We start from the raw sequence: 57,671 nt of genomic DNA, 5'->3' as shown, positions 1-57,671 counted from the left end.
CTGCATGTCAAAACAAAGAAGCTAAAACAACTGAAACTAAAAAAACAGATAGCACCACTGCAACAGTAGCGCCTAGCGAGAAAATTGTATATGTTAATTCAGATTCGTTATTAACGAAATATGAGTATTTCAAAGATTTGAAAGTGAAATTTGAAGGCAAAACCAAAAATGCTCAGGCAGATATGCAGGCTAAAGGTCAGGCTTTCCAAAGAGAATTAGCTCAATATCAGCAATCTGCGCAAACTTTATCGGCCGATCAACGTAAATCGACCGAGGAACGTTTAGGACGTAAGCAACAAGAGTTACAGGCTTACCAACAAAATGCTGGTGCGGCTTTACAAAATGAGCAAGCTACTGAAAACGAAAAACTTTACGATAAAGTAGCCGACTATTTGAAAGGCTATGCTAAAGAGAAAGGTTACAAAATGGTGCTGACGTATTCTAAAGGTAATAGCGCAATCTTATTTGCTGATGAAACATTAGATGTAACATCAGAAGTGATCAAAGGATTAAATGCAGAATACACCAAGAAATAAGAAAATAACTTAAATAAGAATGCCTCGTTAATCGGGGCATTTTTTTTGTGCTAAATTTTAAGATGGAAAATAACAAACAACACGAAGAGTTTATGAAAATGGCCATTTCGCTATCTGTACAGAACGTTACTGAGAGCATCGGCGGACCTTTTGGAGCTGTTATTGTAAAAGACGGGAAATTTATTGCAGGCTCTGCAAATAAAGTAACCTCAACCAATGACCCTACCGCCCATGCAGAGGTTTCGGCAATTAGATTGGCCTGCCAGGAGTTAAATACTTTTGATTTAAGTGGCTGCGTAGTTTATACCAGCTGTGAGCCCTGCCCAATGTGTTTGGGCGCAATTTACTGGTCGAGAATTGAAACCATTTATTATGCCAACACCAAGGTTGATGCTGAAAATATCGGGTTTAGCGATAAATTTATTTATGATGAGCTGGATAAGCCTATGGAAAAACGTTCCTTACCTGTAGTACAAATGATGCGGGATGAAGCAATGGAAGCGTTTAAATTATGGGGTGATTCGGCTATGAGGATAGATTATTAGAAAATGGGTTCAGTATGGAATACACTGAACCCATTTTTTATTATTTACTGGTTTCTTTCGGTAATAACAAACCAACCATTGAATCAATTTCTTTTACTACACCGTCATCCGAACCAGAAAAACCAATGGCTTTAAATCTAATATTTCCATTTCCATCAATGATAAATTTGGTAGGAATGCCGTCTACTTTGTAAGCACTTACAATGTCAAATTTTGATGGATCTTTAGCGTTTTTAGTATCATACAAAACATTAAAATTCAGTTTTTTCTCTGCAACAAAATCAGTCACAACTTTTTCTCTATTTTCTTCGTTTTGCCATGTGTTAACAAACAGAAACACCACATTTGGGTTAGTTGAATATTTAGCAAGCGCCTTCTGCATACCTGGGAAAGAAGCTACACAAGGCCCGCACCAGGTTGCCCAGTAATCTAAAATAACCACTTTACCTTTAAAATCCGACAGGCTAACCTTCTCTCCTTTTAAGTTAACGAGAGAAAATGCAGGCGCAGGAATGTTAATCATCTTTTTTGTCCATTCAGCTTTAGCTTTTTCTAAAGCCTCTTTTTCTAAATTCGAAGCATACGTTTCGTAGGTGCCTGGTTTTTTTAATTTCGTGTAAAGCATTTTAAATTCGCGTTTTAATGAATCGCTTGCTTTGCCTTCTTTAAACAATTTTTCTGCTTCCGTATAAGCCTTCTCATCTTGTCCGTTTTTTATCAGGTAAGTCACTAAACGACCAGATCCATCAGGAGATGGGCCTGATAACTCAATAGCCTTTTCCTGTAGCGCCAAGGCTTCTTTAAAATTGCCTTGATGGTATTGCAACAAGGCGTAAGTATCAGCGTACATGCCCCAGGTTCTGTCCAAAGTTTTCAAATAATCTTCTTTTGTATTATAAAAAGCTGGTTTTTCATCGTTTTTTGCTTGTTCAACCAATGCCAGTGATTCTTTTGAAAGTTTCGTAGCAAGTTCGATGTTCTCTTTCTTCTCTGCTGATGGCCATGCAAATGAATTATAAAGCCCTGCTCTTGAAAGTTTGCTGTCAATTTTATTGGCATAAAGCTCAAACTTTTCATAGTTTTTAGCCTTACTTGCAGCAGAGGCAAGAATATTATATATTGAATTCATTTTATTTTGATCCGCTTTCTTGGTCAGGTCAAATTTATATTTCGCAATCAATTCATTTGCTTTTTGCTCTTGCAGACTAAAATCTTTCGTGGCGTAAAGGCTGTTCATATCCTGGCCGTAAGCATAGTTACCAGCTGGAAATTTTTTTAAGGTAATGGCTTTAACTGAATCTGCCTGCGGCTTTTGCTTTAACAGGGTATAAAGTGAAGTTGTAGCAACCAAATCTTCTTCCTTAGGATCCTTAATGTTTGCCAAATTTTTAATCGTCTCATTAATCAGTTTTGTACCCTCCTCTTTATCAACTTTGTATTCCATCGACAAATAAGAAGAAAGATTTTTCTTTTTCAATTCAGGTTTCAATGCAAATGCTTGTTTATAAAGAGATGCTGATTTTTCAGGATCGAGCGTTAATCCCAAATAGTAATTACCGGCCAATCCATAAAGAAATGCTTCGTTAATGAAGGTCTCAGGAGAAATTTTCCCTGCTTTTGTGTATCGAATGATATAGCCTTCTGGTGCTTCATCTTTCTGATCGCCGGAAGAGAAAGCAAGTCCAACCAATGTAGTACTGTCAGAGGTAGTGATCTCCCCTTTGTATATTTCTCCATCCTTTACCAATTCTATTTTTGCAGCCTTTGGATTGGCCGAAGAAAAAAAAGTATAACTTGAACACTTAATGTCGGTTAGGTTTTGCAAGTTGGTTCCTTTTGGCTGGTAAGTAAATGTGACTTTACTGCCGGCAGCCGGTTTTTCGGGAGAGAATTCTACCCCTTGAGCGTTCACAACTCCTGCAAAAATTATTAATAAAAATAAAAGCTTTAATGGTTTCATAATGAAAGATTTAAATGAGAATTTAAGATAACTAAATATATAGTTTAATTTTTAAAATATCAATATCTATTAAAATTTTAAGGAACAATTTTTGCAGGATTTGCAGTATGACTTATGAACAAAAAATTACCCACGATGTAGACTTTTGGAAATTTAAAATTTTACAGAAACAGTCGCTTTTTAACCAGGTTACTGATACTGTTCAGAAGAAAATAAATAGTTACATACCCGAAAAAGTGCATCACGCCATAACCACAGCTATAAAGCAAATGGTTAAAGCGGTACTTTTTGGCTCTACATTTACCACCTCCAAACCGATACTCGATTTAACTTTAATGCATCGCGAAGCATTAATTAAACAAAAGATTGAAAATTATAAAAAAACAGGTGCTGCCGAAGGTGGCATCACGGGTGCAGGCGGTTTTTTAATGAGCCTGGCCGATTTTCCTTTATTATTAGGTATTAAAATGAAAATGTTGTTTGATATTGCCGCTGTTTATGGCTATGATGTAAAGGATTACAGAGAACGCTTGTTTATACTCCATATATTTCAACTGGCTTTTTCGAGCAAAGAAGAAGGCAAAAACATTTTTGTCAAAATGCAGGATTGGGATAATCAAGCGCATCAATTGCCAACCAATATTGATGAATTTGACTGGCTAACCTTTCAACAACAATATCGTGATTATATCGATTTAGCTAAACTGGCTCAAATGCTACCCTTTGTTGGAGCAGCCGTTGGTGCAGTAGCCAACTATAAGCTAATTGAAAAATTAGGCATCACAGCCATGATGAGTTATCGTATGAGATATTTTAATTTGGAACATGCCGTTCTTAGTAATCAAAAACTTGTTGAAAATAAACCAGGAACGAATTAATCCTCATCAAACATCCCACTGATCAGATCATCAGTTTCTCTCCTGTCTTTTTTGGTTGGCCGTCCGCTACCGCGATCACGTTTCAAACTCGGTGCGTGGAAGGCAGATTTAAAAGCATGTGTTTCTTCAACTGGTGTTAAGTCTTTGTACTTCGTAAGCGCAGTTGGTGAATCAGTTCTGTTATAGGAAAACTCCACTACTTCAATCACCTTCTTCTCAATGCCTTTTGATACCTGATAAACATCACCAATTTTAACAATTGCAGATGGCTTAATATTCTGGCCTTTCAATTTTACCCTACCCGCCTTACAGGCATCGGTAGCCAAACTTCTGGTTTTAAACAACCTAATTGCCCATAAATATTTATCTATCCTCAGTTTCTCCGCTTCTGCCATAATGTGTTTTTACTGTTGATGGGTTTTTTGTTAGTTCGATAATGCTCAACTCGAAACGCCAAGTCTATAGCACAAAGTTAAGTAACCATAAGCTAATAAACCAAACATCTTGGTGGTCTTCAAATTAGACGATCATACAACACGCAAACCAATCATTAAAAAGCTAAAAAACAAAACAAACTCAACTCAAAACCAAAAAAATTGAGTTATTTTGCGTAAAATTTAAAAACATCATGTATTCAGATTTAAAGAAATTAATTGAAGCCGCTTGGGAAGACAGAACCCTTTTACAGTACAGTAACTATTGCGAAGCCATTGAAACCGTAATTTTAGGATTGGATAAAGGTGAAATTCGCGTTGCTGAGCCTGTTTTAAACTCTTGGGGCATTAATGAATGGGTAAAAAAAGCGGTTATCTTATATTTCCCGATTCGCGAGATGAAGGAGATTAAAAGCGGGCCATTTGTTTATCATGATAAAATGGATTTGAAAACAGATTACAAAGCAACAGGTGTTCGTGTGGTACCAATGGCAAGTGCCCGTTATGGCTCATATTTAGCTAAGGGGGTAATCATGATGCCATCATATGTAAACATAGGTGCTTATGTTGATGAAGGTACAATGGTTGATACCTGGGCGACAGTTGGCTCATGTGCTCAAATTGGAAAACGTGTGCATCTTAGTGGTGGCGTAGGTATTGGCGGCGTTTTAGAACCCGTTCAGGCAGCACCGGTAATTATTGAAGATGATTGTTTCTTAGGTTCGAGAGCAATTGTAGTTGAAGGTGTTAAATTAGAAAAAGAAGTGGTTTTAGGTGCTAATGTTGTTTTAACGGCATCAACCAAAATTATTGATGTAACTGGCACCACTCCAGTTGAATATAAAGGTGTAGTTCCAGCCCGTTCTGTTGTTATACCAGGAAGTTATACCAAATCTTTTCCGGCAGGAGATTACCAGGTTCCCTGTGCTTTAATTATCGGCAAACGTAAAGAGAGCACAGATAAAAAAACATCCCTTAACGATGCGCTAAGAGAAAATAATGTAGCTGTTTAGCTGAAGGCGAAAAGTTGAAAGCGGAAAGCGAAAATAAAATAGAAAAAGCCGAAAGTCCTGAACTTGAGCAATCAAGCTTTGGTCTCTCGGCTTTAAGCTTCAAGCTCAAAATTGGTTACGATGGTAAGCGGGCTGCAAATAACTTAACTGGTTTAGGAAATTACAGTCGCTCGCTAATTGAACACCTCGCCGGGCAATACCCGGAGAATCAATACTTGGTGTACTCCCCAAAAATCAAGTCGGCCAAACAAATCGATACCTTCTTTAAAAACGACAATATCCAACTAAAGTTACCAAGGGATACCCATTTTCTTTGGCGAACGTTAAATGTTGTAAAAGATTTGTTAAGAGATCACGTTCAGATCTTTCATGGATTAAGTCATGAAATTCCTTTCTATATTGAGCATACCCCGATAAAATCTGTTGTAACCATACATGATTTAATCTTTCTTCGTTTTCCTGAATATTATAAATTTATTGACAGAAAACTTTACGAGTGGAAAAGCAAATCAGCTTGTAAACGAGCAGATAAAATTATTGCAATTAGTGAAAAAACCAAACAGGATATTATTGAGTTTTATGGTATCAATCAAGATAAAATTGAAGTAATTTACCAAAGTTGTGATGACAGCTTTAAAACCGCCTTTCCTGAACATACACTAAACAAAATTCAGGCTGCTTACGCTCTTCCCGAAAATTACATTTTAAACGTTGGCACGATTGAGTCGCGTAAAAATCTTAAACTCATCGTGAAGGCGTTAAAACAGGTAAAGCCTGGCTATAAATTAGTTGTGATTGGTAAACGAACCAGTTATTTTAAAGAAGTGGAGCAAGAGATTGAACTTTTGGATTTAAAAGATCGGATCATTTTCTTAACGAATATTCCATTTGCTGATTTGCCGGGCATCTACCAAATGGCTAGTATTTTCGTGTATCCATCCTTTTATGAAGGTTTTGGCATTCCAATTATTGAGGCGTTATACAGTTCAGTACCCGTGGTAGCTGCAACAGGATCATGTTTGGAAGAAGCCGGCGGACCAAACAGTGTTTATGTTTCACCAAACGATGCCGATCAGCTGGCTGCATCAATCAACAGCATCCTGGCTAACCCTTCATTACAAATTGAAATGAAAGCAAAAGGGCTGGAATTCGTTCAGAAATTCAACAGCCCTTTAGTTACGCAGCAATTAATGAATTGCTATCAAAAAGTTTTAGCTTAATTATTTAGCGGCAATCGCATTTGGTGGATATTGCGCCAAAATCTCTCTCACGCCAGTATATAATCTTTCTTCTCTTTTATTTAGATTATCTAGATTAAAGCCTGATCCTCGTCCATGCCAAAATAATATTTTCTTTGCCGGATCTAAGAAATCGATAATAATTGTACCTTCAATATATTGGTTTACGTAGCTTGGTCCACCTCCCCAAAATGGAGAGCCCCAGCCACCACGCCAGCCCCAGCCACCGCCCCAACCCCATCCACCGTAATAGGCAGGGCCATAAACATCAGTTTTTTCTCTGGCAACCACAACTAAATTAACTAGCAAGTCCGGCTTCTCGGCTTTAACAAATCCTTTAGCGTTCATTTCAGCTTCCACAGCAGCCATTAATCTACGTTTATCTAAATTATTAAGTCTTACCCTCGCAATACCTATATCGTAAAAATTATAAGTTTTGTAGGTGCTGAAATCTACGTTCTTGTCGTAGTCAGATGCTGTCCGAAGACTAGAACATCCGGATAATGCCAATACAACTGTAAATAGCATTAATAATGTTTTAAATGTTTTCATTTGTGCGTTTTTTTATTTGAATAACCTGAAATAAATATACTGAATTTGTATGTTAAAATTTACTACATGCAAGAATTTTACAATTTTATTGTTATGTAAAAAACGAATTAAAATTGAATTAGTTTTACGATATAGCGCTTTGGTTTAGCTTATTACGAAATTTAACATTTGAAGGAAATTAGTCTAGCTCTTTCAAGGGTGCCACAAAATGTTTTATACTGCTTGACCCAGTTAAAGTATGATCTATTTTGCCGTTGTTTTTCTCTGTGTCTTGTTTAACCGTTTTCCAAAGGCTGATGAAATCCTGGTGCGTCATCATTTGATCATCCGCGTATGCGTCTGGCACTTTAAGCTCCGCTGCAAAGTTTTCAGTAAATTCAAAGCCCGTTAAGTTGTATTTAAACGAGCCGCTTGCATCCGCTATCTCATAAATTATTCCGGGTAAGCCACCAAATTTCCAGGGTCCGGTCTGTATATCCTGATCATACTTAAACCACGCATAATAGTTTCTTCCTCTGAAAAAAGTTTCGGCTTTTACACATAATATGTCATCAATACTTTTAGTTTCTTCCGAAATTTTCCATTTAAAGTTATTTAAAGAATCGATGACCAAAACCGGTGCTTTCATCCAAATACTTTCGGCATAAATTAAACTTTTGCTAGCCGGATTCTTTAACAGAAATGGAATTTTATTCTTGTTTCCTGGTAGATAAATATTCTTCGTTACGGAAGATCCATTGTAAATTGTAGTATCATTCATCTTTTGGCGGGCAACCGGGAACTCTATTGACCTGCCCTTGTCATAATATTGATCAAGGAAATTTGTAGCTGTTCTCCCAGCTAAATTCTGAGTGTAACTGTAATGAAGTATAACTTTTTTCTGCGCAAAGGTTAGTACAGAAAACATAAGCATCAACATGAGAGAAATGATGTTTTTCATATCATTTAAGCGTTCTGATAAAAATAAGTATTGTGTAGCGCAAAATTTGAAGATTAACAACATTTAACATTTTAATAAATAATAACTTTGTAACATGCTTAAAGATGAAATTAATAAGGCCTTAGAAGTGATCAAAAACGGTGGCGTGATCTTGTACCCAACGGATACGATTTGGGGGCTGGGCTGCGATGCTACAAATACTGCAGCGGTTGATAAGTTACTAAAGATAAAAAATAGACCAGCCGAAAAAAGCCTGATTGTGCTTTTAGATGTTGATAGCAAACTTCAAAGTTATGTTAAAGAAATTCCTGAGGTAGCTTATGATTTAATTGAATATGCTGAAAACCCACTGACAATTATTTTTTCAGATGCTAAAAATCTTGCCGCCAACGTAATTAATGCTGATGGAAGTGTTGGTATTAGAATTGTTGAACACGATTTCTGTACGCCTTTAATCCAACGTTTCAGAAAACCCATAGTTTCCACCTCAGCAAACCTCAGTGGTAAACCGTCACCAAAATTCTTTGATGATATTGATCCCGAAATTTTAGATGCAGTTGATTATGTGGTGGATTTTGAGCAGGAAAACCGCAATATCAAAAAACCATCAACCATTATGAAGCTTACGCCTAGCGGGCAGTTTGAATTTATTCGTAAGTAAATTTTATTACTTTTGTGTCACTTATTAACCTAGTCATCACTCTGATTTTTACAGAGTCTGTAAGGGAAAAGATGCTGATTCCAACTATTTGAACGGCATAACGACTCCAACATTATGCAACAACATCTTCAACATTCCATATTTAAAACACTCTCAACTATTGCTGATCAGAATAAAAATGAAGCTTATGTTATTGGGGGCTTTGTAAGAGATTTATTTCTCAATCGTCCATCAAAAGATATTGATGTTGTAGTGGTAGGCAGTGGAATTGATTATGCCGAAGCTGTAGGAAAAAAATTAAACACGAAAGTCGCCATTTTCAAAAATTTCGGTACTGCTAATGTTAAGTTTCAGGATTTGGAAATAGAATTTGTTGGCGCAAGGAAAGAGTCATACCGATCTGATTCCCGCAAACCTATTGTAGAAGATGGAACCTTGCAAGATGATCAGCTACGCAGAGATTTTACCATTAATGCTTTGGCACTTAATTTAAACGCTAAACATTTCGGAGAATTATTAGATCCTTTTGAGGGTGTTAAAGATTTAGAGAATAAATTAATCCGAACGCCTCTTGATCCAGAAATTACATTTTCTGATGATCCACTACGCATGATGCGGGCCATCCGTTTTGCATCGCAACTCAATTTCAGTATAGATCCTGCAGCTTTACAAGCAATAAAAGCTCAAAAAAAACGCATCAGTATTGTGTCTAAGGAGCGAATTACTGATGAGATGAATAAAATCATTCTATCTCCACTTCCGTCAATAGGTTTTAAACACCTTTTTGATACTGGTTTGCTTGAAATTATTTTTCCTCAAATGGCTCAACTTTATGGTGTGGATATCATAAAAGGAAAAGGACATAAAGATAATTTCTACCACACACTGGAGGTTTTGGATAATATTTGTGCGGTTACTGACGATTTGTGGTTGCGCTGGGCGGCCATTTTACATGATATCGCTAAGCCGGCCACCAAACGTTTTGAGGAAGGGCACGGATGGACTTTCCATGGACATGAAGATCGTGGGGCGAGAATGGTTCCCAAAATTTTCGCTCAGCTCAAACTACCTTTAAACGAAAAAATGAAATTTGTTCAGAAGCTGGTTCAACTGCATCTCCGTCCTATTGTGCTGGCACAGGAAACTGTAACAGACTCGGCAGTGCGCAGATTACTTTTTGATGCAGGTGAGGAAATTGAAAGTTTAATGATGCTTTGCAATGCCGATGTAACCACAAAAAATGAATACAAAAAAACCAAGTACCGACGCAACTTTGAACTGGTTAAGCAAAAGTTAAGAGATGTTGAAGAGCGGGATAAAATTCGCAACTGGCAACCCCCTATTTCCGGCAATGATATTATGGAAACTTTTGCTTTGGATGCGGGCAAAGAGGTTGGCCTGATTAAAAATGCAATACGCGAAGCAATACTGGAGGGCGAGATCAAAAATGATTATGATGAGGCGTTTCATTTTATGCTAAATCAGGCAAAACAAATGGGTTTAAATCCTGTTAATAAATAATTTAATTGCCCATCCATCAAATAAAGGCAACATTTTGTACAATTTGATGTTTGAGGTAATACAAATTAACTTTATTTTTACGGTTCCAAAATACACTAATGGCTATTTATAAATTTAGAATTACTTTCGAAGATTTTGATGATGTTGTGAGAGAGATCGACATTAAATCAAACCAAACATTTGAAGACCTGCACAAGGCTATTCACAAATCTACAGGTTATAATGCTGAAAAATCTTCGTCATTCTATGTAAGTACCGACAATTGGTTAAAGGGTGATGAAATTGCCTACCTTCCAAGTGAACGAAAAAAGGATAGAGTGGTATTAATGGAAAACTCTAAACTAAGTGGCTTTATTGAAGATCCGCATCAAAAATTTTACTACATCTATAATTTTGAAAGGCCATATGATTTTCATGTTGAATTGGTAAAGATTGTACTTGATCCTGATCCAAACATTGAATATCCGTTTTTGGCAAAAAGTACTGGTGAGGCGCCAAAAATTATGGAAAAGAATAGTCCTACTTCCGTTGATCCACGTGGCGACATCGCGTCTGCCAGCGAGTTTGATTTTCTAAATGAAATGAATTTCGTGCCAGAAGACACTGATGAGTTAGAGGCTATGGGCGAAATGGGTATTAATGAAAAAGAAAGTGACGATGAAGATGAAAGCGAAGATGACGAATTTGGAGATGAGTTTTCTGACAACGACAGTTATGATGATGATCAGAAAGATGATTATTAGTTTATAACTTGATGATAAACATTATAGAAGCTGTCAGAATTTAAATTTGACAGCTTTTATTTTATACGCGACACATGCCAAACACAAAAACATTAATTGCAATTGTTGGTCCTACTGCTATTGGGAAAACAGCATTGGCTATACAACTGGCGCAACATTTTAATACCGAGATTCTTTCTGCCGACTCACGCCAGTTTTTCAAAGAGATGGAAATTGGCACCGCAAAGCCAAGTACCAAAGAATTAACTGCTGCAACTCACCACTTTATTAATTCGCATAGTGTAACACAGCTTTTTAGCACGGGTGATTTTGAAGTAGAGGCACTGGAAAAGTTGGCACAAATTTTTGAAAATAATAATCTAGCAATCCTGGTCGGTGGGTCGGGTCTTTATGTTAATGCATTGCTTAATGGTCTTGATGAAATGCCAGAGATTGATCTTGCCATTCGAGAGAAACTAAATAAACAATTTGAAATAGACGGTTTATCAGCTATTCAACAAGATTTGGCAAGGCTCGATCCAGAATATTTTGCAAAAGTTGACCAACAAAATCCCCAGAGAATGATAAGAGGCCTGGAAGTAGTTTTATCAACAGGGAAAAAACTATCTTCAATGCTCTCGGCAACAAAAAAAGTAAGACCATTCAACGTGATAAAAATTGGTTTGAACACCGATAGAACAGTGCTATATGACAGAATTAATAAAAGAGTAGACCAGATGGTTAGCAATGGATTAATAGATGAAGTACAGTCACTTGAAAAATTCAAAGAATTAAATGCTTTAAAAACGGTTGGATACAGTGAGATTTTTGATTATTTAGATGACTTAATTTCTTTAGAACAAGCGATTTCCGCAATTAAACAAAATACACGTCGTTTTGCAAAAAGACAATTAACATGGTTCAGGCGTGATGAGGAAATCACATGGTTTGAGCCAAATGATGATAAAAGTGTGATAAATTTTATTCAACATCAACTATAAAAAAAAGGGATTCACATTGATGAATCCCTTTTTATAAGTTTATTTCTGACTATTTATCTGGAAATTTAACGCCTCTGTATTTTGTAATATCGATTGTTGGTATCGTAGATGCGTACTTACCATTGATTGCATCAATAAAAACATTAGCGATCACCGCATTTCCACGAGGTGTTAAATGCACACCATCCAAAGAAAAAGCACCGCCAGTAATAAATGCGGAATTGATATTGATGCCTTGAATGGCAACGCCGGCCTTTACTAAATTCAGATAAGTGTAAGTATCAGCAATTGCTAAACCTTTACTATTCGCCAACGATTTAATTGTACTATTGTAGCTGTTTACATAATCTTTCACTCTGATCACTTCATCTTTATCGAGCACCCAGTTATTTGCTATCGGATTTCTTGGATCCAAACCATAAGGAATAGTCCCTGTTCCAAATAACCCTGCTGATTGAAATGGTAAACGGATTAAATCTTCACTTGTGGCTGCCCTCACACCAGTTGCCGTTTGAATAAACACCGCAACCGCCGCCGGATTGATGGCTTTTGCTGCCGCTAACAATGCCGGAACAGTTACTGTATTGAAGTATGGAACAGCAGTAACATCAGGAATAGTACCCACTACACCTTTTTGACCTCCGGCTGTTAACGCATTAACAAGATTAGAAAATAACATCGAGAAAGTTGCTTTATCAGTAAGCACATTTGTTGCATCGGTAGTTACCCCACCGTTCGTTGCCCAGCCTAATGCATCGTTATTACCTAACCACAAAGAGAAAAAAGTATGATTTCTACCTTGGATAAACTGGAAATAAGTAGTTGTACCTACCTGGCTATCAGTAAGCAAACGTTCCATGTACATATTTGCAGCGCTATATGGCGCAGCGAAGGCTAAATCCACACGCATTCCCGGAACACCAAGGTTTTGTATCTCTCCTGAATATTTTGCTAAATGGGTAGCATCCCGATAGGCTAAATTTGTAGTCACATTTGACAAAGTCGGACTACCATTCACTAAAGCCGAAAGATTTAAATATCCCGATCCGTTTGCCTGTGCATCTGCAAAAAACGGAGAAGTAAATAATCCCCCTCCTACTGATGCCATTTGAGCTGCCAGTAAATTTGGGTAAGCTACCTTTTGCCCTTCTAGATATAATCCGCCATCTGCAAAACCAGCAGTTAACGAGTTCCCAACCGAAATGTATTTACCAAAATTTGCCTGACCAGCGCTTGTACCCGCAGGTGTATCAATTTCTGGTTTACAAGATGCTGCGAAAAGTAAAACGGCAGCAAAGAAGCTGTTTAATATATATTTTTTCATGTAAATTTCTCCTACCATTTATAAGTTAGTGAAAGCCCAGGAGCATAAACCAAAGTTTTAAATGTTCCATCTAAACCAGTTTCAATATTTTTTTGCTTACGCGATTTAACATCTTCAAAGAAAAACGATGCATTTACTTCAAAGCGACTGGTTGGTGCATATCCTACACCAGCACTTAAAATATAACGGTCTGCATCTGGTGCTTCCGGTGTTACATAGCCGTCTTGAACAGGAGAAAATGCATATCCAATCCCAGCTCTAAGTGCTAATTTTTCTGAAGCTTTGTGATTCACCCCTAATTTAAACGAAGAGCCATCGCGATAATTGCGGGCCGACCTGGTATCGGCTAGAACTGGTGTATTCACAGCATAATCAAATGCCAGTTCTTCATAAACTCGCCACTGTACCCAACTGGCATCAAATGCCAAAGTTGTACTTTGCGAAAGTGGAATACCTATTCCTAAAGTTGTTGTAGAAGGTAAAGGTAATTCAGCGTTGAACGTGTTGCCTGCAGGAAAAGAAGATCTAAGTGATTCAGGAACATCAAAAGTTGCAGTTCCATCATTTAATTTAGTTACCACTTTCGATTTGTGTACAACGGCAAAAGTAATATTACTTAATGTATTAATATATAAACCAGCGTTCCAGCCATAGCCGCTACCAGTTCCTTCCAAAGTAGCATGTCCTGATCGACCGTCAGCATAATTTACTGGAAGAGCTCTTTGTAAGTTAACATCGCCATGATTGTAAACAAAACCTGCACCAATACCAATGCGGTCAGTAATTTTAACGCTTAAAGTTGGCTGAAAGTAAATAGCCTTTAAATTTAAAGACGTAAGTGCATATCTTCCTGACCATTCATTTCCCCAATCAACCAAACCGCCAAATGGTGTGTAAACGCCTAAACCTAGTTTCCATTTATTTGATTTTGGTCCCCAAACCGCATAAGCCTCAAAAGGCGGAGCGATTTTATTTTTTACATGCTCTGTAATATTTGATCCGTTTTGCTGAAAGGCAGATTTAAAAAGAAGTGGATTTACCCCTGCCGAAATGGAGTTTTTCTCCAGAAAAGATACAGCACCAGGATTGAAAAACACTGATGCTTCATCCAATGCTAGTGCCGAACCGGCACCAGCCATTCCGATTTGCTTCTGTCCCTGTAAATTAACCTGAAAACCCTGCCCCAAAACCCACAGTGGTGCAGCAAGTAATGCGCTCAATAAAAGTTTTTTCATCATTATATATGGTTATAGCACAAACGCTTACTATGCTAACATAGTAGGCAAAAATTTGTTTTTAAGAATTATGGTGATACTTTAAAAAAATTACGCCTGAGCCGTTGGCCCGCCGAAACCCATTGGAAAAGGTGGCTCCTCTTGTGTTTTAATTCTGCCGTTTACTGCTTCGAATTTTTGAATGTTATCATCTAAAGCAGTTAACAGGCGTTTAGCGTGTTCTGGGGTTAAAATAATTCTCGATTTTACTTTGGCTTTAGGGATCCCCGGCATTACGCGGATAAAATCTAATACAAATTCAGTATTAGAGTGCGTAATGATAGCAAGGTTTGAAAAAATCCCTTCAGCGATTTCTTCTGATAGCTCTATGTTTAGCTGATTCTCGTTCTGTTGTTCTTCCATAATGTGGTAAATTTTTGCACTGTTCTTAAATAGAGCGATTAAAGTTAATATTTTATCGGCAAGAGTAAAAAATATTAAACAAAAAAAGGGCTGTTTCAAACTAATGAAACAGCCCTTTCAAAAAATATGATTGTTATTATGCTTCTACTTCTTCTTGTTTCGAAGCCAATAATTTATCGTACTCTTCCTGAGAACCAACAATGATTCTTTCGTAACCACGTACACCCGTTCCTGAAGGAATTAAGTGACCAACGATCACATTTTCTTTCAAGCCTAACATGTTATCGCGTTTACCTGCAATTGCCGCCTCATTTAACACTTTCGTAGTTTCCTGGAACGAAGCCGCAGAAATGAACGATTTAGTACCTAATGATGCACGCGTAATACCTTGTAAGATAGAACTTGCAGTTGCTGGCCTTGCATCTCTAACAGTGATCTGTTTTAAATCCTTACGTTTCAACTGAGAATTCTCATCTCTTAATCTACGTAACGAAACAATTTGACCTGGTTTTAAATCAGTTGAGTCACCTGCATCTTCTACAACTTTTTTGTCGTACATCGCATCGTTCTCTTCTGCAAAATCCCAACGGTCTACAGCGTTATTTTCTAAGAAAATAGTATCACCTGGATCCTCGATGTGAACTTTCTGCATCATCTGGTGAACAATTACCTCGAAGTGTTTATCGTTAATTTTCACACCTTGCAAACGGTAAACCTCTTGAATACCATTTACTAAGTATTCTTGAACCGCTGCCGGCCCCTTAATTGATAAAATATCTGCCGGAGAAATTGAACCATCTGATAAAGGCATACCCGCTTTCACGAAGTCATTATCCTGTACAAGGATGTGTTTAGACAATGGAACAAGATATTTTTTAACTTCACCATCTTTCGATTCGATGGTAATTTCACGGTTACCACGTTTCACACCACCCAAAGTTACCACACCATCAATCTCAGTTACTACTGCTGGGTTTGAAGGATTACGTGCTTCGAATAATTCAGTTACACGAGGTAAACCACCTGTAATATCTCGGGTTTTACCAGTTGCACGAGGAATTTTAGCGATAATCTGACCAGTTTGAATTGTTTCACCTTCATCAACTGAAACGTGAGCACCTACCGGAATGTTATAACCTTTGATAAATTCACCTTTCTTGTCAACGATTTGAACTGAAGGGTTTTTAGTTTTATCACGTGTATCGATAATTACCTTTTCACGGTGACCAGTTTGCTCATCTGATTCTTCACGGAAGGTAACACCTTCAATAATCGCATCAAATTGTGCTTTACCGGCAAATTCTGAAAGAATAACCGCGTTGTATGGATCCCATGAACAAATTTTATCGCCTTTTGATAACTTATCACCTTCTTTAACGAATAAGAAAGCACCATAAGGGATATTATTCGTTACAATCACTCTACCTGTACCTGGTTCAACAATTTTGAACTCACCTGAACGGCCTAACACAACTTGTACTGTACCTTCTTCAGTTTGAGTATCTACCGTACGGATGTTTTCAAATTCGATCACACCATCAAACTTAGCTACGATGTTTGATTCTGCAGCAATGTTTGATGCAGTACCACCCACGTGGAAAGTACGAAGTGTTAACTGTGTACCTGGCTCACCGATTGATTGTGCAGCAATTACGCCAACTGCCTCACCTTTTTGAACACGTTTACCAGACGCTAAGTTACGACCATAACATAATGCACAAACACCACGTTTAGATTCGCAAGTTAGTACTGAACGAATTTCAATCCCTTCCAAAGGTGATTCTTCGATCAATTTGGCAACTTCTTCATTGATATCTTCGCCAGCTCCTACTAATAATGTATTATCCAAAGGATTGTATACATCATGTAGTGAAGTACGGCCTAAAATTCTATCAAATAATGGCTCAACGATATCTTCCTGATCTTTTAAAGCGGTAGTATACATACCTCTTAAAGTACCACAGTCATTATCGTTAACAATCATATCCTGAGCAACATCATGTAAACGACGGGTTAAGTAACCCGCATCCGCCGTTTTTAACGCCGTATCCGCCAAACCTTTACGGGCACCGTGAGTTGAGATAAAGTACTCTAATACTGATAAACCTTCTTTAAAGTTTGATAAAATTGGGTTTTCAATGATATCACCACCTGAACCTGATTTTTGAGGTTTCGCCATCAAACCACGCATTCCGCAAAGCTGACGAATCTGCTCCTTAGAACCACGTGCACCTGAATCAAGCATCATGTAAACTGAGTTAAAACCTTGGTTATCCGAAGATAATTGAGTCATAACGAAAGTAGTTAACCTGTTGTTGATACGGGTCCAGATATCGATAATCTGGTTGTAACGTTCGTTGTTGGTAATGAAACCCATGTTATAGTTGTTTCTTACCTCTTCAACTTCAGCAGCAGCCTGCTCTAATAAAGTATGTTTCTCTACCGGAATGTTTACGTCTTGTAAGTTGAACGATAAACCTCCCTGGAAAGCCATTTTGAAACCTAATTCTTTGATATCATCTAAGAATTGAGAAGCACGGGCCATACCTGTCATCTTAACTACCTCACCGATAATATCTCTTAACGATTTTTTAGTTAACAATTCATTGATATAACCAACTTCTTCAGGTACCAACTGGTTAAATAATACTCTACCAACAGTTGTTTCTGTTAATTTATTAACGATAGAACCATCGCTTTGCTTAACATTTACTCTTACTTTAATGAAAGCGTGAAGATCTAATTCTTTCTCATTGTAAGCGATAATTACTTCTTCTGGAGAATAGAAATTAGAATCCTGACCTTTAACCACTCTAGTATCATCTGTTCTACGGCCTTTAGTAATATAATAAAGACCCAAAACCATATCCTGAGAAGGTACTGTAATTGGCGTACCGTTTGCAGGGTTTAAGATGTTATGTGCGGCCAACATCAATACCTGGGCTTCCAAAATTGCTGCGTTACCTAACGGTAAGTGGACAGCCATCTGGTCACCATCAAAATCGGCGTTGAATGCAGTACAAACCAATGGGTGTAACTGAATCGCTTTTCCTTCAATTAATTTTGGCTGGAAAGCCTGAATACCTAATCTGTGTAATGTAGGTGCACGGTTTAATAATACCGGGTGACCTTTCAATACATTTTCTAAGATATCCCAAACTAGTGGATCTTTTCTATCAACGATTTTCTTAGCAGATTTAACTGTTTTTACCACTCCACGCTCAATCATCTTACGAATAATGAACGGTTTGTAAAGCTCAGCAGCCATATCTTTAGGAATACCACACTCGTGTAATTTAAGGCTAGGCCCTACAACAATTACCGAACGAGCTGAATAATCCACACGTTTACCTAATAAGTTCTGACGGAAACGACCTTGTTTACCTTTCAAGATATCTGAAAGTGATTTCAAAGCACGGTTACCTTCAGTTTTAACCGCGTTAACTTTACGTGAGTTATCGAATAACGAATCTACAGCTTCCTGCAACATACGTTTTTCGTTACGTAAAATAACTTCTGGTGCTTTAATCTCGATCAAACGTTTTAAACGGTTGTTACGGATAATTACACGACGGTATAAATCATTTAGATCTGAAGTAGCAAAACGGCCACCTTCTAATGGAACTAAAGGACGTAATTCTGGTGGAATAACCGGAACGATTTTAACAATCATCCACTCAGGGCGATTCTCGATACGTGTATTTGCACCACGGAAAGCTTCAACAACCTGTAGACGTTTTAAAGCCTCATTTTTACGTTGTTGAGAAGTTTCATTAGCAGCCTGGTGACGTAGATCATAAGATAAAGTATCTAAATCAATACGTTTTAATAAATCTTCTAATGCTTCAGCCCCCATTTTGGCGATGAATTTATTAGGATCTTTATCGTCTAAGTATTGGTTCTCTTTAGGTAATTTATCTAAGATATCTAAATATTCTTCCTCTGTTAAGAAGTCCATATAATTGATACCTTCCTCGGCCATTAAGCCTGACTGGATAACTACATAACGCTCGTAATAGATAATTAAATCTAATTTTTTAGTAGGCAAACCTAATAAATAACCGATTTTGTTCGGTAAAGAACGGAAATACCAGATATGCGCAACTGGAACCACCAAAGCGATGTGTCCCATACGTTCTCTACGTACTTTTTTCTCAGTTACCTCAACACCACAACGATCACAAACGATTCCTTTATAACGGATACGCTTATATTTACCGCAATGACATTCGTAATCTTTTACCGGACCAAAGATACGCTCACAGAACAAACCATCACGTTCTGGTTTGTAAGTACGATAGTTAATGGTTTCCGGTTTCAACACCTCACCGCTTGAGCGCTCCAAAATAATTTCCGGAGACGATAAGCTAATCGTGATTGATGTGAAATTGCTTTTTAATTTATTATCCTTTTTGTAAGACATATGCTTTTTTGAGTTAAAAGTTAAAAGTGCAAAGTTGAAAGTAGCCGAAGCTTTAAACTTTCAACTTTTAACTTTATACCTTAGTCTAACGTAATATCTAAACCTAAACCGCGTAACTCATGTACCAATACGTTAAACGATTCTGGAACACCTGGAGTTGGTAGGTTTTCACCTTTAACAATGGCTTCGTAAGTTTTGGCTCTTCCAATAACATCATCCGATTTAACGGTTAAGATTTCTTGGAGAATATTAGCAGCACCGAATGCCTCTAATGCCCAAACCTCCATCTCACCAAAACGCTGACCACCAAACTGGGCTTTACCACCCAATGGTTGTTGTGTAATCAATGAGTATGGTCCGATTGAACGGGCGTGCATCTTATCATCAACCATGTGACCTAATTTCAACATGTAGATAATACCTACAGTTGTAGTCTGATCGAAACGCTCACCAGTTAAACCATTGTATAAGTAAGTTTTTCCTGAAGCTGGAACACCTGCTTTAGCAATCCACTCTTCAACCTCATCATGCGTAGCACCATCAAAAATCGGAGTTGCGAATTTCACACCCAATTCTTTACCGGCCCATGCCAATACGGTTTCGTAGATCTGGCCAAGGTTCATACGTGAAGGTACACCCAGTGGGTTCAACACGATATCAACAGGGCTACCATCAGCTAAGAAAGGCATATCTTCATCACGTACAATACGTGCAACAATACCCTTGTTACCGTGGCGACCCGCCATTTTATCACCTACTTTTAATTTACGTTTTTTAGCAACATAAACTTTTGCCATTTGTACAATTCCCGATGGAAGCTCATCACCTACACTAATTGCGAATTTATCGCGTTTGTAAGCTCCAAGTTCTTCGTTAACACGGATACCGTAGTTGTGAAGCAACATTTTAATCATCTCGTTTTTGTCATCATCAGTAGTCCATTTGTTAGGGCTGATGTGCGCAAATTCAAGATCTGCTAAAATTTTCTGAGTGAATTTAGCACCTTTAGCTACTAATAATTCTTTGTAAATGTTAAATACACCCTGAGATGTTTTTCCGTTTACAATCGTGAATAATTTATCTACTAATTCTGCTTTTAATTTCTCAGTGATATTGTTATATCCTTTGTCTAATTTCTCAATTGCCGATTTCTCTTCAGCTTTTGTTGTTTTCTTAGCACGGCTGAATAACTTCGTATCAATTACTACACCCTGGATAGAAGGAGGAGTTTTTAAAGACGCATCTTTAACATCACCTGCTTTATCACCAAAGATTGCACGTAGTAATTTTTCTTCCGGTGATGGATCAGACTCACCTTTTGGAGTAATCTTACCAATTAAAATATCACCTTCTTTTACATCAGCACCGATACGGATAATACCATTTTCATCAAGGTCTTTTGTAGCCTCTTCAGAAACATTCGGGATATCTGGTGTTAATTCCTCTTCTCCACGTTTAGTATCACGTACTTCTAATTCAAACTCTTCAATATGCAATGAAGTGAAAACGTCATCACGAACAATACGCTCGTTGATTACAATCGCATCCTCAAAGTTGAAACCTTGCCAAGGCATGAAAGCCACTTTCAAGTTTCTACCTAATGCCAACTCGCCATTTTCAGTTGCATAACCCTCGCAAAGCACTTGTCCTTTAGTAACTTTCTGACCTTTCTTAACAATTGGCTTTAAGTTGATACAAGTATTCTGGTTGGTTTTTTTGAACTTAATTAAACGGTAAGTTTTGCTATCACCTTCAAATGAAACTAAACGATCATCTTCGTTACGCTCATATTTAATCGTGATTTCATTCGCATCTACATATTCTACAACACCGTTACCTTCAGCATTGATCAAAGTTCTTGAGTCACGGGCAACGCGACCTTCTAAACCTGTACCAACGATTGGCGCTTCAGGACGTAACAATGGCACGGCCTGACGTTGCATGTTCGATCCCATCAAAGCCCTGTTCGCATCATCATGTTCTAAGAACGGAATTAACGAAGCAGCGATTGAAGTAATCTGGTTAGGCGCAACGTCCATTAAGTCTAATTTCTCAGGCTCAATGATCGGGAAGTCACCTTCATAACGTGCTTTAACACGTGGTGTGATGAAATTACCTTTATCATCATATTCTGCATTTGCCTGAGCGATGGTTTTACCATCTTCATCTTCTGCAGATAAATAAATAACGTCTGAATCAACAACTACCTTACCATCTTCAACACGTTTGTATGGTGTTTCGATGAAACCTAAATTATTGATTTTTGCATGCACACAAAGTGATGAAATCAAACCAATATTTGGTCCTTCAGGTGTTTCAATTGTACATAAACGACCGTAGTGAGTGTAGTGAACGTCACGTACCTCGAAGCCAGCACGCTCACGTGATAAACCACCTGGGCCTAATGCTGATAAACGGCGTTTGTGCGTGATCTCTGCTAACGGATTCGTTTGATCCATGAACTGAGATAACTGGTTTGTACCAAAGAAAGAGTTGATTACTGATGATAACGTACGGGCGTTAATCAAATCAGTCGGTGTAAACACCTCATTATCGCGAATGTTCATACGCTCACGGATTGTTCTAGCCATACGAGCTAAACCAACACCGAATTGTGCGTATAATTGCTCACCTACCGTACGTACACGACGGTTTGATAAGTGATCGATATCATCCACTTCTTCTTTTGAATTGATCAATTTGATCAGATATTTAACAATCGCAATAATATCTGCTTTTGTTAAAACTTTTACCTCATCAGGAGTATTCATTTTTAATTTACGATTGATGCGGTAACGACCAACATCACCTAAATCGTAACGTTTATCCGAGAAGAATAAACGATCAATGATACCACGAGCAGTTTCCTCATCAGGTGGTTCTGCGTTACGCAAAGCACGATAGATGTTTTCAACAGCTTCTTTCTCTGAGTTAGAGGTATCTTTTTGTAATGTATTATAAATAATGGTATAATCTGCCTGACTAGCGCCATCTTCTTTCGATAAGATAATGCTTTTCACGCCAGCTTCGATCACCATATCAATGTGTTCGTCTTCTAAAACGGTTTCTCTTTCAAGAATCACTTCATTACGGTCGATAGAAACTACTTCACCTGTATCTTCATCTACAAAATCTTCAACCCATTTCTTTAAAACTCTTGCCGCCAGTTTACGACCGATATATTTCTTTAAACCTGATTTACTAACTTTTACTTCGTCAGCAAGATCAAAAAGTTCTAAGATGTCTTTATCAGAATCGTAACCGATAGCACGTAATAAAGTGGTAACCGGGAATTTTTTCTTACGATCGATGTAAGCATACATCACGTTGTTCACGTCAGTAGCAAACTCGATCCATGAACCTTTGAAAGGAATAACACGTGCAGAATACAATTTGGTTCCGTTAGTGTGACGGCTTTGGCCGAAGAACACGCCTGGAGAACGGTGTAATTGCGAAACGATAACACGTTCTGCACCGTTGATAACAAATGTACCTTTTGGTGTCATATACGGGATTGTACCTAAATACACATCCTGAATAATGGTTTCAAAGTCTTCATGTTCAACATCGTTACAAGAAAGCTTAAGCTTTGCTTTTAATGGAACATTGTAGGTTAATCCACGCTCAATACACTCATGTATATCGTAACGTGGCGGATCAACAAAATAATCAAGAAACTCTAATACGAAGATATTTCTTGAATCTGTTATTGGAAAGTTTTCAGCAAACACTTTAAACAAACCTTCGCTAGAGCGATCGTCTGATGTGGTATCTATCTGGAAAAATTCTCTGAATGATTGCAATTGCACATCCAGAAAATCCGGATAGTCTATAATGTGCTTACTAGTTGCAAAATTTACTCTTTGTTCGACTGTCTTTGCCAATGGACTAAAAGATTTTAGTTTAAGAATAAACTATTTGTTTGGTTCGGATTTCAAACATGCTCATTAACCAAACAAAATGAGATGTTTATAAACAGGTAAAGACACCGACATTTTCAGTCGGTGTCTAATACATTTTTAGCTTAGCTAAATTAAGTGATTACTTAATTTCAACTACTGCTCCAGCTTCTTCTAATTGTTTTTTAAGAGCTTCTGCTTCGTCTTTAGCAACACCAGCTTTTAATTCTTTTGGTGCACCGTCAACTAAGTCTTTAGCTTCTTTCAAACCTAAACCAGTTAAGTCTTTAACAAGTTTTACAACTGCTAATTTCTGACCACCAGCTTCTTTTAAGATTACATCAAAAGATGTTTTTTCTGCAGCAGCAGCAGGTGCATCACCACCAGCAGCAGGACCAGCAACTACAGCAGCAGCTGCAGGCTCAATACCATACTCATCTTTTAAGATTTGAGCTAATTCATTAACTTCTTTTACTGTTAAGTTTACCAATTGCTCAGCAAACGCTTTTAAATCTGCCATTTTATTAAGATTTTAAAAATTTACGTGTGTAATAATTTTGTTTAATTTGCGAACTTAAGGTGTTCGTTAACCTTCTCTTTCCTGAAGAGTTTTAACAATTCCTGCAATTTTGCTACCGCCTGATTGAAGCGCAGATAGAACATTTTTAGCTGGTGATTGTAATAATCCAATGATATCGCCAATAAGCTCTTCTCTTGATTTCAAGCTTACTAAGTTATTCAATTGGTCATCGCCAACGTATACTGATGAATCTATGTATGCCGCTTTAAGCACAGGTTTATCAGAAGTTTTTCTCAAAGTTTTAATCAACTTAGCCGGAGCGTTTGCTGTTTTTGAGAATAATAATGATGATGAACCTTTAAGCGCTTCGTATATCTCAGAAGCATCGCCATCTAAACCTTCAATCGCTTTGCGGATTAAAGAGTTTTTAGCAACCTTCATTACGATATCACCTTCGAAACATTTGCGGCGGATGTTATTGATCTGCTCAACAGAAAGGCTAGAAGTATCAGCAATATAGAAATTGCCAAACTCTTGCATTTGTCCTTGTAGTTCTAAAACTACTTCGTTTTTTTCTTCTCTGTTCATGATTAAATCCCCGCTACTGATTTAGTTTCAATTGCAATCCCAGGACTCATTGTAGAAGACACGTGAATGCTTTTAAAATAAGTTCCTTTTGCAGCAGATGGTTTTAATTTAGAAATTACTTGAATGATTTCAAGTGCGTTCTCATAAATTTTGTCTGCTGGGAATGATACTTTTCCTATCGAGGCGTGTATGATACCCGTTTTGTCTACTTTAAAATCGATCTTACCTGCTTTAACCTCAGTTACAGCTTTACCAACTTCGTTAGTTACTGTACCTGATTTTGGGTTAGGCATTAAGTTCCTTGGACCTAAAACACGGCCCAATTTACCTACCTTAGCCATACAAGCTGGTGTAGTGATAATAATGTCTACATCGGTCCAACCACCTTCAATTTTAGCAACATACTCGTCTAAACCAACGAAGTCTGCGCCTGCTGCTTTTGCTTCTTCTTCCTTATCAGGAGTTACTAAAGCTAAAACACGTACAGTTTTACCTGTACCGTGAGGTAAAGTAGCAATACCACGTACCATTTGATTGGCTTTACGCGGATCTACGCCTAAAGATACATCAATATCAACTGATGCATCAAATTTAGTAGTAGTGATTTCTTTTACCAAAGCAGCAGCATCCTTCAAAGTATAAGCTTTACCAGCTTCTATTTTAGCATGTGCCTTTTTTTGATTTTTAGTTAATTTCGCCACTGTTGTAAACTGTTTTTTAATTAATTGTTCCAGGGTGCGTCACCAGAAACGGTGATTCCCATACTGCGTGCTGTTCCAGCAACCATACTCATTGCAGATTCGATTGTAAATGCATTTAAATCAGGCATTTTATCTTCAGCAATAACTTTAATTTGGTCCCAGGTCACCGACCCAACTTTTTTACGGTTAGGCTCAGCAGAACCACTCTGTAATTTAGTAGCATCTTTTAACTGGATAGCTACCGGAGGGGTTTTGATGATGAAATCGAATGACTTATCAGCATAAACAGTAATTACAACTGGCAATACTTTACCTGCTTTATCTTGGGTACGAGCGTTGTACTGTTTGCAAAACTCCATAATGTTCACCCCTTTAGCACCTAATGCAGGCCCTACTGGTGGCGATGGATTTGCCGCTCCGCCTTTGATCTGTAATTTGATCATTGCACTGACTTCTTTTGCCATTTTGTGTTTTTTGTTTATTTAAAACTCAATGTTAAATATTGGAAGCATGTAACATTTATTTTCCTTACCGCTCCTATAAAGCTTAAAGGACTGCAAAGATATGGATAATCTTACAGTACTACAATAGAATAGGAAAAATATTTTTAATATTAATTATATACATCATTACGAGAAACAAAAAAGCTTTCCGTTTTGAGGAAAGCTTTTTCTTATATTTTGAAAATCGTAATTCTTAAATCTAAAATCGTGATCAGCTTATTCTTTTTCTACCTGCATGTAGTTAAGTTCCAATGGTGTTTTACGACCGAAAATCTTAACCATTACTTTTAGTTTTTTCTTCTCTTCGTTTACCTCTTCGATAATACCTGAGAAACCGTTGAAAGGACCGTCCATTACCTTGATGTTTTCGCCTACATAATATGGAACATTCATTGTTTCGCCTTGCTCGCTCATTTCATCAACCACACCTAAAATGCGGTTTACTTCTGCCTGGCGCATTGGAATTGGATTACCAGCTTTATCGCCTAAGAAACCAATTACACTATTAATTCCTTTGATGATGTGCTCTAACTCTCCATCCAACGTAGCCTCGATTAAAACATAACCAGGATAAAAGTTACGCTCTTTGGCAATCTTTTTACCGTCTTTCATTTGGTAATATTTTTCCATTGGTATTAAAACCTGAGGAACCAAATGAGAGAAACCTAAACGGCTGATCTCAGCATCAATGTATTGTTTTACTTTCTTTTCTTTACCGCTAACCGCCCTTACAACGTACCACTTTAGATCGCTCATTAGTAAATATTAATTAGAAAGTGATTTATAAAAAGTATCTAACACAAATGTAGAACCTTTATCCATTGCAAAAATAACCAATGCAATAATTAAAGAAGCTACTAAAACAAGAATCGCAGAGCTTTGCAACTCTCCCCAAGTAGGCCATGTAACCTTACTTGTCATTTCATCGTATGATTCTTTTATAAACTCAACTACTTTAGCCATATCAAATATTGAATGAGTGAATGAGTAAATGAGTGAATGATATTACTTGAAAACTTAGTTTCAAATTCAATCATTCACTCATTCTGGAACTCAATCATTATGTTTAGCACGGGAACAAGGATTCGAACCCTGATCAAAGGTTTTGGAGACCTCTATTCTACCGTTGAACTATTCCCGTGTGTATAAAAAAGAGCTAGCCTAAACTAGCTCTTTTTATATTATTGCAGCTTAAAATTAAGCTAAGATTTCAGTTACCTGACCAGCACCTACTGTTCTACCACCTTCACGGATAGCGAAACGTAGACCTTTTTCCATTGCAATCGCGTTAATTAATTTAACAGTGATTGTAACGTTATCACCTGGCATTACCATTTCAGTTCCTTCAGCTAGTGAGATCTCACCAGTTACGTCTGTAGTACGGAAATAGAATTGAGGACGATATTTGTTGAAGAATGGAGTGTGACGACCACCTTCAGCTTTTGATAATACATAGATCTCAGCTTTGAAATCAGTGTGAGGAGTTACTGAACCTGGTTTACAGATTACCATACCACGACGGATATCAGTTTTCTCAATACCACGTAATAATAAACCTACGTTATCACCAGCTTCACCGTAATCTAAGATTTTACGGAACATCTCAACACCAGTTACTGTAGATTTTAAGTTCTCAGCACCCATACCTAAGATCTCAACTGGATCTCCAGAGTTGATTACACCACGCTCAATACGACCTGTAGCAACAGTACCACGACCAGTGATTGAGAATACGTCTTCAACAGGCATTAAGAAAGGAAGATCAGTTAAACGTGGAGGAATTGGAATGTAGCTATCAACAGCATCCATTAATTCCATGATTTTACCAACCCATTTAGCATCACCGTTTAATCCACCTAATGCAGAACCTTGGATTACTGGAATATCATCACCTGGGAATTCGTAGAAAGATAATAATTCACGAACTTCCATTTCAACTAGTTCTAATAATTCTGGATCATCAACCATATCCACTTTATTCATGAATACAACTAATGAAGGTACACCAACCTGACGAGCTAATAAGATGTGCTCTCTAGTTTGTGGCATTGGACCATCAGTAGCAGCAACAACGATAATTGCACCGTCCATTTGAGCAGCACCAGTAACCATGTTTTTCACGTAATCCGCGTGACCTGGACAGTCAACGTGTGCATAGTGACGGTTAGCTGTTGAATACTCAACGTGAGCTGTATTGATAGTAATACCTCTTTCTTTTTCCTCTGGAGCAGAGTCAATTGAATCGAATGAACGTGCCTCAGTTAAACCAGCATCAGCCAAAACTTTTGTAATAGCCGCTGTTAAAGTTGTTTTACCGTGATCGACGTGACCGATTGTACCGATGTTTAAGTGCGGTTTACTGCGGTCAAATTTTTCTTTTGCCATTTTATTTATAACTAATTAGTAGGTTAACTTTTTATTATTTTTATTTTTTGTTATTTCAACACAAAAAACCTTGTCTCTTCTGTATATCTAACAGATTTAACAAAGCTTTATTATACCTGAGCCAAAGATGGGACTTGAACCCACGACCTCTTCCTTACCAAGGAAGTGCTCTACCGCTGAGCTACTTCGGCTTTTCAGTTAACAGTTTTCAGTTGCCAGTTATAAGTAACTGTAATTGTTAATTGCGAACTGCTCAACTTTATTGGAGCGGAAGACGAGGTTCGAACTCGCGACCTATAGCTTGGAAGGCTATCGCTCTACCAACTGAGCTACTTCCGCTTATCGATTTACAACTTCAGATTCACGAATTACGATTGATTTCAACCGTTAATCTAAAATCTTTTAATCTAAAATCAATCGGTGGGGAGAGAAGGATTCGAACCTTCGAAATCTTGCGATAACAGAGTTACAGTCTGTCCCATTTGGCCGCTCTGGAATCTCCCCAACTTTATTTTAAAATGCTAACACTTTAAAATAAAAGAGCCTCCTATCGGAATCGAACCAATGACCTACTGATTACAAGTCAGTTGCTCTACCAGCTGAGCTAAGGAGGCTTTTAATTTTGTGCAATGATACGAAAAATCTTCATTTTTCATACTATTAACGTGTTTTTTAAAAACTTTTATCTTTTAAAAGAACTAACCTTTTCTTCTTGGCGTAACGCCCTTTCCGAAAGGGAATGCAAATATACACACTTATATTTCACTTCAAAATAAATTTGAAAAAAAATAGCGAACATTTTTTGTTCGCTATCCCTTTATTTATGTTTTAAATTAATATTCACTTAATAATCAGATGCTTCGCTTTCACTTAAAATTGCTTTGTGTTCGCTTAATTTTGCACGAGTTTTTTCTTTGTGCTTGGTGATTTGTTTTCTTAAAGACTCAATTGCTAAATCTGTCGCCTCTTCAAATGATTTACATTGTTCTTTAGCGAAGAGTGTTCCACCCGGCACAATAAGTTTAATTTCACTTATTTTATTAGCTTCATCCTCTACGTTCTCTAATTTTAAATACACTTCACCACTAATGATCTGGTCAAAAAACTGATCCAGCTTATTTGCCTTTTTCTGTATAAAATCTAACAACTTACTGTCTGCACTGAAGTGGATTGATTGAACTCCGATTTTCATTTTTCCTCCTTTTTTTACGCCTTTGGATGGGCTTGTTTATAAATTGTTTTTAATCTTTCGATTGAATTGTGGGTGTAAACCTGGGTTGCCGCTAAACTAGCATGACCCAAAAGTTCTTTAATAGCATTTAAATCTGCGCCAGCATTTAACAAAGTAGTCGCATAACTATGCCGCAATACGTGGGGACTTTTTTTGTCATTGGTTGATATATGGTTTAGGTATAAGGTTACAATACGGTATATTAACTTCGGATACGCCGGTTTACCTGTATTGGTAACGATTAAGTTAAGCAAATTGTTGCTAAAATTCTGCAACTTTTTTTGTTCAATATAGTTACCCACCTGATTAATAAGCTGTTTATTTATAGGTATAATGCGTTCTTTATTCCTTTTACCCAAAACTTTTATTGTGCCCGAATACATATCTACATCAGTATCTTTTAACTGGATAAGTTCAGCTAAACGCATACCCGTACCAAATAATAATTCGATAACCAGATGATCGCGTATTGAGGCAAAACTGTTATCAAAGTATTGCTCAGCATCCAATAAATTATTCATTTTTTGCGAATCGACAAACACCGGAAGGCGTTTAGGGATTTTGGGCGCTTTAATTAAAACAGTAGGATTATGCTCCACTTTTTCTTCCCGCAATAAAAACTTATATAAACTTCTTAAAGCTGATACTTTCCTGTTGATGGAAGATTCTGATGTTTGTTTCTCCATTAAATCAACCATGTAGCTTCTAATGTGCGTATGTTTAACTTCAGAAAAACTGATTTCGAACGTATTGGCAATGTATTCTTCGAACTGATCCAAATCAGTTTGATAGGAGGTTATGGTATGCGGAGAATAGCGCTTCTCGTGAGTTAAATAGGTAATAAAGCTTTTTAGCAACATTCAGTATCTCCTTACTCGGTACGAATATGAAGTTACAAATTGTTTTGATATAAAGAAATCATTAATTAATTGTTCAGTGTAAAGATTTCGATGGAGCATAAAACAAAAAAGTCCCGATCTAAAGATCGGGACTTCAATAATAACTATATCGTGAACAACTATGAAGTTGTATCTTGATTCATATTCTGAATGTAAACAGCATGTTTAATTTCAGTACGACGAGCAACGGATTTTTTCTCGTATGCTTGGCGACTACGTAGTTCTCTCAATACACCAGTTTTTTCAAACTTTTTCTTGAAACGTTTAAGGGCTTTATCTAATGATTCGCCGTCTTTAATGTTGATAATGATCATAACGCTGAAATACCTCCTCTCGTGGTTTTTAAATTTCCCATGTTATCGGGGCTGCAAATGTAAGCAAATAATTGAAAATGAGAAAGATTTTTAAAAAGATTTTTTGTGCTTTGCGATAATTGATTTATTACATTCTTTAACTACTTTTATTGATACATTATAATATATGACAACAAGTAAAAAAGTTATTTCAATAGTCGCTGTTTTAGTGATTCTTTTGCTAGCAGTAATTTGCTACTACCGTTACTTCTTCGTTTTTGGCGAAGGCGTAAAAGCAGGCGAGCTAAACTACGTAGTAAAGAAAGGATATATTTTTAAAACTTATGAGGGCAAAATTATCCAGAGTGGAATTCGATCGCGAACAACAGGCACTGTACAAAGTAACGAATTTGAGTTCTCTATCTCTGATAAAGATATTGCTGAAAAAATGATGGCCAATAGTGGCAAGTTTTACGAATTACACTATAAAGAATACAAGAATTCGTTGCCTTGGCGGGGATTCAGTGTTTATGTGGTAGATAGTATCCTAACGGCGAAGTAGCTTTAGCGGGAGTACATAGTACATAGTACATAGTACATAGTACATAGTACATAGTACATAGTACATAGTACATAGTACATAGTTGAAACCTTCTATCGTGAAAATGGGTTTTTAATTTTATTAAAAAAAAATCCGGAGGCAGCGAAGCCATCCGGATTACTCATAATATATATTTGGTTTGTTGTTTCTGATTAACTTTCCGCTTTAACCTTTCGGTTTTAGCTTAATTTAATATTTCTCTGGCAATCACAATCTTCTGGATTTCCGAAGTCCCCTCTCCTATTGTACACAACTTGCTGTCGCGATAAAATTTCTCTACCGGAAAATCTTTGGTATAACCATAACCGCCGAATATTTGCACAGCTTCTGTAGCAACTTTTACCGAAACTTCAGAAGCAAAATATTTAGCCATTGCAGACTCCTTCGTCATAGGTAAATGTTTGTTTTTTAAATCGGCAGCCTGACGGATCAATAACTCTGCCGCTTCAATTTCAGTAGCCATATCAGCCAGCTTAAAACTAATGGCCTGAAAACTGGAAATTGGCTGACCAAACTGCTGACGTTGTTTTGAATATGAAACCGCAGCATCAAAGGCACCTTTTGCAATTCCCAGAGCCAAAGCCGCAATCGAAATCCTACCGCCATCTAACACCTTCATGGCTTGTTTAAATCCTTCGCCAACATTACCCAGTAAATTAGCTTTGGGTACACGGCAGTTATCAAAAATCATTTCTGTGGTTTCCGATGCCCGCATCCCCAGTTTGTTTTCTTTCTTACCTGGTGAAAACCCTGGTGTTCCACGTTCTACCACGATCGCAGAAATTCCTTTTGAACTTCCTTGTTCACCGGTTCTCACCATTACCACCGCGATGTCTCCACTTTTACCGTGAGTAATCCAGTTTTTTGCTCCGTTAATAATGTAATCGTCGCCATCTTCAACTGCAGTTGTCATCATTCTCAATGCATCAGAACCGGTATTGGCTTCGGTTAACCCCCAGGCGCCAATCCATTCTGCCGCAGCTAATTTTGGCAGCCATCTTTGTTTCTGCTCTTCGTTTGCAAAAGCCAAAATATGGCCGGTACATAACGAGTTGTGCGCTGCCAAGGATAATCCTATTGAGCCGCAAACCCTCGCCACTTCAACAATTACATCAACATATTCCTGATAGCCTAGTCCTGAACCGCCATATTCTTCAGGTACTAGAACACCCATTAATCCTAATTCGCCCAACTGCTTGAACAAATTCACCGGAAAATGTTGCGCTTCGTCCCACTCCATTATATTCGGACGAATATTCTTCTCGGCAAAATCGCGAACCATCGCTTTTACACTTTGCTGGGTTTCTGTTTCAGAAAAATTAAAGCTAACGCTCATAGTTTATTTTTAGTAGATATGGGCAATAATAAACAAATATTTCATAGTTCATTCCCATCAAATATTTGCAGCGGCACAGAATGAAATGGTATTTGGTTCAATTAGTTAATCGGCTATTGAGAGACCTATCAAATTGATAAAGGAAAGATTTTTTTATTTTTTTCCCAAAACCCTCTATCAAAGCGGGAAAGTTAAAAATTAAAATATCCCATGAACATTAAAAGGATATATATGGCGTGATTTGGTCGATTATTTTCTGATTCAGAATAACAATCTTTTTCAAATCTGAAGGATTATTGTAGTTACCGTGTTGTTTTCTATATTGAATAATGGCATTTATCTGCCTGTAAGATAGATATGGATTGCTCTTCAAATCGTTAAACTGAGCGGTGTTAATGTTAACAATTCTTAAATCAATGTGACTCAAAGAAATCTGATCTTTTATTTCATCGTATTTGGCAGAATCTAAACCGTATACTTCCATCAGTTGCTCTTTCTTATAAAACCCACCCAGGCGTTCCCTGTATTTAAGAATTCGATTGGCAAAAGTTCCTCCTATCCCTTTTATTTCATCTAACTGAGCAGAATCTGCCGTATTAATATCTACAATTACCGGAGCTTTTTTCACATACTCTTTTTTCTCAAAAACAAAATCAGTTTTTTTGAAATTGTCAGGCTGATCTTCAATTCTCACAAATGGCCTTATTTTATCATACATAGCTGGCGAAATAGTATACATTTTTGCAAGATCTTCTACCCTACGAAACCTTCCGCCTTTATGGGTATAATTCACAATAACCTGCGCCTGCTTGGCAGATAAACCTAATTTTTGCCACCCTTCACTATCCAGTTGGTTAGGGTCGAAATTAAATAGCGTTACAACTTTGCCAGTGCTTGTACTTTCAATTCTATCTCTGGTATAATTAAAATTTTGCTGATCAGTTATTTCTATTTTCCTAATCTTCACAAGCAAACCTGGATCATCTTTCTCCACAATACGAAAGTGATCATATATAATAGGTATGACTTTTAACAGCATGATCAAAAATATCAGAACCAGCAAACCATTGAATTCACCTTTACTGAAGCCAAAATGTTTATTAAGCCAAACTCTCATGTGCGATATGACGTGTGTATTATAAATATAAATCTTATTTTTGGGATTGCAAAGCTCACGGGTTTTGGCTATCAACAATCTAAGAATTACTATATGAAGATCATAACTACCTCTGAGTTTGCGAAAGCGACCAAGATAGATAAACTTGGTGTGCCAGGTTTAGCAGGCTTGATGATGGAGATCATGAAACTGAATGACATCAACGACGTTTTTGCTCAAAACCAACATTTTAAAGGCTTAGAGTTTGTAGATAAAATACTGGAAACGATTGGTGTTTCTATCGAATTTGATGATGATGATTTGAAAAGCATCCCGAAAACGGGGCCTTTTATTGCCATTGCCAATCATCCTTATGGCGGTGTTGAAGGCCTTGCTTTGGTTAAACTATTGTGCACCGTTCGCCCTGATGCCAAGGTGATGGTCAATTTTATTCTGAAGAAAATCCCTAATCTGGATGAATTTTTCGTAGCCGTAAATCCTTTTGAAAATGTTCAACATTCATCGAGCATCAGTGGTTTAAAAACAACGTTTGATTTATTGAGAAATGGAACGCCAATTGGGATTTTCCCTGCTGGTGAAGTATCAACCTTTAAACTAGACGCACAACAGGTTACCGACAGAATGTGGCATCCGGTGGTAGGTAAACTAATAGCAAAAGCAAAGGTTCCTGTAGTTCCTATATATTTTCATGGAAATAATGGCGTTTTATTCAACATCTTAAGTTTTATTCATCCGACTTTACGCACAGCAAAACTTCCTTCAGAGTTTTTGAATAAGCAAGGTTTAACCATTAAGGTTAGAATTGGTAAGGCTATTGCGCCATCAGAGGTTTCGCATATGAACAGCAGTAATAAGCTGATGGATTTTTTACGAGCCCGCACCTATGCACTAGGCGTAGGTTTAGATGAGGAAAAAAGATTATTCAATCCACTGAAGCTATTCAAGATTAAGAAAAAACCTGCCGAAGTTATTGAAGAAACCTCGAGAGTTTTAATTAAGGGTGAAGTAGAAACACTGGAAGACTTTAGAGTTTGGACAGAAAAAAATTATGAAGTTTATATTGTTCCGACACTTAAAATCCCAAATATTTTAAGAGAAATTGGTCGTTTGAGAGAAATCACTTTTCGCGAAGTGGGCGAAGGAACCAACAAAAAAATCGATCTGGATAATTACGATATTTATTATAACCACCTTTTTATTTGGGATAAGGAACTCGAAAACATTGTAGGTGCATATCGCATTGGTAAAGGCGATGAGATTTTAGAAAGTATGGGGCGCCGCGGCTTTTACCTTTCAGAACTTTTTAAAATGAAGGATCAATTTTACCCGATGCTTAAGCAGGGAATAGAATTGGGTAGATCATGGATTAGAAAGGAATACCAAGGGAAACCACTTCCATTGTTTTTATTATGGAAAGGTATCTTAAAATATCTGATCGATAACCCGCAGTATCGTTATATGTTTGGTCCGGTAAGTATAAGCAACAGTTTCTCGAAATTTAGTAAAGCGCTGATTGTAGATTATATTACCAAGAACCATTTCGACTATGAAATGGCAAAATATGTAAAACCAAGAAATAAATTCAAGGCAGATTTACTACCCATTTCTACCGACACTTTGGTAGATAGCAGCGAATCGTTTAAAGATTTGGATAGCATTATTGGCGACATTGAAAATTCACACATTAAAATACCTGTATTATTGCGCCAATACATGAATTTAAATGCAAAAATTATATCATTTAATATTGATCCGAAATTTTCGGATTGTTTAGATGGTTTCCTTGTGGTAGATACACACAATATTCCACCAGAGATGCTGGAAAAACTAGGCAAGAATTTATAACTTTTAAATAAAAATACCCAGACATCCATCTGGGTATTTTTGTTATCAACTAACCTAAACTTTATAAATACTAACCAAATATTTATAGCGCAAATATGAGGTTACATTATTAAGAATAAATTAACTAATCGTTATAAAATTTATTAAATGATTTAGATTTTAGCCGGGTAAAAACGATTGATTGATTTTCTTAGGTTATTATTTTTCGCATCATGATATCCGTTTGCTCCTCATCACCCATTTTAAAGATATGTCTACTGAAGGGCACAAAACCATTTTTTTCGTAAAATCGAATCGCTTTAGGATTCTCCTCCCACACCCCTAGCCATATTGATTTTTTCATTTTTTTCATAGCTATTTCTACAGCTTGATCATAAAGCAGCTGTCCAACTTTTTTACCATGATAATGTGCCTTTACATATATACGCTCTATCTCTAAAGCGTCGCTTTCCTGCAGCTCAGTCTGCGCATCGTTCATATTTACTTTGAGATAGCCAATTGGAATTTGATGATCCCAGGCTATAAAAAATAATGAGTTAGGATGATTCAATTCAGTCTTAACTTTTTCAGCGCTAAAACTTGTTTGTAGATATTGCTGCATTACCTCCTCAGTATTGCCCGATGCAAAAGTTTCATAAAAAGTTTCTCTGCCAATTTCCTGTATTATTTTGAAATCAGTTGAAGTAGCGATGGAAATTTTGATTGCATTCATTCAATTTGATTTAGGTTCAGCGTAAGTTAAAATAAACAAAAAAAGGTTACAACAATCGCTGTTGTAACCTTTATCTAAATTAACGCTCTCAATCTTTATGATTGTGATGCAAGGCTCTCACCCCTTGCGTTGGCAAAAGTAAGACTTTGAATTTAATTTCCAAATTTAAATTAAGCTTATTTTAATTTTTCTGGAAGTTTGATAAAACTGATGTTAACTTAATGTAAACCCCATATCAACTTGTTCACATAAAGAAATTGTTGGTTTTAAGTTAATATGGTGTAAATTTAAAATTACCAAATTATTTGCCTTAGTGAGCCTGCTATGAAAATTTTAATCAAAAGCTTTTTATTTGCCGCTTTGCTACTTTTAAATATAAAAGTAACAGCGCAGCAACATGCTTTTGAATTTTACGAAGGCACATTCAATTTCGAGCTTGATCCTTCAGTAAATATTACCGTAAATAAAATCCCATCGAAGGCTGAAGCCATAAAATTTTATGAATCTATTGTTTTGGCGAATCCGCAAAAGCTCATTCAATCCCTTCAGGCTTACCAAATAAAACATCAGTTAAACGACTGGATTTATTATCAACTCATCCGTAAAACAGCCGAAGAGATAAGTCCGAAGGCGGAGAACTATTTCCGTTACACACTTTACAAATGGTTTTTATTAAGTAAATGCGGATATGATGCTAAAATCGCCATCGGTAACGAGCAAGTGATTTTTTACATCAGGAATGATGAAGACATTAGTGATATTCCGTTTTTTATGATCGACAAGCAAAAGTACATGTGTTTAAATTATCACGATTATGGAAAGCTTTTTCAACAAAGTGTTTACATCCCGCTTAAAATTAAAATACCTGAGGCTATAAATTCTTTTTCATACAAAGTCACCCGGATGCCTGATTTCAAGCCTGAAAATTACGAGGATAAAGATGTTCAATTCAGTTATAGGCAAAAAGTTTATCATTTCAAGCTAAAGGTTAACCAGGAAATTCAATCACTGTTTAAAAATTATCCGGTAGTGGATTACGCCAGCTACTTTAACATTCCATTGAGCAGGGAAACCTATGGCTCATTAATTCCAATTTTAAAGGAAAACGTTAAAAAAATGGATCAGAAGAAAGGTGTTGATTATTTAATGCGCTTTACCCGTTATGCATTTCTTTACGAAGACGATGGGCTAAATTTCGGAAAAGAAAAACGGTTATCACCTGAGCAAACGTTATTAAATAAATACAGCGACTGTGATGACAGGGCAGCTTTATTTTTCTTCTTGGTAAAGGAAATATACAATTTACCGATGATTGCCCTGCTCTATCCCACACATCTCACCATGGCCGTTCAGTTTGATAAGCCAGTTGGAGATGTTATCGTTTACAAAGACAGGAAATACTCTTTCTGTGAACCCACTCCTCAAACACAGGATTTAAAAATCGGGCAAATTTCTTCTGATTTGAAAAACACGCCATACGAAATCGTTTACGCTTATGACCCTATTAAGCGCTGATCATTCGCAAAATCTGATATTAAGCCAATATTAACAAAATGTAATGTTATTGCTAAGGAACTAAAACTGTTGGTCTTTTGAGGTATTTTCGATTTCGATGATCGGTAATAATCTAAAAACAATCCTATGTCAGCAGTAATTTATAATGTGATTAAAGAATTTTTTGTTGAGATCCATGGCCATCCGGTTAAGGCGAGGATTCTTTCACCAATAAATGACGAGAATAGCTTCAAGTTTCAGATTAGCTTATATTTCAAAAGTAAAAGCAATGCTGATGAAAGTGAGCCAGCCTCTACCTTTACTTCTTATGCCAATGCAGAAAGACATTTGCTGGCTTATCTGGAAGCTTTTCAAAACACTTTGGATTTGGGTGGTGAGGTAGCTGAAGGCAGTAGGTTTTAAAGATTTTCTTTATCATCTTTCTCTGGTGGGAGTTCAGAATCAATTACCTCCTGTTCAAATTTCTTTTTGTCTTTCTGATTTCTTTTGATCAAAAAAACGATTAGGAAAACAACGATTACTACAATTACAATTACAACTGGCAGATTTATACCCATGATTTTTATTTTTAGTGATCATCAACAACTATAAATATATGCTTAAATATTCTTGATGTTAACTGCGATTTTCTTGCTTAACATAATCATAATATTAATTTAACTTCTTGATCTTATATCTTTGGGGAAATCCCCAAGAGTTAAATGAAAAAGAATAAATCCATGTCGAAATCCGAATCGACAAGCAAAAAATTACGAAAAGAATTAGAATCAAAATTAGCCCTTGCATTTAATGAAGTTGTTAGCCAGTACGGCAAAGCAAAGAAAGCAGATAGCGTAATCGAGAAATTTGCAAAACAACTTTCGAAGAAAATCAAAATCGCTACATCAAATGATTCAATCGCTCCTTTTATTAAAGATGAAGAAATTGAATTGTTGCCGGAAACTCTTGAACAAGCAGTAAGCAAGAAGGTAACTGGAAAGAAAACAAAAGCAGATAAAAAAGAAACCGCATAAAAAATGGCCAGAAAATTAATTTTCTGGCCATTTTGATATTAGTTGAACTTATAATTAGTTTACAGCTCCTGGAGTTGTATAAGCTAAAGCCTGAGGATTGAAATTTGCCCAGCCAGCTGCCCAGTTTTCAGAACCGAACGCACCTTTATAAGGCACATTTGTAAAACCAGAAGCTAATTTTGCATTGGTAAATAAAGCACCAGAAGCCGCCGGAGAGTTAGCAACAACAGTGAAGTTTGGAATACCAACTCTGGTTACTGTAGAAGTATTTGCAACTAAATCAGCTGAATATTTGTATGGATCGGTAATTAATGCTGCAGCCAAACCATTTGGATCAAATACGTTTACCGCCGTTAATAATGGTGTAATTACACCCAAAGCAGTAGCATTTGACGCCTTGATTTGATTTGATTTACTATTACTGTTGTAAATTAAGTTATTTGCAAAAACAGATCTTCCTGAAGATAGGTTGGTTGAAGCATATGCAGCACCGGCAAGTAAGGCATCATCATAAAAAACGCCTTCAGTATAACCTACAATTACGGAGTTAAACAAACTCATTGCAGAGTTACGACGAATTTGAGCTGCATGTTGGTAATTTGCATTGATACTAGTTGTACCTGAACCTACTGGACCTAAAACCGTAACATTAGAGAAAACAGCTGAAGTTTGAGGACTTGCATCAGTTCCGGCAGAGTTATTATCAGATTCAAAAGCATTTGAGCCCGAAACATCAGCGGTATTTGCCAAACGTTGTGCTAAAGCGAACTGAACTTTGCCTGAATAACCATTGTCAGTATCAAAATCATCATCCCAAGAATCAATAGCCAATAAGTGGGAACAGTTTACTGTACCACCAAACCATTCGAAAGCATCATCACCAGAACGGTATACTTCAACATAATCAACCACAGTACCAGAACCTACTGAACCAAAAGTTAATCCGTTAATTTCATTATCCGGGCTCAATGCAATACCTGCATATTCAATACGAACATATTTAAGTACACCTGAATTATCAGCGTTATCAGTACCACCATGCTTACCTTTATCTGTATCACCAGAAATACCTTCAATAGCAACTGAAGTACCAGCGTTATTTACCGCTCTTCCCAATAAAATAAGTCCACCCCAGTCGCCCTCTTTACGTGCGCCAGCGGCAACACTCGAAGTGAAAACAATTGGTTTATTTACTGTACCGGTTGCGTTAATTTTTGATCCTCTTGAAATAATCAAAGCACCTTTAGTCGCTTTATCACCTTTAATAATAGTTCCTGGCTCAATGGTTAAGGTAGCGTTGCCAGTTACAAAAACATTGCCTTTTAAAACATAGATTTTACTTGCCGACCACGTTGTGCTTGCAGTGATATCACCAGAAATTTCTACGGTATTTGCATCTGCCGGAGGATTAATATCATCATCAACAGGACTTTTAGAACAGCTTGCAAACAATCCTAAAATGCTAAGTGCGCAGAGTAATAGTTGTTTTTTCATTTTTTTTATTTTAACTTTTTTACAAATTTATAATCTAGATATAACTACGGGGTTAACCCATTTTTAAGCTATTGTTAACAGTTTAATAATAGATGTATATTAATTTAACTTAGAAAGTATAAGAAAAAGATAAAGAGTAATTTCCTCCAGGTTTATAGCTGCTGATGGTTTCATCAGTACTTCCTGGGTTATATTGATCATTTAAATCTCTATCGTAATATTGAGTTAAGCGTTGGTTTAAAATATCACCTGCATTAAACTTAATTTCACCTTTGTTTTTAAGCACTTTTAATGCTAACTGTAAATCGATCACGTCTCTTGGAACATCCCAGATTTCTGGAAAGAATACTCCACCAGCAACGATTAACCTACGACCAACCCTGTTATACAAGGCATTGAAATTTAACTTATCATTTAAGAAACTGTGTTGTAAACCTGCATTAATTATGTATGGTGCCTGACCAACCATTGGTCTTTCTGTACGCAACAAGTTAATTCCACTGTTATTGATTTCAACCTTTGATTTAATAAAAGATAGGTTGGTATAGAAAGTTGTTTTCTTTAAAAAATCTGTTTTCGAAATAAAATCCAAGCTCTTGCGGAATTCAAATTCTACACCATACACATTCACGTTATCACTGTTGATATACGTTACGATTCTGCTTGATCCTGAATCCTGATTATAGGATTCAATTGCATTGTGAAACTTTTTATAGAAAGCTGAAACTGAGATAATTTGTCCCGCTTGCGGATAAAGCTCAAAACGAATATCAGCATTGTCAATTTTTGCTTCCTTTAGGTTTGGATTACCTTGTTGAAGTGACAAAAGCTCATAGTCATAAATTGCTGAAGATGCCAGTTCTCTAAATTCCGGACGGGCTAAAGTGCGGTAGTAAGATGCCCTTAAATTTATTTTTGGAGTAAGGCTATAAGTATAATTTGCAGAGGGCAATACATCTACATAGTTATCATCAACTGATGTTTGAGGAGAAGGAACTTTTGCATCAAGTTTCACATTAAATTGTTCCACTCTCACACCCCAAACTAATCTTGATTTTTCTCCGAATTTGTTATCTAACATTAAATAACCTGCATTCGTAATCGAATTTGCAGTATATGAATCTGCATCACCAGAAATATCATCCAAAAAGTAAGCACCACTGTTAATGGCATCAGCTGCATATAGGGTACTTAAAGGTCTTCTTGCAATTGCATCAGCATTTGCAGCAGCGGTATTTGCCCTCAAACCCACAAACCGGGCATCAAATGTTCTCTCGCGGTAAATAGAAGTTAAACCTGTTTTGAATGTAGCCAATTGGCCAAACATTTTTAAAGGCAGGGTGTAATTTGCGCCTCCACTGTAATTATTCTCATATAATTTTGAAAACAATGTTGAGTTTTCCTTGCTTAACGTACCTGTACTTGCAACATAAGCGTAGTTATCTGTACCAATATCTGCCGGATTTCTCTGGTAAGATACTTTCTTTTGATCTGGCTGATCATTTAAAATGTTTGCATAACTTACTGACCAGTTTAACTTAGCATTATTTTCACCTAAAGCATGATTACCCTCAATGGTTGATTTGAACAATGACTTTTGTAATAAATCAAAAGCAAAATACCTTGTATCACGGTTACGGTCAAAGTTAAAACCAGTTCTTGTTAGATAAGAATCATCATAGTTTCTGTTGTAGATATTTTTGAAAGTGATTTTACTTTTTCCATAGGTATAGGCAAAGTTAGCCAACGCACCTAAACTGGTCGAAAATCTGTAAATATTATCATGATAGTCGACGTTCACATAATCACGAATTACATCATTATTAATGGTTTGTGAGTTGCGATAAGTAAGCGAGAATAATGCACCAAACCTGTTTGTGTTTTTAAAATCTTTAACCCTACCTAAAGTAAATTGATAATTTTGAGTAGGAAGTGCTGTATTGTTATAAGTATTCCAGTTTCTTGGAAGCGCCCTCATACCAGCCGCTTGCTCTGTAGCGGTTAACCCATTATTAAATTTGTTACGTGATGGAAAGTTGCTTGGCAATGCTCTGTCTCCGTTGTCGAAGCCAAAATAGTCGCTCACATTACGTGTTCCTGAAATAAAATCTTTACCAGTAGATTCTGTATTGAAGCCCGTACCAATTCCAAAACTTATAAAATTATTATCTGGAATATCTTTAGTTGCAATTTGGATTGAACCACCGGTAAAATCTGCAGGAAGGTCTGGCGTAGCTGTTTTACTAATCACGAGGTTATCAACCAGGTTTGAAGGTACAATATCGAATGAAAATGCTTTACGGTTTGGCTCGGTACTTGGCAATGAAGCGCCATCAAGCGTAGCATTATTGTAACGATCACTTAAACCTCTAATCACCACAAACTTATTATCCTGAACGGTAGCTCCGCTCACTCTTTTCAAAACATCTGATGTATTTCTATCCGGAGATTTTCTTATCTGATCACTCGAAACACCATCCGATATGACTGAACTATTTTTTTGTTTAGCATAAAGTGAATTTACAGATTCTTGTCTGAAACTAGCTTTAACAACCACTTCACCCAGATTTTGACCACTTGCTTCGCTCAAAATTACGTTCAAAGAAGTTGTTGCCGGAGATTTAACTTCAATATCCGAAACCTCCTTGGTTTGATAACCAACGTAAGAAAATTCTAAAGTATATTTCCCATTGGCTAGAGACTGAAGAATGTACTTTCCATCTACATCAGTCGACAATCCTTTATTAGTACCTTTAATTTTAACAGACACCCCAATTAAGGTTTCGCCGGTTTTTTTATCCGTTACCGTTCCAGAAATTTTACCGGTTTGTGCATAGGCGGCTATGCTTAAGAATGAAATCAGCATGACTAATGCCGATTTTTTTAAAATTGTGATTAAGTCCAATTTGCCTGTGTTTTATTTTAGGCAAAGCTATTACCACAATGTTAGCTATATGTTAGATGTTAATTAAGCTTTGTTTAGCTAAAGGTTAATTTAATGTTAGCTACTTTCCGGTTAGTACCTGATACCTGTTTTCTTGCAGATGAAGTGCAACAACCAAATTGGGCCGATTAACAGAAACTTAACATCATCCAAAAATGAGGGCTTTTTACCTTCAATTTTATGCCCGATAAATTGCCCTACCCAGGCGGCTACAAATATGGCAGCATAAATGGCATAAGCAGTTCCGCTACCCAAACCCACAGCTTGTTCAATTTTAACAATGCCATAACTCATGAGGCCCACTACCCAAATCATGAGAAAAAATAATACAGGAGATAACGTAAAATAATAATATAAGCTAAAAGCCAAAAGAAATGATGCCCAGTTAAAAAAGCCGTTATAGCTACCTAAAAAACCGATATGAGGAAATGGAATTTGCCAAACTAAACCCAATAAACTGAATACAATCAAGGGAACACAAATCCAGTGGACTAGTTTATTGGTCGGATTTTGATGGCTCTCTGCATACTTGTCAAAAAGTACATCAACAGGGCGCTTAGGTTCAATTTGGATAGTTGGCTTGCTCATGATGTAAAATTATAAAAAATGTTGAAGATACTGTTATGGCATATCATCATTGTGAGGTATGGAGCAATCTAGCCTACAATCACGAAATAATAAATCATTGTGATAAGATTTAGTAAGAGAATTTATAATCCATGAAGGAAAGCTAGTAACAAAAAAAGCGATGGAAGACCATCGCTTTCAAATATTTATTGCTTCGCCATGTAAAATATTCAAGCCATGACGAATAATCAATTACTTTGCAAATGCTACTGAACGTGTTTCACGAATCACCGTAACTTTAATCTGACCAGGATAAGTCATTTCCGTTTGAATACGGGTTGAAATATCTGCAGCCAGTAATTCGGCTTGTGCATCTGTAATTCTTTCACTTTCTACAATTACACGTAATTCTCTACCTGCCTGAATCGCAAAAGTTTTTTCCACGCCTGGGTAAGATAATGCCAGTTCTTCCAAATCTTTTAAACGTTTGATATAGCTTTCCACTACCTCTCGTCTCGCTCCCGGACGGGCACCAGAAATGGCATCACAAGCCTGAACAATTGGTGAAATCATCGACGTCATTTCTATCTCGTCGTGGTGGGCACCAATAGCATTGCAAATTTCTGGATGTTCTTTATACTTTTCAGCCAATTGCATACCTAAAATTGCGTGAGGCAATTCAGGATTATCATCAGGCACTTTACCAATATCATGTAACAAACCGGCACGTTTGGCCATTTTCGCATTTAAGCCTAATTCTGCCGCCATGGTTGCACAGAAGTTTGCTACCTCACGTGAGTGATGCAAAAGATTCTGACCATACGACGAGCGGTAACGCATGCGTCCCACCATACGAATCAATTCAGGGTGTAAACCATGAATACCCAAATCGATCACAGTACGCTCACCGATTTCTACAATCTCATCCTCAATTTGCTTTTTGGTTTTGGCTACAATTTCTTCGATACGGGCCGGGTGAATACGTCCGTCGGTTACCAAACGGTGTAAAGCTAAACGGGCAATCTCTCTTCTTACCGGGTCAAATCCAGATAAAATGATCGCTTCAGGGGTATCATCTACAATAATCTCAATACCGGTAGCCGCTTCTAAAGCACGGATATTTCTACCTTCTCTACCAATTACGCGACCTTTAATTTCATCACTTTCAATATGAAAAATAGAAACCGAATTTTCAATAGCAGCCTCTGTAGCGGTACGTTGAATGGTCTGAATCACAACTTTTTTAGCTTCTTTGCTGGCCGTTAATTTCGCCTCATCCACAATGTCTTTCACCTGCATCATGGCTTGCGTACGAGCCTCTTGCTTTAAGTTTTCTACCAATTGTTCTTTAGCTTCCTCAGCCGAAAGACCAGCGATGGTTTCCAATTGTTTCAGGTGCTGATTTTTCAATACTTCAACTTCTTCCTGCTTCTTAACAGCCAATTCAGTTTGCTTTTCAAGGTTACCTTTTTGCTTATCAAGTTCCTGTTCTTTTTTATTGAAGTTTTCCATACGCTGATTTACCGATTGCTCTTTCTGCTTAATGGTATTTTCACGTTGGTTGATCGTATTGTTTTTAGCATTTACTTCCTGTTCATGCTCTGCTTTCAGTTGTAAAAACTTTTCTTTGGCTTCTAAAAGCTTGTTCTTTTTTAAGATTTCTGCGTTGTTCTCTGCATCTTTTAAAATCTTTTTAACCTTGTTTTGAGCAGCAACTTCCTGCCCTTTTAACAAGTTGCGTAGTAGGAACCTGCCCACCGCTATACCGATACCTAAGCCTGCTATTAGGGCAAATATGTATCCTAGAATTTCCGTTATCTCCATTTTGTTTTTTAAGTAAAAAAAAACCGCAGCTAATTTTTTTAAAGTCTCATCATTTTAAACCTCAACTAAGCATAATTGGGATTTAAGCCATTTTCAGGTGCCATAGCAGATGAAATACGCCCTCTTAACCCCATAGATATTGAAGTGTTAAGTTTTATAAATTTGAAACTCAAAAAACTAGCCGCGGCTATGTCTTTATGCTAATGTGCAACTATTGAACTGAATATAATCAGTTATATCATTATCATGATATTTGCAAAGAACGAACCTTATTTTTTAAAAAAACCGTTGAGTAAAACATCCAATTCTTCAACTTTATCAGCAACGGCAGTATCCTGGTTTTGTACTTTATTTTCCGTTCTCAATACGGCGGTTGCATAATGCAAAACTGCCATAGAAAGAAGATCCTGCTTATCTCTAACCGCATAATTATCTTGATAATCTTTTATGCGCTCATTGATCATTTTAGCCGCCCGTCTCACAATTTCTTCCTCTTCCGTATTCACCTTTAAAGGATATATACGGTCGGAAATGGTTATTTTAATCGAGATTTCTCCCATTTGTTAGCTTAGTTTCTGATTTCTTCGCATTATTTATTTTTTAAGTAATGCGATACTCTTATCAATCTCCCGCACAAAATCGTTAATTTTTTGCTTAATGTCAAGCGACTTTTCACTTGTTCCTTCAATACTTTTAGCCAGTTTTGTTACCCTTAGTTTTTCTTCAAGGTCTGCAGTTTTGGCTTTTGAGGTATCAACGGCAACTTTTAACGACTGATTTTCAAGCTTTAATAAATCATTTTCTTCCTGTAAAGCGTTACATAACTCAATTAATCGAGCTGTTTTTTCTAATACTTTATCTAATTGATCTGCAACAGAAGTCATGAATTTATTTCTAAAAATACGAATTTATATTTTATTTCCTAATTTCTGCGCCCGCTTGCTGGGTTAAATTCGCAATTAACTTCTGCATAGTATTTTCAATCTGCTTATCGGTCAGGGTTTGCTCCTCATCCTGTAAAATAAAATTCAGGGCATAAGATTTTTTCCCATCCGGCAATTTATCACCTACATAAACATCGAAAACACCAACCTCTTTGATGAGTTTTTTATCCGTCTTGAATGCAATACTTTTTAACGTATCAAATGTTACGACCTGATCAATCAACAGAGACAAATCTCTCCGCACCTGCGGATATTTAGAAATTTCTTTATTAACGATTTTATTTTTCTTTACAATATCAAGTATTCCCGCCCAGTCAAAATCTGCATAGAAAACTTCGGCATTCACATCTGCTACCTTTCGATCGGCCTTGCTTGCTGCACCAAAACTCACCAGGGTTTTATCTCCACGGAAATATTTTAAGCCATAGGCGAAGTTTTCATCATTCAAACTATCGGTTTGATAACCTGAAATACCCAAACGGGAAATGATGGCATCAACAGCTGATTTTAGATTATAAAAAGAAGCTGCTTTTGAATTTTGATTCCATTGCTCACTTTGTTTTGCCCCAGAGATTAACAATAACAGTCTCGGGCGTTCGACATACTTCTCATTAATTAAGTGATACGTTTTACCGAACTCATAAAACTTTACGTCAGCATTTTTACGGTTTTGGTTATAAGCCACGCTTTCCAGAGCCGGCATCAACAGATTTTGGCGCATTACATTTAAATCACTACTCAGCGGATTCAGCACAAATACGGCCTCATCCAGATTTTTTGAATAAGCTGATTTGGTTAATGAGTTACACATAATCTCCGCGTAGCCATTTGCGGTAAGCAGGTCTGCAATCGTATTATGCGTATTTTCTTTCTCCGGCTTCACGCTGTAAGAAAGTGATGCATTTACTTTCGATGGGATTTCTATATTATTATAACCATAAATTCGTAACACCTCTTCAGTGATATCACATTCGCGGGTTACATCAACTTTGAAAGAAGGAACCCTCAATGCCAGCGTATCATCAGAAGTACTGGTAGCCGCAATACCTAAAGCTGTGATGATATGTTTAATTTCATTAGATGGAATATTTGCTCCAATCAATTTATTAATATTGGTATAGCTAACTTCAAACTCAAATGGGCGGATATGATTCGGATAAATATCAGAAATCGAAGATGAAATTTCGCCTCCTGCTACTTCCTTGATTAACAATGCGGCATACTTCAAAGCGGTGACCGTAATCTCAGGATCTGTTCCACGCTCAAAACGGAACGATGCATCAGTTTTCAATCCGTGTCTTTTTGCTGTTTTTCGTACCGAAACAGAATTGAAATAAGCACTCTCCAGGAAGATATTTTTAGTTTCACTATCAACGCCAGATGTTTTCCCACCAAATACGCCCGCAATACACATAGGCGCAGCAGCATTACAAATCATTAAATCATCGGCATCTAACTTACGTTCTACATCATCGAGTGTTGTGAATGGCGTACCTTCATCAACTTTTTTAACGATTACTTTTCCGCCTGCAATTTTATCAGCATCAAAGGCATGAAGCGGCTGTCCTAAACCATGCAACACATAGTTGGTAATATCCACCACGTTGTTAATCGGACGAAGACCAATAACTTTTAACTTATCTTTTAACCAGTCTGGAGATTCGGTAACGCTTACCCCGGAAATGGTAACACTGCTATAACGCGGACAAACAGCTGCATCTTCTACTTCTACCGGGATAACTAAATTTTCATTATCAGTTTTAAAAGCTGATAAATCCGGCATTTCATATTCACTTCTAAAATAGGCTGCTAAATCTCTGGCCACCCCTAAATGAGAGGCTGCATCTGCCCGATTTGGCGTTAAGCCGATTTCAAAAACAAAATCGTCATTCAACTTAAAATGATCTTTAGCAAGAACTCCAATTTCGGTATCTCCTGACAAAATCATAATACCATCATGAGATTTTCCCAAACCAATTTCATCTTCAGCACAAATCATTCCTTGAGAAACTTCTCCCCTAATCTTGGATTCTTTGATTTTAAAAGGTTCGCCTTCTAAGGGATAAACAGTAGTTCCGACAGTTGCCACCACTACTTTTTGTCCGGCAGCAACATTTGGCGCTCCGCAAACAATTTGAAGATTATCTTTTCCGCCAACGTTAACAGTGGTTACACGCAAACGATCGGCATTAGGGTGTTGAACGCATGTTAAAACTTCGCCAATAACTAAGCCCTCTAAGCCGCCCACAACAGGTTGCACTTTTTCTACACTTTCTACCTCTAAACCAACATTTGTTAAGATTAAGGAAAGCTCTTGTGGCGTTTTATCAATTTGAACGAATTGTTTTAACCAGTTATATGATATTTTCATTTAATGAGATTTGAGATTCTAGATCTGAGATTTGAGACATTCAAAGTCTGAAACATCAGTAAAAGAATTTTAAAACGCAAAGATATTATTTAAAGCCTAAAGCCGAAAGCTAAACACGAAATCTTGATGCATTATAGCAAATTAAAGCGTATTCCGAATTAATGGCTTTCCAAAATCTTTTCTCCTAACGCTAAACTCGATGAACAAGAAAATTTGCAGTGACTTGTGAAGTCTATAGTAAAAACTAAAACCACAATCTGGCAAACACTGGTAAATGATCAGACGGGTATCTTTTATTTTTACTATCAGAAAGAACTGCAAATTTCTGAACTTTAAAACCTTTGTTTACAAAAATATAATCGATTCTGTTTTTCAAATCGCTGTTGAAATCAAAAGCGTTAAAAGTTCCTTCTGGTCCATAAGCCGGCTCCTGAGTGATTTCTTTCGCATCAGTTAAAAATGATTTTATTGTTGCAATAGCTTCGGTTTCCGGTGTAACATTTAAGTCGCCGGTAAAAACCACTGGTAATTTAGGCGCTATTTCCTGTATTTTTTGTTTGATTAGTTTTGCCGATTCGATCCTGGCTTTTACGCCAACATGGTCGTAATGCGTATTGAATACCAGAAACTCTTTTTTATTAGATTTATCGTAAAGGCGCACCCAGCTACAAACGCGGTTCAATGCAGCATCCCAACCTTTAGATGGCACATTTGGTGTTTCCGAAAGCCAGAAAGTACCGCCATCTTTTTTGGTAAAACGATCTTTATCGAAATAGACTGCAGAAAATTCGCCTTTACGTTTTCCATCCTCACGCCCCACACCTACCACATCAAAATTTGAATTTTCCAGCAAGGCATCAAATTGTTCGGGCAAGGCTTCTTGCACACATAAAATATCTGCATCATGAAACTTAACCAAGGCCTTCACATTATCCTTTCGGTTCGGCCAGGCATTTATACCATCAGAAGCAACATTCAATCGAATGTTATAGGTGATGATATTGATAGGCGAAGCTTTTTGTTGTGCAATAGCAATCGTAGAAACAAGTAATAAGGAAAAGATAATTTTAGAAGCTTTCATGTGATGTTTAATTTCAATTTGCCAATAATACTAATTTCATGTTAATTGAATTTTAAGTAGTCAAATTGTTATACATGATATGCCTTATTATACAGGATGCTAAACGCCACCGCTTCATGTTGTTCTGAATTTCCGAATCAGCAACCAACTGTTTATAAGCTCCATACAATTAAGGCCCTGAAATAACTCAGGGTGAAGATCAACGTAATACGATCTCTTAGATCACATCATCATCCTTGTAGCTATAGTAATTATTATTGCCAAATATTAAATGATCAACAACATAAAGACCGAGCATAATCCCTGATGCAACCAAATCTCTGGTAATTTTATTATCGCTTTCACTTGGTTTCAAGTTTCCTGATGGATGATTATGCGCCAAGATTATACTCGCCGCATTATTTTCTAAAGCAACTTTGAAAATGATTTTTGGATCAGCAACAGTTCCCGCCTGGCCACCTTTGCTAATTAAATGTTTCCCAATAATATGATTGGATCGATTGAGGAGTAAGATCCAAAATTCCTCATGATTAAGATCAGCAAAAGTATGGTGTAGATAGCGATGAACATCGCTTGATGCAGACACCTGCGTAAGTTGTTCTTCCTGGGTTTCCTTTCTTCGTAAGCCCAACTCCAATGCGGCAACTATAGAAATCGCTTTTGCTTCGCCTATTCCTTTGAATTTAGAGAGATCCTGGATAGATGCCCTCCCCAGTTTAGTAAGATTATTTTCGTAAAAGGCCAAGATCCGTTTACTTAAATCGACAGCTGTTTCGTTCCGGTTTCCTGACCCAATTAAAATGGCAATCAATTCGGCATCAGTTAAATGCCTGCGACCGTGTTGCAAAAGCTTTTCTCTAGGCCGATCTTCTTCAGCCCACAGTTTTATTCCTAGTTTTTGATCGTATTCTTCCATATTTTTTACGCAAAAAAAAGGCATCCCAACTTTTGGTTGGGATGCCATTTACTAATATCGTAAAAAAAGTTAGCTTATGCTAAACCGTTAACGAATTTCGTTAATTTCGATTTGTTGTTAGCTGCTTTGTTTTTGTGAATAATGTTTTTCTTAGCTAAACGATCTAACATAGAGATTACTTTAGGCAATAAATCTGATGCAGATTTTTTATCTTCTGCAGCACGTAATCTCTTGATGAAAGTACGAGTAGTTTTTGCCTGATATCTGTTACGTAAACGTTTTGTTGCGTTTGCTCTAATTCTTTTTAATGAAGATTTATGATTTGCCATTTCTATTTAGCCTTTTATTTTTCTTTAATCGTTTCCTATAATTCGGGTTGCAAATATAGAGTTTATGTTTTTAAATTACAAAAGAATTTAACTTTTTTATTCACTAAAATATCTACTCCTTTTACGGATGCAAAAATACATTTAATTTATTCATTAATAACACCTTTACGTAACACAATAAAAATTTAGTTCTATAGAGAAAACATGCGTAAAAATACTATTTTTGGGCAAAACGATTTTTGAGTGAAAAAACGAATAGCCATTTTTGCATCCGGTTCTGGTTCCAATGCCCAAAAGCTAATGGAACATTTTAAGCGAAGTAACGACACAGAAATTTCTTTGGTATTAACTAATAATGCCGATGCTTATGTCCTTCAAAGAGCCGATAATTTTGAAATTCCAAGTCATATTTTCGACAAACATGAGTTTTATAAAACAGATGAAGTTATCGATTTACTCAAAAATTTAGATATTGATTTTATTGTTCTGGCAGGCTTCCTTTGGCTGATTCCGCAAAACCTGATTGCGGCATACCCAGGTAGAATCATTAATATCCATCCCGCAATTTTACCAAAATTTGGAGGCAAAGGCATGTATGGTGATCATGTACACCATGCTGTTATGGCTGCCGGTGAAGCTGAAGGCGGGATAACCATTCATTATGTAGATGAAAACTACGACGAAGGAGAGTACATTTATCAGGCCCGATACAAAATTGATAAGGGGGATAATCTGGAGATGATCAAATTTAAAGGTCAGCAGCTGGAACATTTGCATTATCCAAGAATTGTAGAGACTTTGGTAAAAAAAATAAAGAAGTAGGATTGCGCAACGTAAATTACAGAAATTCACTGAGTAATTCCTTGATTTCCAAAAGTGAAGAATCTTTGAAAATAAAAGCACTTGCACCTGCAGATAATAAAGTTCCCGGAAGTTCCTGTTTCTTATCATAGCAGGAAAAAATAACTACTTTCGAATCCTTGATAATAAAACGAATAAGTGCTTCTAATCTATCGGCACCTGTTAAATTCGCATTGAAGATAATCAACCTCATATCCTGAGCGGCTATCATATTGACTGCACAGTCTAGGTTCTCTGCTTCCAATACCGTCGCGTTTGGGCACATCGACTCCAAAACTAATTTTAGGCCATAGCGAAAAATTTCATGATCATCAACAACAAGTATTTTCATTATCCTATAGCTTAAGCACTGAATGTTTCGGGCGATAAATCAGGGAACAGCCATTGATTCATAGGCTGTTCCCTTATTACTTATTGTTTTGTAATTGTAAATTCTGTTCTTCTGTTTAACTGATGATCAGCTACGCTACATTTAACACCGTTTGAGCAGCCGTTAACCAACCTGCTCTCTCCATATCCCTTCGCGGTGATCCGGCTCTTTTCAATGCCCTTATCAATAATATACTGAACTGCAGAATTTGCCCTGCGCTGTGATAACGATTGATTGTACTCATCGTTTCCACGACTGTCAGTATGCGATCCAAGCTCAATCCAGATTGTCGGGTTTTCCGTCATAATCTTTACGAGCTTATCAAGTTCAATTGCCGCATCCGGCCTGATGTTAGACTTATCGAAATCATAGTAAATATTCTCTAACCTGATGGCTTTACCGATTGAAATCTTCTCCAGGTATAAGTCTTTCCTTAATACTGTTGAGGTTGTTAAACCTTTGGTAGTCAAATTCTCTGGACTTGCTACGCGATATCCGGTTTTTTCTCCCTGAATGCTGTAATCCATGTTTGCATCTAAATCAAACTTAAAGCTACCATCGGAATTGGTGGCTACTTTAAGAGGATTGCCGTTTGAAGCTGTTAAACTAACAATTGCATTAGCAAGAGGTTCATTGCTTTGCTTATCAAATACTTTTCCTTCAAGTTTGAAAGCCAATATTAGTTTCTCTACAAAACTATAAATATCATCACTCCCCATCCCACCATCGCGGTTTGAAGAAAGATAACCTTCGTTTTTCGAATGCAGAGTAAAGGCAAAATCATCATCCGCAGAATTTAAGGGATAACCCATGTTTTGAACCCCATTATTTACCGCCTTGAAAATATCGAGACCACCCATACCTGGAAAGCCATCACTACTAAAGTAAAGGTTACCCTCTGCATCAAACATTGGGGTTCGCTCGTTGCCAGAACTATTATATTGACTTAGGTTTAGTGCATCAGACCAGGTACTGTCTGCATTTCTTGTGGATTTATAAATATCTGTTCCACCTTTTCCACCTGGCATGTTGGAAACAAAGTAAAGTGTATTCCCATTATCGGTCACCAGAGGATCACCTACAGAATAACTATCTACAGCATTGTATCTAAAAGCCACAGGCTTTTGCCATACTCCTGATACTTTTTTGCTCGAATAGAGTTCAATATTTACAGTAGTTGGTGCTCCTTTTTTCCTCTCAATGCGGTTAGGAATTCTTGTTAACGTAAAGAAAACTTCATTTACATCCGGAGTGAAACTAGCATTGCCAACGTGGTAATTGGTACCGGGATCAATTGGAAATAAACCAACAGTATCGTTACCGGTGCTTTTTTCATACAAGCGGAGATAATCATTACCTGTCCAGCCATAAGTATTTCGGTCTGGCAATTTACTGCCATCAAATTTTAAAAAAGGACGGTTTTTGCTGGCCTTTGCTTCAGCCGAAACATTTGTTCGATCGGAGGTAAAAACTAAACCATTGCCATATTTAATCGCACCCCAGTCTGACTGCGGCGAATTTAAACCCTGTTCGTTTTTTAAGGTTACAAACTTTGGGTTTTGCATCCATTTTATAGCGGAATCGCAAGAAGCTGACCAAAGCAGGCGTTGAGCTACTGTGGTTTCTTTCTCCATATCAGCGTATTTTTTAAACTGAACTTTGGCTTCTGCATATTTCGCATTATGACGCAAAGCTTCTGCATATTTCAAAGTGGCGTCACTTTTCGCCCCTTCCATAGCAGTCAGAATAGCAAACCAGCTTTCGGCCTGTTTATAATCTCTGGTTAACCGATAACTTTCTGCAAGTCGCTCCACCGAATGAAGTGTTTTTTTCTTTTGATAGGCGGCGGTATAAAGTTCAATTGCTTTCTGATAATTATATAAATCGTACTGTGCATCGGCTTCCTTGATAACGTATTGCGCTTTTGCAAAGTGTCCTTGTACGATCACGAGCACCAGGATCATGTTTAATTTAATTATATACTTCATAACCTAAAAATATCTTGGTGTTAACATCCTCACTTTTTTCGGCTTAAAATAATAACCAATCGAAATTTCATGCGTACCGCCACTATAGCCCTGAAGTTTACTTAGGCTATAATCAAATGCATATCCAATTCGTAATTGTGGATTCGCAAATAATTCTGTCATGGCCACTATCGAATTGTCTTTATCCAAATCCCTTTGCAAATAATTCTTATCGTAAAGCTTAACAGCTGTGCGGTAACTTCCGCCTAGCCAGATTCTTTCTGAAAGTAAAAAAAATGCATTTATGTCTAAACTGGTTGGACCGCCCTGATCATCTTTCAATAAAAACGAAGGCTTTAACTGAACATTTTGATTGATAGGCAACAACATCCCCGCTGTTAAATAGTAATGTGGCTTCGGTACAGGAAAATTAATGCTCATGTTGCCATTTTGCATCACATATTGTGCGATTAAATTATCTACAGAAAACCCTGCATAAAACCTGTTATTGGCATAAAAAACTCCTGCCCTTGCGTCGGGGGCAACATGTCGTTCTGTTCCTAATGGAATGCCTACATCTCCGGCGTCCAATGGATCGAGCAGATCTCCATTTAAACCATTTTGGATAACACCGATTCCTAAACCAAAAGCCAACCTCGAACTGCCATCGGCATTTGTCCTGATCCGGTATGCATAGTTTGCGTAGGCTGATAAAGTACTTTGTGCACCCAATTTATCAGATGCAACCTGCATCGCAAGACCAACATTTCCATCGTTTGCCGTAGCATCAACTGCTAAGCTCATCGAGGTTGGTGAACCGGTTATACCGGTCCACTGATTTCTATAAAAACTATGAATATTGGTCTGCTCTTTATATCCTGCATAAGCAGGGTTGATATAGATACCATTAAACATGTATTGACTAAACTGAGCATCCTGCTGACTTCGTGCAACTTGCGCAATCGTCAATGCCATGATTATCATTATTACCTTTTTCATCTTTGATCCTTTTCGAATTAATTCTTTTTAAGTAGCGTAATAAAACCTTTGTGTGCATGCCAGTTACCATTAGAATCCTTAATTTTCAAAAGGTAATAATAGGTACCTGCATTCAATCCTTCGCCCGTCCAGTTATTCTGGTACGCTCCATCACTATGAAATACTTCATTGCCCCATCTATTGAAAATAACCATACTGTTTTCAGGATAAGCACTTAAGCCCTGTATGCGGAACGTATCGTTCTTACCATCTCCATCTGGTGTAATTACATTTGGAATCTTGAATCCAAGAATTTCCTTTGTGGCAGTAGAGGTATTGTCAGCTGGATTGGTATCTTCTTCTTTACTGCTTACTGTTGCAGTATTTACGACTACACCTGCCTGATCAGTCTTCACATTTAAATTAAGAGATACACTCGCTCCGGCAGCCAGTTGTCCTACGTTCCAGCTTAAAGTTCTGGTCGCAGGATTGTAAACTACGGTACCATTATTACTTGTAGCAGATATGAAGACTAAGCCATTTGGAAGTACGTCTTCTACCATTACTTCTGTAGCAGGATTAGTGCTGTTGTTACGAACGGTTAGATCATAATTGAACTGTTCTCCAATTGATTTAATCACTAAAGGCGTTGATTTCACAATACTTAAATCAACCATTACCGCTTTTGGAATCGGTGTAACCGTATCGGTGTTGTTGCCCGGAGTTGGATCCGTTTCGTTTCCACTGATTGTTACCGTATTGGCATAAACACCTGTTGCTTTCACTTTAGCCACTACCGTTAAGGTTGCGCTTGCGCCGTTGGCCAGGTTGCCGATCAACCAGTTTGGTGCAGTCCAGCTGCCGGTGCTTGGTGTAATGCTTACCACTTCGTATCCCGATGGGATGTTTTCCGTTACGCTTACTTCTGTCGCATTGCTCGGACCATTGTTGGTCGCGGTGATCGTAAAGGTTACGTTGCTACCCACACTTGGCGTGGCATTGTTTACTGTTTTGGTGATTGCTAAATCCGAAACAGCAGCCGGGTTTGGTGTTTCTGTATCGGTATTGTTGCCCGGCGTAGGATCCGTTTCGTTTCCGCTGATTGTTACCGTGTTGGCATAAACACCTGTTGCTTTCACTTTAGCCACTACCGTTAAGGTAGCGCTTGCGCCGTTGGCCAGGTTGCCGATCGACCAGTTTGGTGCAGTCCAGCTGCCGGTGCCCGGTGTAACGCTTACCACTTCGTATCCCGTTGGGATGTTCTCTGTTACGCTTACCCCTGTCGCCGCACTTGGACCGTTGTTGGTCGCCGTGATCGTAAAGGTCACGTTGCTGCCTACACTTGGCGTCGCGTTGTTCACTGTTTTGGTGATTGCTAAATCCGAAACAGCAGCCGGGTTTGGTGTTTCTGTATCGGTATTGTTGCCCGGCGTTGGATCAGTTTCGTTTCCGCTGATTGTTACCGTATTGGCATAAACGCCTGTCGCTTTCACTTTAGCCACTACCGTTAAGGTAGCGCTTGCGCCGTTGGCCAGGTTGCCAATCGACCAGTTTGGTGCAGTCCAGCTGCCTGTGCCTGGTGTAACGCTTACCACTTCATATCCCGTTGGGATGTTCTCTGTTACGCTTACCCCTGTCGCATTGCTCGGACCATTGTTGGTTGCCGTGATCGTAAAGGTCACGTTGCTACCTACACTTGGCGTCGCGTTGTTCACTGTTTTGGTGATCGAAAGTTCGCTTACCGCTGATGGTATAGGCTCTTCCGTATCAGTGTTATTGCCAGGCGTTGGATCTGTTTCGTTTCCACTGATTGTAACCGTATTGGCGTATACACCTGTTGCTTTCACTTTAGCCACTACCGTTAAGGTAGCGCTTGCGCCGTTGGCCAGGTTGCCGATCGACCAGTTCGGTGCAGTCCAGCTGCCGGTGCTCGGTGTAACGCTTACCACTTCGTATCCCGTTGGGATGTTCTCTGTTACGCTTACACCCGTTGCCGCACTTGGACCGTTGTTGGTCGCCGTGATCGTAAAGGTTACGTTGCTGCCTACACTTGGTGTGGCATTGTTTACTGTTTTGGTGATCGAAAGGTCGCTTACCGCTGATGGTGTCGGCTCTTCCGTATCAGTGTTATTGCCCGGCGTTGGATCCGTTTCGTTTCCACTGATTGTTACCGTATTGGCATAAACGCCTGTTGCTTTCACTTTAGCCACTACCGTTAAAGTAGCGCTTGCGCCGTTGGCCAGGTTGCCGATCGACCAGTTTGGTGCAGTCCAGCTGCCGGTACTTGGCGTAACACTTACCACTTCGTATCCCGTTGGGATGTTCTCTGTTACGCTTACCCCTGTTGCATTGCTCGGTCCGTTGTTGGTCGCGGTGATCGTAAAGGTTACGTTGCTACCCACACTTGGCGTGGCATTGTTTACTGTTTTGGTGATTGCTAAATCCGAAACAGCAGCCGGGTTTGGTGTTTCTGTATCGGTGT

The 57,671-nt window shown here is 37.5% G+C and carries 52 protein-coding genes and 5 tRNA genes (1 of these 57 only partly in view); 15 read left to right on the top strand and 42 right to left on the bottom strand.

Going from position 1 to position 57,671, the window contains the following annotated elements:
• A protein-coding gene (locus EA772_RS12165) for an OmpH family outer membrane protein (protein ID WP_124913483.1) crosses the window boundary here: on the top strand, nt 1-536 show its 3' portion. The gene continues 64 nt to the left of window position 1, outside the view; only the last 536 of its 600 coding nucleotides appear in the window; the start codon falls outside the window, past its left edge; it ends in the stop codon at nt 534-536.
• Between the two features lie 62 nt (nt 537-598).
• The gene (locus tag EA772_RS12160; RefSeq protein ID WP_124913482.1) at nt 599-1,081 is read left to right on the top strand and encodes a nucleoside deaminase; all 483 of its coding nucleotides are present in this window, start codon (nt 599-601) and stop codon (nt 1,079-1,081) included.
• Between the two features lie 40 nt (nt 1,082-1,121).
• Here the strand turns inward: EA772_RS12160 and EA772_RS12155 are convergent, their stop codons facing one another.
• Complete coding sequence (locus tag EA772_RS12155; RefSeq protein WP_124913481.1) at nt 1,122-3,041, bottom strand: redoxin domain-containing protein; 1,920 nt, start codon at nt 3,039-3,041, stop codon at nt 1,122-1,124.
• A 107-nt stretch (nt 3,042-3,148) separates the two neighbouring features.
• On the opposite strand from EA772_RS12155, the gene EA772_RS12150 reads away from it, so the two are divergent.
• Nucleotides 3,149-3,919 (top strand): EcsC family protein, encoded by a 771-nt coding sequence (locus EA772_RS12150; RefSeq protein WP_124913480.1) that lies wholly within the window; start codon nt 3,149-3,151, stop codon nt 3,917-3,919.
• On the opposite strand, the gene EA772_RS12145 is transcribed toward EA772_RS12150, so the two are convergent.
• Nucleotides 3,916-4,314, bottom strand: a complete 399-nt coding sequence (locus EA772_RS12145; RefSeq protein WP_010602732.1) for an RNA-binding S4 domain-containing protein — start codon at nt 4,312-4,314, stop codon at nt 3,916-3,918. The genes EA772_RS12150 and EA772_RS12145 overlap by 4 nt on opposite strands.
• Nucleotides 4,315-4,547: 233 nt before the next feature.
• On the opposite strand from EA772_RS12145, the gene EA772_RS12140 reads away from it, so the two are divergent.
• Together EA772_RS12140 and EA772_RS12135 are read left to right on the top strand one after the other, a co-directional pair.
• Nucleotides 4,548-5,366, top strand: a complete 819-nt coding sequence (locus EA772_RS12140) for a 2,3,4,5-tetrahydropyridine-2,6-dicarboxylate N-succinyltransferase (protein WP_210405026.1) — start codon at nt 4,548-4,550, stop codon at nt 5,364-5,366.
• A gap of 14 nt (nt 5,367-5,380) precedes the next feature.
• Nucleotides 5,381-6,586, top strand: a complete 1,206-nt coding sequence (locus tag EA772_RS12135; protein WP_124913478.1) for a glycosyltransferase family 1 protein — start codon at nt 5,381-5,383, stop codon at nt 6,584-6,586.
• Here the strand turns inward: EA772_RS12135 and EA772_RS12130 are convergent, their stop codons facing one another.
• Together EA772_RS12130 and EA772_RS12125 are read right to left on the bottom strand one after the other, a co-directional pair.
• Entirely contained in the window at nt 6,587-7,156 is a 570-nt protein-coding gene (locus tag EA772_RS12130; RefSeq protein WP_124913477.1) for a DUF4136 domain-containing protein, read from the bottom strand. It abuts the gene before it with no gap.
• Between the two features lie 178 nt (nt 7,157-7,334).
• The gene (locus EA772_RS12125; protein WP_168187533.1) at nt 7,335-8,096 is read right to left on the bottom strand and encodes a GLPGLI family protein; all 762 of its coding nucleotides are present in this window, start codon (nt 8,094-8,096) and stop codon (nt 7,335-7,337) included.
• A 94-nt stretch (nt 8,097-8,190) separates the two neighbouring features.
• Here EA772_RS12125 and EA772_RS12120 point away from each other — a divergent pair, with 94 nt between their 5' ends.
• From EA772_RS12120 to miaA, 4 genes are all read left to right on the top strand, one after another.
• Complete coding sequence (locus EA772_RS12120; RefSeq protein WP_124913475.1) at nt 8,191-8,757, top strand: L-threonylcarbamoyladenylate synthase; 567 nt, start codon at nt 8,191-8,193, stop codon at nt 8,755-8,757.
• 114 nt (nt 8,758-8,871) lie between these two features.
• Nucleotides 8,872-10,278: a CCA tRNA nucleotidyltransferase gene (locus EA772_RS12115; protein ID WP_124913474.1), complete on the top strand. Its 1,407-nt coding sequence runs from the start codon at nt 8,872-8,874 to the stop codon at nt 10,276-10,278.
• Between the two features lie 98 nt (nt 10,279-10,376).
• The gene (locus tag EA772_RS12110; RefSeq protein ID WP_010602739.1) at nt 10,377-11,021 is read left to right on the top strand and encodes a hypothetical protein; all 645 of its coding nucleotides are present in this window, start codon (nt 10,377-10,379) and stop codon (nt 11,019-11,021) included.
• A 74-nt stretch (nt 11,022-11,095) separates the two neighbouring features.
• Nucleotides 11,096-12,001, top strand: a complete 906-nt coding sequence (gene miaA, locus EA772_RS12105) for a tRNA (adenosine(37)-N6)-dimethylallyltransferase MiaA (RefSeq protein ID WP_124913473.1) — start codon at nt 11,096-11,098, stop codon at nt 11,999-12,001.
• 49 nt (nt 12,002-12,050) lie between these two features.
• Here the strand turns inward: miaA and EA772_RS12100 are convergent, their stop codons facing one another.
• The 20 genes from EA772_RS12100 to rpsU all read right to left on the bottom strand — a co-directional run bounded on the left by EA772_RS12100 (nt 12,051) and on the right by rpsU (nt 30,425).
• On the bottom strand, nt 12,051-13,325 hold the full coding sequence (locus tag EA772_RS12100) for a G-D-S-L family lipolytic protein (protein ID WP_124913472.1): 1,275 nt from the start codon (nt 13,323-13,325) through the stop codon (nt 12,051-12,053).
• An 11-nt stretch (nt 13,326-13,336) separates the two neighbouring features.
• Nucleotides 13,337-14,563: an OmpP1/FadL family transporter gene (locus tag EA772_RS12095; RefSeq protein ID WP_010601100.1), complete on the bottom strand. Its 1,227-nt coding sequence runs from the start codon at nt 14,561-14,563 to the stop codon at nt 13,337-13,339.
• An 87-nt stretch (nt 14,564-14,650) separates the two neighbouring features.
• The gene (locus EA772_RS12090) at nt 14,651-14,962 is read right to left on the bottom strand and encodes a DUF3467 domain-containing protein (RefSeq protein WP_010601099.1); all 312 of its coding nucleotides are present in this window, start codon (nt 14,960-14,962) and stop codon (nt 14,651-14,653) included.
• A 136-nt stretch (nt 14,963-15,098) separates the two neighbouring features.
• On the bottom strand, nt 15,099-19,385 hold the full coding sequence (rpoC, locus tag EA772_RS12085) for a DNA-directed RNA polymerase subunit beta' (protein WP_010601098.1): 4,287 nt from the start codon (nt 19,383-19,385) through the stop codon (nt 15,099-15,101).
• A gap of 80 nt (nt 19,386-19,465) precedes the next feature.
• Entirely contained in the window at nt 19,466-23,269 is a 3,804-nt protein-coding gene (rpoB, locus tag EA772_RS12080; RefSeq protein ID WP_116169850.1) for a DNA-directed RNA polymerase subunit beta, read from the bottom strand.
• 157 nt (nt 23,270-23,426) lie between these two features.
• A complete protein-coding gene (gene rplL / locus EA772_RS12075) occupies nt 23,427-23,804 on the bottom strand; it encodes a 50S ribosomal protein L7/L12 (RefSeq protein ID WP_010601097.1) in 378 nt (125 codons plus the stop codon).
• Nucleotides 23,805-23,870: 66 nt separating this feature from the next.
• Nucleotides 23,871-24,392 (bottom strand): 50S ribosomal protein L10, encoded by a 522-nt coding sequence (gene rplJ, locus EA772_RS12070; RefSeq protein WP_010601096.1) that lies wholly within the window; start codon nt 24,390-24,392, stop codon nt 23,871-23,873.
• Between the two features lie 2 nt (nt 24,393-24,394).
• Nucleotides 24,395-25,093 (bottom strand): 50S ribosomal protein L1, encoded by a 699-nt coding sequence (gene rplA / locus EA772_RS12065; RefSeq protein ID WP_025143259.1) that lies wholly within the window; start codon nt 25,091-25,093, stop codon nt 24,395-24,397.
• A 20-nt stretch (nt 25,094-25,113) separates the two neighbouring features.
• Complete coding sequence (gene rplK / locus EA772_RS12060; protein ID WP_010601094.1) at nt 25,114-25,557, bottom strand: 50S ribosomal protein L11; 444 nt, start codon at nt 25,555-25,557, stop codon at nt 25,114-25,116.
• Nucleotides 25,558-25,812: 255 nt separating this feature from the next.
• The gene (nusG, locus tag EA772_RS12055) at nt 25,813-26,352 is read right to left on the bottom strand and encodes a transcription termination/antitermination protein NusG (RefSeq protein WP_010601093.1); all 540 of its coding nucleotides are present in this window, start codon (nt 26,350-26,352) and stop codon (nt 25,813-25,815) included.
• A 9-nt stretch (nt 26,353-26,361) separates the two neighbouring features.
• The gene (gene secE, locus EA772_RS12050) at nt 26,362-26,559 is read right to left on the bottom strand and encodes a preprotein translocase subunit SecE (RefSeq protein ID WP_010601092.1); all 198 of its coding nucleotides are present in this window, start codon (nt 26,557-26,559) and stop codon (nt 26,362-26,364) included.
• 107 nt (nt 26,560-26,666) lie between these two features.
• Nucleotides 26,667-26,737: transfer RNA gene (locus EA772_RS12045), tRNA-Trp, on the bottom strand.
• A gap of 56 nt (nt 26,738-26,793) precedes the next feature.
• A complete protein-coding gene (gene tuf, locus EA772_RS12040; protein WP_010601091.1) occupies nt 26,794-27,981 on the bottom strand; it encodes an elongation factor Tu in 1,188 nt (395 codons plus the stop codon).
• Between the two features lie 119 nt (nt 27,982-28,100).
• A tRNA-Thr gene (locus EA772_RS12035) sits at nt 28,101-28,172 on the bottom strand.
• A gap of 72 nt (nt 28,173-28,244) precedes the next feature.
• Nucleotides 28,245-28,320, bottom strand: a tRNA-Gly gene (locus EA772_RS12030).
• A gap of 82 nt (nt 28,321-28,402) precedes the next feature.
• Nucleotides 28,403-28,485 (bottom strand) — tRNA-Tyr (locus EA772_RS12025).
• A 37-nt stretch (nt 28,486-28,522) separates the two neighbouring features.
• Nucleotides 28,523-28,595, bottom strand: a tRNA-Thr gene (locus EA772_RS12020).
• Nucleotides 28,596-28,825: 230 nt separating this feature from the next.
• A complete protein-coding gene (gene hpf, locus EA772_RS12015) occupies nt 28,826-29,173 on the bottom strand; it encodes a ribosome hibernation-promoting factor, HPF/YfiA family (RefSeq protein ID WP_010601090.1) in 348 nt (115 codons plus the stop codon).
• Nucleotides 29,174-29,187: 14 nt separating this feature from the next.
• Complete coding sequence (locus EA772_RS12010) at nt 29,188-30,072, bottom strand: tyrosine-type recombinase/integrase (RefSeq protein ID WP_124913471.1); 885 nt, start codon at nt 30,070-30,072, stop codon at nt 29,188-29,190.
• Nucleotides 30,073-30,230: 158 nt separating this feature from the next.
• Nucleotides 30,231-30,425 (bottom strand): 30S ribosomal protein S21, encoded by a 195-nt coding sequence (rpsU, locus tag EA772_RS12005; RefSeq protein ID WP_010601088.1) that lies wholly within the window; start codon nt 30,423-30,425, stop codon nt 30,231-30,233.
• Nucleotides 30,426-30,591: 166 nt separating this feature from the next.
• Here rpsU and EA772_RS12000 point away from each other — a divergent pair, with 166 nt between their 5' ends.
• Nucleotides 30,592-30,966, top strand: coding sequence for a hypothetical protein (locus tag EA772_RS12000; protein WP_010601087.1), 375 nt, complete (start codon nt 30,592-30,594; stop codon nt 30,964-30,966).
• 223 nt (nt 30,967-31,189) lie between these two features.
• Here EA772_RS12000 and EA772_RS11995 read toward each other — a convergent pair whose 3' ends face one another.
• Both EA772_RS11995 and EA772_RS11990 read right to left on the bottom strand, forming a co-directional pair.
• Nucleotides 31,190-32,341: an acyl-CoA dehydrogenase family protein gene (locus EA772_RS11995; protein ID WP_124913470.1), complete on the bottom strand. Its 1,152-nt coding sequence runs from the start codon at nt 32,339-32,341 to the stop codon at nt 31,190-31,192.
• A gap of 217 nt (nt 32,342-32,558) precedes the next feature.
• Nucleotides 32,559-33,458, bottom strand: coding sequence for a helix-hairpin-helix domain-containing protein (locus tag EA772_RS11990; RefSeq protein WP_124913469.1), 900 nt, complete (start codon nt 33,456-33,458; stop codon nt 32,559-32,561).
• 93 nt (nt 33,459-33,551) lie between these two features.
• Between EA772_RS11990 and EA772_RS11985 the strand changes: the two genes are divergently transcribed.
• Nucleotides 33,552-35,303, top strand: coding sequence for a lysophospholipid acyltransferase family protein (locus EA772_RS11985; protein ID WP_010601084.1), 1,752 nt, complete (start codon nt 33,552-33,554; stop codon nt 35,301-35,303).
• Between the two features lie 190 nt (nt 35,304-35,493).
• On the opposite strand, the gene EA772_RS11980 is transcribed toward EA772_RS11985, so the two are convergent.
• Complete coding sequence (locus EA772_RS11980) at nt 35,494-36,015, bottom strand: GNAT family N-acetyltransferase (RefSeq protein WP_124913468.1); 522 nt, start codon at nt 36,013-36,015, stop codon at nt 35,494-35,496.
• 324 nt (nt 36,016-36,339) lie between these two features.
• On the opposite strand from EA772_RS11980, the gene EA772_RS11975 reads away from it, so the two are divergent.
• Entirely contained in the window at nt 36,340-37,530 is a 1,191-nt protein-coding gene (locus EA772_RS11975; protein WP_124913467.1) for a hypothetical protein, read from the top strand.
• Between the two features lie 126 nt (nt 37,531-37,656).
• Nucleotides 37,657-37,932: a hypothetical protein gene (locus EA772_RS11970; protein WP_010601081.1), complete on the top strand. Its 276-nt coding sequence runs from the start codon at nt 37,657-37,659 to the stop codon at nt 37,930-37,932.
• Here EA772_RS11970 and EA772_RS22075 read toward each other — a convergent pair.
• Complete coding sequence (locus EA772_RS22075; RefSeq protein ID WP_168187532.1) at nt 37,929-38,087, bottom strand: hypothetical protein; 159 nt, start codon at nt 38,085-38,087, stop codon at nt 37,929-37,931. The two genes, EA772_RS11970 and EA772_RS22075, sit on opposite strands and share 4 nt — an antisense overlap.
• A gap of 144 nt (nt 38,088-38,231) precedes the next feature.
• Here EA772_RS22075 and EA772_RS11965 point away from each other — a divergent pair, with 144 nt between their 5' ends.
• Entirely contained in the window at nt 38,232-38,543 is a 312-nt protein-coding gene (locus tag EA772_RS11965) for a hypothetical protein (RefSeq protein WP_124913466.1), read from the top strand.
• Between the two features lie 54 nt (nt 38,544-38,597).
• On the opposite strand, the gene EA772_RS11960 is transcribed toward EA772_RS11965, so the two are convergent.
• The 10 genes from EA772_RS11960 to rpsT all read right to left on the bottom strand — a co-directional run bounded on the left by EA772_RS11960 (nt 38,598) and on the right by rpsT (nt 51,013).
• Nucleotides 38,598-40,037, bottom strand: coding sequence for a hypothetical protein (locus tag EA772_RS11960; RefSeq protein ID WP_124913465.1), 1,440 nt, complete (start codon nt 40,035-40,037; stop codon nt 38,598-38,600).
• Between the two features lie 109 nt (nt 40,038-40,146).
• Nucleotides 40,147-42,942, bottom strand: a complete 2,796-nt coding sequence (locus tag EA772_RS11955; RefSeq protein WP_246833921.1) for a TonB-dependent receptor — start codon at nt 42,940-42,942, stop codon at nt 40,147-40,149.
• A 111-nt stretch (nt 42,943-43,053) separates the two neighbouring features.
• Nucleotides 43,054-43,569 (bottom strand): DUF962 domain-containing protein, encoded by a 516-nt coding sequence (locus EA772_RS11950; RefSeq protein WP_124913463.1) that lies wholly within the window; start codon nt 43,567-43,569, stop codon nt 43,054-43,056.
• A gap of 231 nt (nt 43,570-43,800) precedes the next feature.
• Nucleotides 43,801-45,372: a ribonuclease Y gene (gene rny, locus EA772_RS11945; protein ID WP_010602424.1), complete on the bottom strand. Its 1,572-nt coding sequence runs from the start codon at nt 45,370-45,372 to the stop codon at nt 43,801-43,803.
• 269 nt (nt 45,373-45,641) lie between these two features.
• Entirely contained in the window at nt 45,642-45,932 is a 291-nt protein-coding gene (locus tag EA772_RS11940; protein ID WP_010602423.1) for a cell division protein ZapA, read from the bottom strand.
• Between the two features lie 33 nt (nt 45,933-45,965).
• On the bottom strand, nt 45,966-46,256 hold the full coding sequence (locus tag EA772_RS11935) for a hypothetical protein (RefSeq protein ID WP_124913462.1): 291 nt from the start codon (nt 46,254-46,256) through the stop codon (nt 45,966-45,968).
• A 31-nt stretch (nt 46,257-46,287) separates the two neighbouring features.
• Nucleotides 46,288-48,687 carry a phenylalanine--tRNA ligase subunit beta gene (gene pheT / locus EA772_RS11930; RefSeq protein ID WP_124913461.1) on the bottom strand — a complete coding sequence of 800 codons (2,400 nt, stop codon included), beginning with the start codon at nt 48,685-48,687 and terminating at the stop codon, nt 46,288-46,290.
• 244 nt (nt 48,688-48,931) lie between these two features.
• On the bottom strand, nt 48,932-49,768 hold the full coding sequence (locus EA772_RS11925) for an endonuclease/exonuclease/phosphatase family protein (protein ID WP_124913460.1): 837 nt from the start codon (nt 49,766-49,768) through the stop codon (nt 48,932-48,934).
• Between the two features lie 217 nt (nt 49,769-49,985).
• Complete coding sequence (gene radC / locus EA772_RS11920; RefSeq protein WP_116170256.1) at nt 49,986-50,684, bottom strand: DNA repair protein RadC; 699 nt, start codon at nt 50,682-50,684, stop codon at nt 49,986-49,988.
• A 74-nt stretch (nt 50,685-50,758) separates the two neighbouring features.
• Complete coding sequence (rpsT, locus tag EA772_RS11915) at nt 50,759-51,013, bottom strand: 30S ribosomal protein S20 (RefSeq protein WP_010603296.1); 255 nt, start codon at nt 51,011-51,013, stop codon at nt 50,759-50,761.
• 243 nt (nt 51,014-51,256) lie between these two features.
• Here rpsT and EA772_RS11910 point away from each other — a divergent pair, with 243 nt between their 5' ends.
• Nucleotides 51,257-51,835: a phosphoribosylglycinamide formyltransferase gene (locus tag EA772_RS11910; RefSeq protein ID WP_124913459.1), complete on the top strand. Its 579-nt coding sequence runs from the start codon at nt 51,257-51,259 to the stop codon at nt 51,833-51,835.
• 16 nt (nt 51,836-51,851) lie between these two features.
• On the opposite strand, the gene EA772_RS11905 is transcribed toward EA772_RS11910, so the two are convergent.
• The 4 genes from EA772_RS11905 to EA772_RS22070 form a co-directional block, all read right to left on the bottom strand.
• Nucleotides 51,852-52,205, bottom strand: coding sequence for a response regulator (locus tag EA772_RS11905; RefSeq protein ID WP_124913458.1), 354 nt, complete (start codon nt 52,203-52,205; stop codon nt 51,852-51,854).
• 80 nt (nt 52,206-52,285) lie between these two features.
• Entirely contained in the window at nt 52,286-54,232 is a 1,947-nt protein-coding gene (locus tag EA772_RS11900; RefSeq protein ID WP_124913457.1) for an OmpA family protein, read from the bottom strand.
• A 3-nt stretch (nt 54,233-54,235) separates the two neighbouring features.
• Nucleotides 54,236-55,210: a type IX secretion system membrane protein PorP/SprF gene (locus tag EA772_RS11895; RefSeq protein WP_124913456.1), complete on the bottom strand. Its 975-nt coding sequence runs from the start codon at nt 55,208-55,210 to the stop codon at nt 54,236-54,238.
• A 17-nt stretch (nt 55,211-55,227) separates the two neighbouring features.
• Nucleotides 55,228-57,671 (bottom strand): gliding motility-associated C-terminal domain-containing protein (locus EA772_RS22070; RefSeq protein ID WP_168187531.1); only part of this gene is annotated, 2,444 nt, incomplete at its 5' end.

Origin of the sequence: Pedobacter sp. G11 (assembly GCF_003860265.1) — a bacterium.
Lineage (GTDB): Bacteria > Bacteroidota > Bacteroidia > Sphingobacteriales > Sphingobacteriaceae > Pedobacter > Pedobacter agri.
This window is presented reverse-complemented; position numbering and strand designations above follow the sequence as displayed.

What these genes read in the sequence shown, in the direction of transcription:
- EA772_RS12160 (WP_124913482.1), top strand. Translation starts at nt 599, where the DNA reads ATGGAAAATAACAAACAACACGAAGAGTTTATGAAAATGGCCATTTCG.
- EA772_RS12155 (WP_124913481.1), bottom strand. Translation starts at nt 3,041, where the DNA reads ATGAAACCATTAAAGCTTTTATTTTTATTAATAATTTTTGCAGGAGTT.
- EA772_RS12150 (WP_124913480.1), top strand. Translation starts at nt 3,149, where the DNA reads ATGACTTATGAACAAAAAATTACCCACGATGTAGACTTTTGGAAATTT.
- EA772_RS12145 (WP_010602732.1), bottom strand. Translation starts at nt 4,314, where the DNA reads ATGGCAGAAGCGGAGAAACTGAGGATAGATAAATATTTATGGGCAATT.
- EA772_RS12140 (WP_210405026.1), top strand. Translation starts at nt 4,548, where the DNA reads ATGTATTCAGATTTAAAGAAATTAATTGAAGCCGCTTGGGAAGACAGA.
- EA772_RS12130 (WP_124913477.1), bottom strand. Translation starts at nt 7,156, where the DNA reads ATGAAAACATTTAAAACATTATTAATGCTATTTACAGTTGTATTGGCA.
- EA772_RS12125 (WP_168187533.1), bottom strand. Translation starts at nt 8,096, where the DNA reads ATGAAAAACATCATTTCTCTCATGTTGATGCTTATGTTTTCTGTACTA.
- EA772_RS12120 (WP_124913475.1), top strand. Translation starts at nt 8,191, where the DNA reads ATGCTTAAAGATGAAATTAATAAGGCCTTAGAAGTGATCAAAAACGGT.
- EA772_RS12115 (WP_124913474.1), top strand. Translation starts at nt 8,872, where the DNA reads ATGCAACAACATCTTCAACATTCCATATTTAAAACACTCTCAACTATT.
- EA772_RS12110 (WP_010602739.1), top strand. Translation starts at nt 10,377, where the DNA reads ATGGCTATTTATAAATTTAGAATTACTTTCGAAGATTTTGATGATGTT.
- miaA (WP_124913473.1), top strand. Translation starts at nt 11,096, where the DNA reads ATGCCAAACACAAAAACATTAATTGCAATTGTTGGTCCTACTGCTATT.
- EA772_RS12100 (WP_124913472.1), bottom strand. Translation starts at nt 13,325, where the DNA reads ATGAAAAAATATATATTAAACAGCTTCTTTGCTGCCGTTTTACTTTTC.
- EA772_RS12095 (WP_010601100.1), bottom strand. Translation starts at nt 14,563, where the DNA reads ATGATGAAAAAACTTTTATTGAGCGCATTACTTGCTGCACCACTGTGG.
- EA772_RS12090 (WP_010601099.1), bottom strand. Translation starts at nt 14,962, where the DNA reads ATGGAAGAACAACAGAACGAGAATCAGCTAAACATAGAGCTATCAGAA.
- rpoC (WP_010601098.1), bottom strand. Translation starts at nt 19,385, where the DNA reads ATGTCTTACAAAAAGGATAATAAATTAAAAAGCAATTTCACATCAATC.
- rplL (WP_010601097.1), bottom strand. Translation starts at nt 23,804, where the DNA reads ATGGCAGATTTAAAAGCGTTTGCTGAGCAATTGGTAAACTTAACAGTA.
- rplJ (WP_010601096.1), bottom strand. Translation starts at nt 24,392, where the DNA reads ATGAACAGAGAAGAAAAAAACGAAGTAGTTTTAGAACTACAAGGACAA.
- rplK (WP_010601094.1), bottom strand. Translation starts at nt 25,557, where the DNA reads ATGGCAAAAGAAGTCAGTGCAATGATCAAATTACAGATCAAAGGCGGA.
- nusG (WP_010601093.1), bottom strand. Translation starts at nt 26,352, where the DNA reads ATGAGCGATCTAAAGTGGTACGTTGTAAGGGCGGTTAGCGGTAAAGAA.
- secE (WP_010601092.1), bottom strand. Translation starts at nt 26,559, where the DNA reads ATGGCTAAAGTAGTTGAGTTTATAAAAGAATCATACGATGAAATGACA.
- tuf (WP_010601091.1), bottom strand. Translation starts at nt 27,981, where the DNA reads ATGGCAAAAGAAAAATTTGACCGCAGTAAACCGCACTTAAACATCGGT.
- hpf (WP_010601090.1), bottom strand. Translation starts at nt 29,173, where the DNA reads ATGAAAATCGGAGTTCAATCAATCCACTTCAGTGCAGACAGTAAGTTG.
- EA772_RS12010 (WP_124913471.1), bottom strand. Translation starts at nt 30,072, where the DNA reads ATGTTGCTAAAAAGCTTTATTACCTATTTAACTCACGAGAAGCGCTAT.
- rpsU (WP_010601088.1), bottom strand. Translation starts at nt 30,425, where the DNA reads ATGATCATTATCAACATTAAAGACGGCGAATCATTAGATAAAGCCCTT.
- EA772_RS12000 (WP_010601087.1), top strand. Translation starts at nt 30,592, where the DNA reads ATGACAACAAGTAAAAAAGTTATTTCAATAGTCGCTGTTTTAGTGATT.
- EA772_RS11995 (WP_124913470.1), bottom strand. Translation starts at nt 32,341, where the DNA reads ATGAGCGTTAGCTTTAATTTTTCTGAAACAGAAACCCAGCAAAGTGTA.
- EA772_RS11990 (WP_124913469.1), bottom strand. Translation starts at nt 33,458, where the DNA reads ATGAGAGTTTGGCTTAATAAACATTTTGGCTTCAGTAAAGGTGAATTC.
- EA772_RS11985 (WP_010601084.1), top strand. Translation starts at nt 33,552, where the DNA reads ATGAAGATCATAACTACCTCTGAGTTTGCGAAAGCGACCAAGATAGAT.
- EA772_RS11980 (WP_124913468.1), bottom strand. Translation starts at nt 36,015, where the DNA reads ATGAATGCAATCAAAATTTCCATCGCTACTTCAACTGATTTCAAAATA.
- EA772_RS11975 (WP_124913467.1), top strand. Translation starts at nt 36,340, where the DNA reads ATGAAAATTTTAATCAAAAGCTTTTTATTTGCCGCTTTGCTACTTTTA.
- EA772_RS11970 (WP_010601081.1), top strand. Translation starts at nt 37,657, where the DNA reads ATGTCAGCAGTAATTTATAATGTGATTAAAGAATTTTTTGTTGAGATC.
- EA772_RS22075 (WP_168187532.1), bottom strand. Translation starts at nt 38,087, where the DNA reads ATGGGTATAAATCTGCCAGTTGTAATTGTAATTGTAGTAATCGTTGTT.
- EA772_RS11965 (WP_124913466.1), top strand. Translation starts at nt 38,232, where the DNA reads ATGAAAAAGAATAAATCCATGTCGAAATCCGAATCGACAAGCAAAAAA.
- EA772_RS11960 (WP_124913465.1), bottom strand. Translation starts at nt 40,037, where the DNA reads ATGAAAAAACAACTATTACTCTGCGCACTTAGCATTTTAGGATTGTTT.
- EA772_RS11950 (WP_124913463.1), bottom strand. Translation starts at nt 43,569, where the DNA reads ATGAGCAAGCCAACTATCCAAATTGAACCTAAGCGCCCTGTTGATGTA.
- rny (WP_010602424.1), bottom strand. Translation starts at nt 45,372, where the DNA reads ATGGAGATAACGGAAATTCTAGGATACATATTTGCCCTAATAGCAGGC.
- EA772_RS11940 (WP_010602423.1), bottom strand. Translation starts at nt 45,932, where the DNA reads ATGGGAGAAATCTCGATTAAAATAACCATTTCCGACCGTATATATCCT.
- EA772_RS11935 (WP_124913462.1), bottom strand. Translation starts at nt 46,256, where the DNA reads ATGACTTCTGTTGCAGATCAATTAGATAAAGTATTAGAAAAAACAGCT.
- pheT (WP_124913461.1), bottom strand. Translation starts at nt 48,687, where the DNA reads ATGAAAATATCATATAACTGGTTAAAACAATTCGTTCAAATTGATAAA.
- EA772_RS11925 (WP_124913460.1), bottom strand. Translation starts at nt 49,768, where the DNA reads ATGAAAGCTTCTAAAATTATCTTTTCCTTATTACTTGTTTCTACGATT.
- radC (WP_116170256.1), bottom strand. Translation starts at nt 50,684, where the DNA reads ATGGAAGAATACGATCAAAAACTAGGAATAAAACTGTGGGCTGAAGAA.
- rpsT (WP_010603296.1), bottom strand. Translation starts at nt 51,013, where the DNA reads ATGGCAAATCATAAATCTTCATTAAAAAGAATTAGAGCAAACGCAACA.
- EA772_RS11905 (WP_124913458.1), bottom strand. Translation starts at nt 52,205, where the DNA reads ATGAAAATACTTGTTGTTGATGATCATGAAATTTTTCGCTATGGCCTA.
- EA772_RS11900 (WP_124913457.1), bottom strand. Translation starts at nt 54,232, where the DNA reads ATGAAGTATATAATTAAATTAAACATGATCCTGGTGCTCGTGATCGTA.
- EA772_RS11895 (WP_124913456.1), bottom strand. Translation starts at nt 55,210, where the DNA reads ATGAAAAAGGTAATAATGATAATCATGGCATTGACGATTGCGCAAGTT.